Origin of the sequence: Streptococcus halitosis (assembly GCF_003143695.2) — a bacterium.
GTDB classification, from domain to species: domain Bacteria; phylum Bacillota; class Bacilli; order Lactobacillales; family Streptococcaceae; genus Streptococcus; species Streptococcus halitosis.
In genome coordinates this window covers 514,486-571,899 of record NZ_QEMY02000001.1, presented here as the reverse complement: position 1 = coordinate 571,899, position 57,414 = coordinate 514,486, and the positions used below count along the sequence as shown (strand labels likewise).

Below are 57,414 nucleotides of genomic sequence, written 5' to 3'. Positions count from 1 at the left end.
TATGTATGGGCGTGGGGTTGACGACGACAAGGGCCACATCACAGCTCGTTTGAGTGCTTTGAGAAAATATATGCAGCATCATGATGACCTGCCTGTCAATATCAGTTTTATCATGGAAGGAGCGGAGGAATCGGCTTCAACAGACCTAGATAAGTATCTGGAAAAACATGCGGACAAACTCCGTGGGGCTGATTTGTTGGTCTGGGAACAAGGGACTAAGAATGCCTTGGAGCAGTTAGAAATTTCTGGTGGAAACAAGGGAATTGTGACCTTTGATGCCAAGGTAAAAAGTGCCGATGTGGATATTCACTCTAGTTATGGTGGGGTTGTGGAATCAGCTCCATGGTATCTTGTCCAGGCTCTAAGTAGTCTACGCGCAGCAGATGGACGTATCTTGGTAGAAGGCTTGTACGAGGATGTTCAAGAGCCAAATGAACGAGAACTAGCCTTGGTAGATACCTACGCCCAACGCAATCCTGAGGAAATTAGTCGCATTTATGGTTTGGAATTGCCTCTCTTACAAGAGGATCGTGCAGCCTTTCTAAAACGGTTCTTTTTCGAGCCGGCCCTTAATATCGAAGGGATTCAGTCAGGTTATCAAGGACAAGGGGTTAAAACGATTTTGCCAGCAGAGGTTAGTGCCAAGCTAGAGGTTCGTTTGGTTCCTGGCCTAGAACCGCATGATGTTCTGGAAAAAATTCGGAAACAGCTAGACAAAAATGGCTTTGATAAGGTAGAATTATACTATACCTTGGGAGAGATGAGCTATCGAAGCGATATGAGCGCACCAGCCATTCTCAATGTGATCGAGTTGGCCAAGAAATTCTATCCACAGGGCGTATCAGTCTTGCCGACCACAGCAGGAACAGGGCCTATGCATACGGTCTTTGATGCCCTAGAGGTACCAATGGTGGCCTTTGGTTTAGGAAATGCCAATAGCCGAGACCACGGTGGAGATGAAAATGTGCGAATCGCCGATTACTACACCCATATTGAATTAGTAGAGGAGCTGATTAGAAGCTATGAGTAGAGATATTATCAAGTTAGATCAGATCGATGTGACTTTTCACCAAAAGAAGAGAACCATCACAGCGGTTAAGGATGTGACCATTCACATCCAAGAAGGGGATATCTACGGAATCGTTGGATATTCTGGAGCAGGGAAATCAACCCTTGTACGGGTGATTAACCTCTTGCAAAAGCCATCTGCTGGGGAAATTACCATTGACGACGATGTAATCTTTGATGGCAGAGTGACCTTGACAGCAGAGCAGTTGCGTCGTAAGCGTCAAGACATTGGGATGATTTTCCAGCATTTTAACCTCATGAGTCAGAAGACAGCAGAGGAGAATGTGGCCTTTGCCCTCAAACACTCTGGACTCAGCAAGGAAGAAAAGAAAGCCAAAGTAGCTAAGTTGTTGGACTTGGTTGGCTTGGCGGATCGTGCTGAAAACTACCCTTCACAACTATCCGGAGGGCAAAAACAGCGTGTGGCCATTGCGCGTGCCTTGGCCAATGATCCAAAAATCTTGATTTCAGACGAGTCAACGTCTGCCCTTGATCCTAAGACAACCAAGCAGATTTTGGCCTTGTTGCAAGATTTGAACCAAAAATTAGGCTTGACGGTTGTTTTGATTACGCACGAAATGCAGATTGTCAAAGACATTGCCAACCGTGTGGCAGTTATGCAGGATGGTCGTTTGATTGAAGAGGGCAGTGTCCTTGAAATCTTCTCAGATCCTAAACAGCCTTTGACCCAGGACTTTATCTCAACTGCGACAGGTATTGATGAAGCCATGGTCAAGATTGAGAAGCAAGAAATCGTAGAGCATTTATCTGAGAACAGTATCTTAGTGCAGCTCAAGTATGCAGGTGCTTCGACAGACGAACCACTTTTGAATGAATTGTACAAGCGTTACCAAGTAACGGCTAATATCCTCTATGGAAATATCGAAATTCTCGATGGCACTCCCGTTGGAGAATTGGTGGTGGTCTTGTCAGGTGAAAAAGCAGCGCTAGCAGGTGCTCAAGAAGCCATTCGTCAAGCGGGTGTCCAGTTAAAAGTATTGAAGGGAGGACAGTAAGATGACAGAGTTGATTCAAACTTATCTACCAAATGTCTATAAGATGGGCTGGGCTGGTCAGGCAGGCTGGGGAACGGCTATCTACCTAACTCTTTATATGACAGTTCTTTCCTTCATCATCGGAGGGTTCTTGGGGCTGGTGGCAGGTCTCTTCCTTGTCTTGACAGCGCCAGGCGGTGTCTTGGAAAATAAGGTTATCTTTTGGATTTTAGACAAGATCACCTCCATTTTCCGTGCGGTTCCTTTCATCATCCTCTTGGCAATCATGTCGCCACTTTCTCACTTGATTGTGAAGACGAGTATCGGGCCAAATGCAGCCCTTGTCCCACTTTCTTTTGCGGTCTTTGCCTTCTTTGCCCGTCAGGTGCAGGTGGTCTTGGCTGAGCTAGATGGTGGTGTCATTGAGGCGGCGCAGGCTAGTGGAGCGACCTTCTGGGACATCGTGGGTGTTTATCTATCAGAAGGTCTTCCAGATTTGATTCGTGTGACGACAGTGACCTTGATTTCCCTTGTTGGGGAAACGGCTATGGCGGGAGCAGTTGGTGCTGGTGGTATCGGTAACGTAGCCATTGCTTATGGATTTAACCGTTACAATCACGATGTGACCATCTTGGCAACCATCATTATCATCTTGATTATCTTTACAATCCAGTTCTTGGGAGATTTCTTGACCAAGAAATTAAGTCATAAATAATGGGAGGAGTTCAACAGGACTCCTTTTTGTTTTCTCACTGAAATGCAAGAAGAGTAAAGCTTCTTTTTAGAAATATGCTATAATAAAGAAAGGTCCCTCAATTAGCAAATCAGAAAGTTTGCTGTCGAAGGGATGATAATGTAAAGGAGTTTGGCTGGTATGAATTATTTCGAGGGGAATGATTTCTTCCTTCTCTTGTTTGTAGTTTTACTGATTGGTTTTGTGGTAAATTTTTTTGAAAAACGTAAGGACTACTATATTTTGACGCTCTCCCTCTTATTTGCAGGAGCTATCTATGGTAAGAGTCGAGCGATGATGGTCTATTTGCTCGCCTTTGTCGTTTACCAGTATTTTCTGGTTTTTCTAGCACAGAGGATAGAGGCAAAGCGGCTGAAACCACTGGTTTTCCTTTCCATTCTTCCTTTGATAATCAATAAAGTCTTTGCTCTGACTTCTCTGCATTTGTTGGCCTTTATTGGAATTTCTTACATGTCCTTTAAGACCATTCAGATCATGCTAGAAATATCGGATGGCTTGATCAAAGAAAAAATCAGTGTAAAAGATTACCTACAGTTTTTGCTCTTTTTTCCAACAGTTAGTGCTGGTCCGATTGATCGGAGTAGGAGATTTTTAAAAGAGATAAACGAGGTCATGCCCCGAAAAGAGTATCTAGAGTTAGCAGGGGACGGTGTGTATCGTATCGTTCTAGGCCTTCTTTACAAGGTTGTTTTATCAACCTATGTTTACCAGATGTTACTCGCTCTAAATAATACTGGCACAGTCGTTTATTCAATCAAGTATATGTATCTCTATACCTTGTATCTGTTCTTTGACTTTGCAGGCTATAGTCTAATGGCCGTTGGAAGTAGCAACATTCTAGGTATTCAGACACCGATGAACTTTAACAAACCTTTCTTGAGTGTTGATATCAAGGATTTCTGGACCAGATGGCATATCACCTTGTCGACCTGGCTGAGAGATTTTGTATTTTCAAGAGTATTGATGCAGGTTATCAGGAAAAAATGGTTTAAAAATAGACTACACAATGCAACCTATGCCTATATGGTCAATATGTTGGTCATGGGTTTTTGGCATGGTCTCAGTGTTAGCTACATTGTCTATGGTTTTTACCATGGTGTCTTGATGGCTGGATTTGAAGTGTATCAAAAGAAAAGCAATTTTTATAAGAAAAATAAAAACAAAAACTGGTATAAGCTACTAAGTTGGTTTGTGACCATGAATTTGGTTATGATTGGTTTCTTTATCTTTTCAGGTGAACCCTATAAAATCTTACTGACGATTTTAAAGAGATAAGAGATTGAAAAGAAATAGGCTAGATCGAAGGGATAGGATAAAACGAGATGATTAAATTAAAAGCATTTTTACTATCGCTTGTGCTCGTAATTGCGACGCTTGCCCTTTTAAATGTGACGTATGTCAAGAAGATTGATGATTATTATAAAGTCAAGGATAACAGTATTCGTTATAGCACCTCGTATGAAAAGTATAAAAGTAGAGATATTCTAACAAGCAATATCACCCCCAATACACTGGTTCTAATGGGTTCCTCAGAGTTGGTCGCAACGATAAATGAAGACTATCATCCAAATAAAATTTTTAACTACAACGATTTTAATATCATGCAGATTGGGACCAGTTATTCTCAAAACATCATTCAGGCTACGACCTTGGGCTCTATTGAAGGATCAATGAGTAAGCGAAAAGTAGCTATAGTAGAGTCGGTTCAGTGGTTTGAAAAAGATGGGACCCATCAAGATGCCTTTTTGAACAAGGCTTCTCAGGAACATATTTTTCACATGCTAGATAATGATAAGATTAGTAAAGAAACGAAAGAAAAAATAATCAATCGCATTATCGAGATTACCAAAGGAAATAAGCAACAAAATGACATCTACAAAAAATACAAAAGTTATTTCATAGATGGAAAAGGAACTATTGTTGATAAAAAACTATTAGAGTTAGATAACGCGATGTATTCCTTTAAGCTTAAACAGACTTTTTATCAAAAACATGCTAAATCAGATTATCCTTCACTAGGAGACAAAACCCCAGACTATGATTGGGAAAAGATGACGGATCAGTTTGTGGAAGAGGTCAAAAAGAAAACAGACAATAATGACTATGCTGTTGATAATAACTACTACAATACTTACTTAAAAGATCGCTATGCATCGCTGAAAGATTCCAATAAAGATTTGAGCTACCTAGAGTCACCAGAATATTCAGATATGGAACTCTTCTTGACAGTTGCTAAAGAATTGGGCATTGAAGTTGAGGTTATTATTTTCCCAGTAAACGGGAAATGGAATGACTACACTGGTGTCTCAAGAGAGATGCGAGAAAAAACTTATAAAAAAATAGAAGATGTCGCAAAAAGCCATGGTGCAACCGTATTAAACTATGGAAACAGAGAGTATGATGATTACTTTTTATTTGACGTGATGCACGTTGGAGTGAAAGGATGGATGGAAGTTGAAAAAGAACTTTACAAATTTGCAAACCAAGCTAACTAACACACATCGTTTAATCTTGTGGACACTATTTTTTTATACGGTTATCTTGAGCATCGTGATTTACTGTTTTGTGACCGATTTTTCGAATATTCAAGAATTTATCTATAGTGAATTTTAAGATTGTATACAAAAAGGCCCTGGAACTAGGCATAGCTAGTCTTCAGGGCTTTTACCTTATAGTTTATCAGCTATTTTTTGACTTAGAAATTGCCCAACCACAGCCCCCATCAAGGCACCTAGGAGGATGCTTGAAACAAAGAGAAGGATTTTGTCCAACTCTGGAGCGACCATGATACGGTCGATGTATTCTTGTGACTTCCCACGCGCAAGTAAGGTAGCCACGTAAGCTTTGGGACGGATCCACATGAGGAAGATAGGACCACTTGTGCTAAAAGCAAAAACGAGGAAGGATAGGGTGTTTTTGATTCGATCTCTGTAGTTGCCGAGACGAGCGATGGCATCTGCTGCAAGACCACAGGCGAGTCCTGGGAGAAAGGCACCAGCGCCATGCTTGCTAGCTAGGAAGAAAAGTGCCATAAAAAGTCCTAGAGTTGTAATAGCGCCAAAACGAGGGACCTTCGTCAAAAGAAGCATGTAGACACTGCCACCGACAAGGGCAGAAAAGGCAGGCGCGTAGAACATATTGCCTGTTTGATCGACTAGGTGTCCTAGAAAGACTCCAATCCCCACACAGAGAAAGTAGAGGACGGCGGCTAAGAGGGTGGTTAAGATATTTTTCTTCATGAGAATCTCCTTGATACAAACTAATAAAACCAATTGTATCACGCTTTTTGAGGATTGTAAATGGGAGTTCTATATTTTTGAAAACGTTTGAAATATGATATAATAGTTACATCGTTAGTTTAAGGAGAGTAACATGGGAAAATTTCTAGAATTCGTCTTTAATCGTATCTTTTTGGGAATGATTGCGACAGCTTATTTCTGGCTATTAACACTAGCAGGAGGAGTGGTCTTTGGTTTGGCACCAGCTAGTACCACCCTGATGAGTTTGTATGCGGAGCACGGTTATACTTATCGAGCATACCATTTGAAGGAAGCTTGGGAATTGTATAAGAGTAATTTTGTCAAGAGTAATCTGGCTTTCTATAGTTTTGTGTTTGTGGATCTTGTCCTAGTTTATGGTTTATATCTTCTAGTTCAATTGCCCCACCAGACGATTTTCCACCTTTTGGCGACCTTTCTCAACGTCCTTGTAGTTGCTCTTGTCTTTCTAGCCTACACTGTTTCCTTGAAACTTCAGGTGTACTTTGATTTATCCTACCAAAATACCTTGAAACTGTCCCTTATCGGGATTTTTATGAGCTTACCTGCGATTGCCAAGGTTTTACTCGGGTCCGCTCTCCTTGTAGGAGTTGGTTATTATATGCCTGCCTTGCTCTTTTTTGTAGGAATTGGAATGTGGCATTTCTTTATCAGTGATATGTTGGAACCTATTTATGAAAGTATCCATGAAAAATTGGCGACAAAATAGAATGAAGCAGTTTTGGCTTCACTCTCTTTTACGGATTTATAGTTTGGTTATGATCGTGGTCATTGCCAGTTTTGCGATTATGCTATCGTATGCTGACTGGGACTCGCGTGAGAAAGAGGCCCAACGGGTTGCAGAACGTGTGACCACTCGGACAGTGAGTGAAGTGGAATATTATCACAGAGAGTCAACCCAACTTGCTCAGTCTTTGGTTGAAAATCAGGCCCGCATCGAAGGAATTTACAAGTATTTCAGTCTCAGCACACCAGACTACTTCTATTGGCAATTAGAGCGTAAAACTTCACCTTATATCTCGGTTTCCCTGTATGAAAATATTGATGACCTCTATGTTCGGAATGATTTTGTGACTGGAGTGGCTATTGTTCTTCAGGACTATAAGGAAGTGTATGTTTCGACTAGAGAAAAACGCAGTGGAGAGAAAATTCCTGCGGAGGGTTTTAAGCCGGCAGCCAATAGTTTTGCCATTCCTGTTTCCGATCCTGTGTCTGACAAGGATTTAGGAGTAATCTATATCTCACTATCCCCGGATGTTTTACATGGCGCTATTGACAATACAAGGGGTCATATCCCAATGGCTGTAACAGTAACTTCGCCTTTTGAGACCGAGATGTTCCATATTGGGGAGAAGGTCTCAGCCGAGCGAGAAAACTGGTTTGTAGGTGTCACCTCTCATGGTTATCAGGTTCGAGTTGCTGTTCCTAAAAATTTTGTTCTTACAGGAACTTTGACGAGTTCAGCTGTCATTATTGGGCTAAGTATTCTCTTTATCATCATTTTGTACGTGACCCTTAGACAGACTTTTTCAAATTACCAAAAGCAGGTCGTAGACCTAGTAGATTCGATCGAGGTGATTGCTCAAGGAGAAGAAGGCCTTCGAATCGATACCTCTGAAAAAGACCAAGAGTTGCTTCTCATTGCAGAAACAACCAATGATATGTTGGATCGCCTGGAAAAAAATATCCATGATATCTATCAGCTAGAGCTCAGCCAAAAAGATGCCAATATGCGAGCCCTGCAGGCTCAAATCAATCCTCACTTTATGTACAATACTCTAGAGTTTTTACGGATGTATGCCGTCATGCAAAGTCAGGATGAACTGGCAGATATTATCTATGAATTTAGTAGCTTGTTACGCAACAATATCTCCGACGAGCGGGAAACGACGTTAAAGCAAGAGTTGGAATTTTGCCGAAAATATAGCTATCTCTGTATGGTGCGTTATCCTAAATCCATTGCCTATGGTTTCAAGATTGCACCAGAATTGGAAGAAATGAGGATTCCAAAATTTACACTCCAACCATTAGTAGAAAACTACTTTGCCCATGGTGTTGACCATCGCAGAACGGATAATGTCATCAGTATCAAAGCCTTGAAGGGCCCAGGCTTCGTTGAAATCCTAGTGGAAGACAATGGTCGAGGAATGCCCGCTGAGAAACTAGCTAGCTTGCAAGAAAAATTAGCTCAACGAAGTTTTGAACACGAGGCAAGCTATAGTGGGGAGCGGCAATCAATTGGAATAGTAAATGTACACGAACGCTTTGTTCTCTACTTTGGGGATCGCTACCAAATCAGTGTAGAGTCAGCTGAACAAGAAGGTGTTCGTTACCATATCACTATCCAGGATGAATAGAAAGGGTAGAAATGTATAAAGTTTTATTAGTAGACGATGAGTACATGGTGACAGAGGGGCTCAAGCGATTAATCCCCTTTGAAAAATGGGATATGCAAGTCGTCGCAACTGCTAATCACGCAGATGATGCTTTGGACTACGTCAAGGGAAATCCAGTAGATGTGGTCATTTCCGATGTCAACATGCCAGATAAGACCGGACTTGAGATGATTAGGGAAATGAAAGAGCTACTTCCAGATACCTATTATATCTTGCTGTCTGGTTATCAGGAGTTTGAGTACGTCAAAAAAGCCATGAACCTTAGTGTCGTGGATTATCTGGTTAAGCCAGTAGACAAGGTGGAGTTGGGCCATTTATTAGAAAAAATTGCGCAACAGCTTCAGGAAAAGGTGGAGCAAAGTCAGACCCTCAGTCAAGAATTGGATGAGACAGGATTTACGAATTACCTGTCAGGTAAAGACAGCTGGTGGATTGGTCTATCCAAGGGAAAGCAAGGTTCTTTTACCATTCCTTACTATGTTTTGGGGCAAGACTGGCAGATTTTCATCTCTGATCAGCCACTAGATGGCATCGTTGTGACACCATTTGAAGCACCCTTCCAGCAGTCCTTTGAGAATTGGAAGATCAACGCTGAAAAAGCCCTCTTCTACGGTTCAGTCAATCTAGAAAAATCCGAGAGTTTGTTTGCTTATTACGAGCCGATTTATCGAGTGATTATCCAAGGGAATATCAATCAAATCATCGAGGAATTAACCCTGCTAGAGAAGGTTGTTTTGAAGAATACCCCGCGCGTGGCCATCACAAAGCAGCTCTTCACTCAGTTTGTCATGGATGTCTTTCATTTATTTGAACACCTAAAAGCAGATGATATGACCGAGATTGTCAAAGCTATCCATGCCATTAACACTTTTGAAGAATTGGTTTCCTATATCAAAGAAACCTTGACCAAGTTCTTTGGCCAGTACCGCATGAATGAAAATGTGGTAAGTGTTCTGGAAGTGATTGGGCGTGATTATCAGAAAGAGCTCTCACTGAAGGATATTAGCAAGGATCTCTTTATCAATCCTGTCTATCTCGGTCAGCTGATCAAGAGGGAAACCAACTCAACCTTTGCGGAATTGCTCAATAAACAGAGAATTAAGGCAGCGCAGCAACTCTTACTTTCGACCAGTGATAGTATCGAAGATATTTGCTATGCAGTTGGCTATAGTAATGTTGGATATTTCTATAAGGTTTTCCGTAAATTGTGCGGAAAATCACCGAAAGCTTATCGGAAACAAGTTGAAACCAGCTTGTAAAAGTTGTATTTCTGTACAAAAAATGCTATAATGTTCAAAATATCTTAAGGAGGAAAACATGAAAAAGAATCCTATTTATCTTTGGGTCTTGTTAGTCCTATCAGCCCTCATTTCATCTATGTCATTATTTGGAATCTTGAGTCCATTGCCAAGTAAAGATGTGCTTCGTACGAGCCTGGCGAATAGCGGGACGCTTACTGCCCAGCAATTAGAAGACACAGTCAACTATACTTACAAAGTGTCAGAATCCTCTCACTCTATTTTTAATATGTTGTTGATTATTTTATCTGCAATTTTAGTTGTAGTGGCCTTTGTATTTCTCGTACGTAAAAACGTGCAACTTGCAAACTATACTTATATTGGCTATGTTTTACTAGCTATTGTTGGTTTGGTTTATAGCTATATGAACATTCAAGATGCAGTTCAATTAATCAAAGATAGTGCCCTTGGCTTAGGAATGGGAGCATTAGCAAAAGGGACGGATATTTTGTTCATCATCATCAATGTTCTCTTTTTAGCCTTAGTCTTTTACAAGATGTGGCGCCAGCAAAAGGATTTGACCGAAGAAGTCGAAGCAGAAGAAGTTGCCTAAGTATTGACAAAAAAGAACTATCAAGTTACAATCTTGGTAGTTCTTTTTTAAATCGTAAACATAAAAATCGAGGTCAACATGAAAAAAATATCCTTAGTGTATATCAGTCTGAGTGGGAATACAGAGAGTTTTGTAACCCGACTCAAGGACTATCTCTTGTCTCAGTATGAGGGAATTGAGGTCCAAAAAATCCATATCAAGGATTTGGTCAAGGAAGGTCAAGAATTCTTTGAAATGGAACATCCCTATATCGCTTTCTTGCCGACCTATCTGGAAGGTGGGAATGGCGTCGATAACGGCGATGTTGAGATTCTTACGACTCCAGTGGGTGACTTTATCGCCTATGGAGACAATGCTAGTAAGTGTTTTGGCGTAGTGGGATCTGGTAATCGCAATTTTAATAACCAATACTGTTTGACTGCCAAGCAGTACAGCCAGCGCTTTGGCTTCCCAGTTTTGGCTGATTTTGAAATGCGTGGTATGCTGGGAGATATTAAAAAGGTCGCAGCAATTATCGCGAACCTGTATGAGTTAGAAACAGAAAAATAAAGTAGTACTGAGGGGCAGTTGAGATTTTCAACTGCTTTTCGTGTATGCAAAAAGCACCCCGTAAGGGTGCCATTTTATAAACTATCCTGCTTTTCCGATGGCAAGTGCATAGATAAAGAAAATAGCAAAGCCAAAGAGGAAAATCAATCCTGCGATAGCGAGGAGTTTTAGCCAAGAAGGAAGATTTTTATTTTCACGTGTCACCAAAACATAGTTCAAAAGAGCGAAGAATGGTGTTGTCAGGAAAGAACCGATCATGGCAAAGCGAAGCATGGTGGAAACTTGTCCAGCAAAGAACTTGATGATGACGATACCGATAATAGCTGTGAGGGTCATCCAGATGTTCAAAGATTTACGAGAATCCTCTTTTTGCCGAATCAAGAGTCGCAGCGATTCCTGATTGACACGAGAGTAGCCATCGATAACGGTGATGACCGTTCCAAAGATACAAAGAAAGGCGATAAAGGTGATCAAATAACGGGACCATTCTCCAAGAACAGAGGCATACATACCCACAAATTGAGAGATGTATTTGGCTGAAGCGGCTTCAACTGCCTGTCCTGTAGGATATTGAATCAGTGCTCCAAGTGCCACGAAGAATACAGCCAGGATAGCAGTTCCAATGTAACCAACGTTAAAGTCGAAAAGGGCGTCCTCTGTATTAAAGTTGACAGTCTTTTTCTTTTCAGCAGACCAGAGTGAATTGATGGCAGAAATCTCAATAGGAGCAGGCATCCATCCTAAGAGGGAAACGATGAAAGGGAGGGCCGCCATTTGCCAAGGTGTCTTTTCGACAAAATCAGAGCTGTATTCTGGATGTTTAATTGCTGCAATAATAACTGCAAGAACTGTTGCAATGGTCAAAGCAGACATGATCCATTTTGCCATACCATCCAATAGTTTGTAGCCACCAAAGAGTAGCATGGCCCAAATGACTGCAACAAGGATAAGGGACCATTGAGTGATGCTAAGTCCAATCATTGGGAAGGCGCTAGCGATGATGGCTGAGCAAAGGATAGCGACTCCAGCTGTATTAACCATAGCAGAGAAGACATTGAGGACAAAGAAAATCCAGAGATAGATTTTTCCTTTTTCAGCATAGCCTTCTACCAAGGTTTTACCAGTGTCGGCAGTATATTCGGCACCAAAACGGAAAAATGGATATTTAAAAACATTGGCCAAGATAACCAAGAGGAGTAGTGACCACCCATAAGAACCACCAGCTTGAGTAGAGGATACAATGTGAGAACCTCCAACGGCAGCAGAAGCCATTAGGATTCCTGGCCCCATTGCCTTTAGTTTGCTTGCCCAGGTTGACTGGTTTGATAACGTAACTTGTGACATAATAAACACTCCTATTTTTGAATTTTCAGAATAATCTGAATAGGTAGCTACTATTTTACAAAAAACTTAAAAGAAATGCAAGAATATTTTGAAAATAGTTGGGAAATCATGAAAAAATTCACAAAAATCATATGAAAATAACTGTGGCTGTTTCAAGGGGATGATGTTGACTAGGGCCAATAAAAATCCGAGAAGTTTTCTTCTCGGATTTTGATTATTTCAATTGATCTGTGACGTCTTTTGAGAGCAACATTCCCAGATGGTAAGTTTTATTGATATGTGCAATGACATCATTGATATTTTCAGTCGTGTGAATTTTCTCTTTGATGTCAGATCTAAATGTCTCGTCCTTCAAGAGTTGCTCTTGGTAGAGTCTTTGAAGTCTTTCCTTCTCGTACTTATTGAGCAGAAAAAGGAAAACCAAGCTAAGTACAACGAGGATATAAGCATATTGGCTCATAAGGAATCTCCCAGTGTGATAAATAGTAAAAGTGAATAAATTGTTTCATTGAACAGCTACAAGGCCGAACACAATATAAATGTTATATTGCCTCAACCTTTCAGATTGCTTTGCAATCAAGTGATCTGAAAGATTACATACAATCAATATGATTTGATTGACCAATTTAGTGAGGTGTTTAGGCAAGTGTCTCTGGTTACGACGTAAAGAAACATAAATCGACAATATTTATGTTTCTTTACTAGTGAAGCGCCTAGCCAAAGTCCGAATAGGATTTGGCGTTAGTTACTTAGATTGCTCCGCAATAAAGTAACTTTGGTGATTTACATCTTCTCCGGCGCTTCTACTCCGAGCAAACGAAGGGCTTCTTTGAGGACCACTGCGGTTGCGTAGCTGAGTGCTAGACGACTGTCGCGCTCAGGACTTTCATCTAGGATACGTGTATGTGCATAATATTTGTTAAAGGCTTGAGCAAGACTAATCGCAAATTTCGCAATGATAGAAGGTTCAAAGTTATCTGCTGCACGATTGATAATACGTGGAAAGTCTTGGAGTAGTTTTATGATTTCCCAGCTTTCAGCATCATTCAGGCTGTAGTTGCCAGCTGTATCTGGTTTGAAATCGGCTTTGCGTAAGATAGATTGGATACGAGCGTAGGCATACTGAACATAAGGTCCAGTTTCACCCTCGAAGGATACCATAGCCTCTAGGTCGAAGTCATAACCATTTGTACGGTCGGTCTTGAGGTCATAGAATTTAATGGCTCCAACCCCAACAGCATGGGCTACTTGGTCTTTGTTTTCAAGTTCAGGGTTTTTAGCCTCGATTTGGGCTTTGGCACGACTAACAGCCTCTGCAACAGTAGGCTCTAGCAAGATGACATTCCCTTTACGAGTAGAGAGTTTTTTCCCTTCTTTTGTTACCAATCCAAACGGAACATGGACAATGTCTTGGCTCCAATCGTAGCCCATCTCTTGTAGTACTGCCTTGAGTTGTTTGAAGTGGGCAGATTGCTCTTGACCAACAACATAGATGGATTTTGCAAATTGGTATTCCTTTTTACGGTAGAGGGCTGCAGCCAAGTCACGTGTGATATAGAGAGTTGCACCGTCAGATTTTTTGATAAGGGCTGGATGTTCAATTCCATATTTCTCAAGATTGACAACTTGGGCTCCTTCTGACTCAACAAGAAGACCTTTTTCAGCGAGAATGTCTACAACAGCATCCATCTTATCATTGTAAAAGGCTTCTCCGTTGTAGCTGTCAAATTCGACTTGCAATTCATTGTAAAGGCGGTTAAATTCCACCAAACTTTCATCACGGAACCATTGCCAGAGAGCGAGAGCTTCCTCGTCTCCATTTTCCAGTTTGCGGAACCATTCGCGTGCTTCTTCATCTAAGCTAGGATCTTTTTCAGCTTCAGCATTGATGCGAACGTAGAGTTTAAGAAGTTCATCGATTGGATGCGCTTTAACGGCTTCCTCATTTCCCCATTTCTTGTAGGCAACGATCAACATTCCAAACTGTTTGCCCCAGTCTCCTAGGTGGTTGACCTTGACCGTTTGATAGCCGATCTTTTGGAAAATATGTGACAAGCTATCTCCGATAACCGTTGAACGCAAGTGCCCAATAGAGAATGGTTTTGCGATATTGGGACTAGACATATCGATAACGACATTTTCTTGCTTGCCAATGGTTTGGTCGGCATAGTGCTCTTTTTCAGTGATAACATCCTGCAATACTTGAGCCGAAATAGCAGATTTATCAAGGAAAAAGTTGACGTAAGGTCCAGTAGCAACAACCTTTTCAAAGGCTTGACTATTGATTTTTTCAGCAATATCTGCTGCAATCATTTGCGGAGCTTTACGCTCGACCTTTGCAAGAGAAAAGGCAGGGAAGGCGATGTCTCCCATTTCTGAGTTTTTAGGTGTTTCTAGTAAATTTAAAATAGCCTCTTGATCCAGGCTATCAATGACGCTAGCCAACTCGCTAGCAATCAATTCTTTTGTATTCATAAGGGCTCCTTTTGGGCTTTTTTACTATTTTAACACAATTTACTACATTTTTTGAGAAAGAAGAGAATTTTTTTGAATTCTCTATTTTTTTTTGATATAATGTAGTTATAAAATAAATGTAAAATTTGTTATAAATATTCACTTAAGAGGATAATATGAGAAAAAGAGAACGGCATCAATTGATTAAAAAGATGATCACCGAAGAGAAACTTGGGACACAAAAAGAGATTCAAGATCGTTTAGAAGCTCGTAATGTTTATGTGACACAAACGACTTTGTCACGTGATTTGCGTGAAATCGGCTTGACCAAGGTTAAGAAAAATGATATGGTGTATTATGTACTAGCAAATGAGACAGATAAGATTGATTTAGTTGAGTTTTTGTCTCATCATTTAGAAGGAGTTGCAAGAGCTGAGTTCACCTTGGTACTTCATACCAAACTTGGAGAAGCTGCAGTCTTAGCAAACATTGTAGATGCAAACAAGGATGAATGGATTTTAGGAACGGTTGCTGGTGCTAATACCTTATTGGTTATTTGTCGAGACCAGCACGTTGCCAAGCTGATGGAAGATCGTTTGCTAGATTTGATGAAAGATAAATAAGGTCTTGGGAGTTGCTCTCAAGACTTATTTTTAGCAAGGAGAGACGGAAAATGGCAACAGAAAAGCTATCACCCGGCATGCAACAGTATGTGGATATTAAGAAACAATACCCAGATGCTTTTTTGCTTTTTCGAATGGGTGATTTTTACGAGTTGTTCTATGAAGATGCAATTAATGCAGCGCAAATTTTAGAAATTTCCTTAACAAGTCGGAATAAAAATGCAGAAAATCCGATACCCATGGCGAGCGTCCCCTATCATTCTGCCCAACAGTATATCGATGTGCTGATTGAGCAGGGCTATAAAGTTGCTATAGCTGAACAGATGGAAGATCCCAAACAAGCGGTCGGTGTTGTCAAGCGAGAGGTGGTCCAGGTCATCACACCTGGAACAGTTGTCGATAGCAGTAAGCCGGATAGTCAGAATAATTTCTTGGTTGCCTTAGATCGTGATGGCAATCAGTTTGGTCTAGCTTATATGGATTTGGTGACGGGTGATTTCTATGTGACAGGTCTATTAGATTTCACGTTGGTTTGTGGGGAAATTCGCAACCTCAAGGCTCGAGAAGTGGTGCTGGGTTATGACTTGTCTGAGGAAGAAGAACAAATCCTCAGCCGTCAGATGAATCTGGTACTTTCTTATGAAAAAGAAGGCTTTGAGGACCTTCATTTACTGGATTCACGTTTAGCAGCTGTGGAGCAAGCGGCAGCTAGTAAGCTCCTCCAGTATGTTCACCGGACCCAGATGCGGGAATTGAATCACCTCAAACCAGTTATCCGCTATGAAATCAAAGATTTCTTACAGATGGACTATGCGACCAAGGCTAGTCTGGATTTGGTTGAGAATGCCCGTTCAGGTAAGAAGCAAGGCAGTCTTTTCTGGCTTTTGGATGAAACCAAAACAGCTATGGGTATGCGACTCTTGCGTTCTTGGATTCATCGTCCTTTGATTGATAAGGAGCGAATCGTCCAACGTCAAGAGGTGGTGCAGGTCTTTCTTGACCACTTCTTTGAGCGTAGCGATTTAACGGATAGCCTCAAGGGTGTTTATGATATCGAACGCTTGGCTAGTCGGGTTTCTTTTGGCAAGACTAATCCAAAGGATCTTTTGCAATTGGCGACCACCTTATCCAGTGTACCACGGATTCGTGCGATTTTAGAAGGCATGGAGCAGCCTGCTCTAGCCCATCTTATCGCACAGTTAGATGCCATCCCTGAGTTGGAGAGCTTGATTAGCGCAGCGATTTCTCCCGAAGCTCCTCACGTGATTACGGAAGGGGGCATTATCCGTACGGGATTTGATGAGACCTTAGACAAGTACCGTCGTGTGCTCAGAGAAGGGACTAGCTGGATTGCTGAGATTGAGGCTAAGGAGAGAGAAAACTCTGGCATCAGCACGCTTAAGATTGACTACAATAAAAAAGACGGCTACTATTTCCATGTGACCAATTCGCAACTGGGAAATGTGCCAGCCCACTTTTTCCGCAAGGCGACACTGAAAAACTCAGAACGCTTTGGTACCGAGGAATTAGCTCGGATCGAGGGGGATATGCTGGAGGCGCGTGAGAAGTCAGCCAACCTAGAATATGAAATCTTTATGCGCATCCGTGAGGAAGTCAGCAAGTACATCCAGCGTTTGCAGGCTCTAGCCCAAGGAATTGCGACAGTTGATGTCTTGCAAAGTCTGGCGGTTGTGGCTGAAATCCAGCATTTAATTCGACCGGAGTTTGGAGAGGATTCACAAATTGATATCCAGAAAGGGCGCCATGCTGTCGTCGAAAAGGTCATGGGAGCTCAGACCTATATTCCTAATACCATTCAGATGGCAGAAGATACGAGTATTCAGCTAATCACAGGGCCAAACATGAGTGGGAAGTCTACCTACATGCGGCAGCTAGCCATAACAGCGGTTATGGCCCAGCTAGGCTCGTATGTGCCAGCAGAAAGTGCGCATTTGCCGATTTTTGATGCCATCTTTACCCGTATCGGAGCAGCAGATGACTTGGTTTCAGGTCAATCAACCTTCATGGTAGAGATGATGGAGGCCAACAATGCCATTTCGCATGCGACCAAGAACTCTCTTATTCTCTTTGATGAATTGGGTCGAGGAACGGCGACCTATGACGGGATGGCTCTTGCTCAGTCAATCATCGAATACATCCATGAGTATATCGGAGCCAAGACTCTTTTTGCCACCCATTACCATGAGTTGACCAGTCTGGAGTCCAGTTTGGAACACTTGGTCAATGTCCACGTGGCAACCTTAGAACAGGATGGACAGGTTACCTTCCTTCACAAGATTGAACCCGGACCTGCCGATAAATCCTACGGTATCCATGTGGCCAAGATTGCTGGCTTACCAGCCGAACTTTTAGCAAGAGCGGATAAGATTTTGACTCAACTGGAGAGTCAAGGGACGGAAAGTCCTGCTCCGATGAGAGAAACAAGTGCTGTCACAGAGCAGATGTCACTCTTTGATGCGCCTGAAGAGCATCCTATACTAGCAGAATTAGCAAACCTGGATGTTTACAATATGACACCTATGCAGGCTATGAATGTCTTGGTTGAGCTCAAACAAAAATTATAAAAAGAGCCCATTCACATTTTTGTGAGTGGGCTTTTTCTCTATTACTTTTTATGGGCCAAGAGTTGATTGATGTGGTCCACTTTTTTGGCTTCTCTTTTGTAGAGAATAACCCAGATGATAAGGTAGACGATCGCAAACTCTGGAATGAGCTGGAGATAGAAGGTCCAGTGGAAGGGGAACCAACCAGCCAGAGTTGCCAGTGGGACAAAGCCAGCCAGCATGAGGAAGAAATGGGAAAGTGTGGCACGGAGCAAGCTCCAGTCACGGCTGAATAAGCGGCTGCCAAAGCTAAAGAGAATGCCGATAGCTGACCAGATGATCGTGCAGTAGAGCAAGACCAGGGCACCGTGAACCTGATGTTGAACCATCGCTCGGCCTATGAGAGACTCGGGACTCAGTGGGGCATAGGTATTTGGGGCATAAATGAGTGAAAAGATGATAGAGAGGATGAGGCCGATAAGAACACCAGCGGCTGCATCGTGAAATACTTGTTTTTTCATAGTTCTAATTTCTCCTTGATGGTTTTTAGGTAACGGCGAGATGAGTAGGTGAAGCTTTCGTTTTTTAGACAGATTTCTACCAGGCCGTTGGGAGTGAGCTTGAGATGAGAGATCGAGTCGATATTGATGATTTCAGATTGGGAAATTTGGATAAAAGTGGTCGGTAGAATTTCAAGAACTTGATAGAGTCGCAAATCAATGCTGTAGGTCTGACTCGACGTTTCTGCTAGGACCTTTCGATTCTCGATATAGAAGCGCTGAATCTTGCCAATTTCAACTAGATAGACCTGACCATCAATCTTTCCTTTGATTGTTTCTTTTTGGTCAAGATTTTCAGCAAATTCGATGACTTTTTGGACTTTTTTGGTTTCTTGAGGTGCTTGGACAATCAGTTTTTCCTCCTCGTAAAACTCGCTAATCTGTAGTTCTACTTTCATAAATTTCTCTCCTTACATTTCATACAAAATTGTGATCACTTCCTGTACACCTTTATTAAACACTATTTTACGACCCATGGCAAGGGACTTTGTCTATGTGGAGGGATTTGGAGTCTATGTGGCGCTTGATTTTTCGGTCCTATCTGAAATGTGGTATAATAGCACTAATCAATTTCGAGGAAAATAGATACAGAAAGGGGCTGAAAGATGTCTCATATTATTGAATTGCCAGAGGTGCTGGCAAACCAGATAGCGGCAGGAGAGGTCATTGAACGTCCTGCTAGTGTGGTCAAAGAGTTGGTAGAAAATGCCATTGACGCGGGTTCTAGCCAGATTATCATTGAGATCGAGGAAGCTGGTCTCAAGAAGATTCAAATCACCGATAATGGTCATGGAATTGCCCACGATGAGGTGGAATTGGCCTTGCGTCGCCATGCGACCAGTAAGATAAAAAATCAAGCAGACCTCTTTCGGATTCGGACGCTCGGCTTTCGTGGTGAAGCCCTGCCTTCTATTGCTTCTGTTAGTGTCTTGACTTTATTGACAGCGGTGGATGGTGCGAGTCATGGGACTAAGTTAGTAGCGCGTGGGGGAAAAGTTGAAGAAGTCGTCCCAGCGACTAGTCCTGTGGGGACCAAGGTTTGTGTGGAGGACCTCTTTTTCAACACACCTGCCCGTCTCAAGTATATGAAGAGCCAGCAAGCGGAGTTGTCTCATATCATTGATATTGTCAACCGTCTGGGCTTGGCCCATCCTGAGATTTCTTTTAGCTTGATTAGTGATGGCAAGGAAATGACGCGGACAGCAGGGACTGGTCAACTGCGTCAAGCTATCGCAGGGATTTACGGTTTGGCGAGTGCTAAGAAGATGATTGCCATTGAGAATTCGGATCTAGATTTCGAAATTTCAGGCTTTGTGTCTCTGCCTGAGTTGACTCGAGCTAATCGCAACTATATCAGTCTCTTCATCAATGGCCGTTATATAAAGAACTTCCTGCTCAATCGCGCTATTCTTGACGGTTATGGCAGTAAGCTTATGGTGGGGCGTTTTCCACTGGCTGTCATTCACATCCATATCGATCCTTACCTAGCAGATGTCAATGTGCATCCAACCAAGCAAGAGGTGCGAATTTCCAAGGAAAGAGAACTAATGGCGCTGATTTCAGAGGCTATTTCAAATAGTCTCAAGGAACAAGCCCTGATCCCAGATGCCTTGGAAAATCTTGCCAAGTCGACCGTACGCAATCGTCAAAAGGTAGAGCAGACCATTCTCCCACTCAAAGAAAATACGCTCTACTATGAAAAAACAGAACTCTCAAAACCCAGTCAAGCTGAGGTAGCTGATCATCAGGTTGAATTAACTGAGGAAGGGAAAGATTTGACCTTATTTGCCCAGGAAACCTTGGACCAGCTAACCAAGCCAGCAAAACTGCATTTTGCAGAGAGAAAGCCTGCTAACTACGACCAACTAGACCATCCAGAGTTAGACCTAGCTAGTCTCGATAAGGCTTATGATAAGCTGGATCGAGAAGAATCATCTAGCTTCCCAGAGTTGGAATTTTTCGGGCAAATGCATGGGACTTATCTCTTTGCCCAAGGGCGAGATGGGCTCTACATTATAGACCAACATGCAGCCCAGGAACGGGTCAAGTATGAGGAATACCGTGAAAGCATAGGTAATGTTGACCAGAGCCAGCAACAACTCCTAGTGCCCTACATCTTTGAATTTCCTGCAGATGATGCTCTTCGTCTCAAGGAAAGAATGGCACTTTTGGAGGAAGTGGGCGTATTTCTAGCAGAGTACGGAGAAAATCAATTTATCCTACGTGAACATCCTATCTGGATGGCCGAAGAGGAAATCGAATCAGGCATCTATGAAATGTGTGATATGCTACTCTTGACCAAGGAAGTTTCTATCAAGAAATACCGAGCAGAGCTGGCTATTATGATGTCCTGCAAGCGGTCTATCAAGGCCAACCATCGCATCGATGACCACTCAGCCAGACAGCTCCTTTATCAGCTTTCTCAGTGTGACAATCCCTATAACTGTCCACACGGACGTCCCGTTTTGGTGCATTTTACCAAGTCAGATATGGAAAAGATGTTCCGACGTATTCAGGAAAATCATACCAGCCTCCGAGAGTTGGGGAAATATTAATACTCTTCGAAAATCTCTTCAAACCACGTCAACGTCGCCTTGCCGTATATATATAGATAACTGACTTCGTCAGTTTTATCTACAACCTCAAAGCAGTGCTTTGAGCTGACTTCGTCAGTTCTATCTGCAACCTCAAAACAGTGTTTTGAGCAACCTGCGGCTAGTTTCCTAGTTTGCTCTTTGATTTTCATTGAGTATAAAAATACAAAAAAATCTGGGGGAAATTTTCAAAATCAGAAAAACGCATAAAATCAGGTATTCAAAAACCTTGATTCTATGCGTTTTATCATAGAAATATTTACTTTTTTCTTCCGAATACTCGTCAAAAATCTCTTTAAACCACGTCAGTTTTATCAGTAATCTCAAAATAGTGTTTTGAGCTAATTTTGTCAGTTTTGTCTGTAACATCGAAGCTGTGTTTTACCAATTTGCGACTGGCTTCCTAGTTTGCTCTATGATTTTTATAGGGTATTAAATTGCGATTTTGCCAAGTTTCTTTATTCACTTAAAAGTAGAGTCTGTTCTAAGCGTCTAACGTACGAATTAGGTTGACCATTTCAATAGCTCCTTGTGCACACTCAGAACCCTTATTTCCTGCTTTAGTACCAGCTCGCTCTATGGCTTGTTCAATTGTATCTGTCGTTAGCACACCAAACATAACTGGGATTTCGCTATTTAAACTGATTTGGGCGATTCCCTTAGATACCTCGCTACATACATAATCATAATGACTTGTACTACCTCTAATGACAGCTCCCAAGCAGATAATTGCATCATATTTGTTACTTTTTGCCATTTTTGATGCAATCAGTGGTATTTCAAAAGCTCCTGGAACCCAGGCTACCTCGATATCTTTCTCGTTTACATTCTCTCTTTTGAGATTATCTAGTGCTCCAGATAATAATTTTGAAGTTATAAATTCATTAAATCTCGCTACAACAATGCCTATTTTAATATTGTTCGCTACTAAATTACCTTCATAAGTCTTCATTTATTTTTCCTCCATATTTAAAATGTGCCCCATTCGATTTTTCTTTGTCTTTAAATAAAAACTGTCGTAAGGATTAGCTTCTATTTCGATTGGTATTCTACTGGAAATGGTAATTCCATATTTTTCTAACTGTTCAACCTTGTCAGGATTATTTGTCAGTAAATGCAGTGACTGTAGTCCCAGGTCTTTAATCATTTGTGCTCCAATGTGATATTCTCTTAAATCACCTTCAAATCCTAACGCAAGATTGGCATCAAGCGTATCCATTCCTTGATCTTGTAAATGATAGGCTTTTAATTTATTGATAAGTCCAATTCCTCGTCCCTCCTGTCGCAAGTAAAGTAAGACACCCGAACCATTCTCAGCAATCATTTTCATAGCTTTATCAAATTGCTGTCCACAATCGCACCGTAAAGAGCCTAAAACATCTCCTGTTAAACATTCAGAGTGGACCCGACATAATACATTGGTTCCATCCTCTATATTTCCCATAATAAGAGCAAGGTGATGTTCCCCGTTTAGTTTATCTATATAGCTAATTGCTTTAAAATTACCGTATCTAGTAGGCATATTGACAGTTGAAACTCGTTCTACCAGCTGATCATATACTTTTCTATATTCTTGTAATTCTTTGATGGTAATTAGTGGAATGTTGTGTTTCTTAGAAAACTGAATTAAATCATCTGTTCTCATCATTTTGCCATCATGATTCATTATTTCACAACATAGGCCACAATCTTTTAGTCCTGCTAATTTTAATAGATCAACAGTTGCTTCTGTGTGTCCATTTCTTTCTAGAACACCACCGTTTTTCGCAATTAAAGGAAACATGTGTCCTGGCCTGCGAAAATCAGAGGGGCTTATATCTTCGGTGACACACATACGTGCGGTCAATCCTCTTTCCTCGGCAGAAATACCTGTGGTCGTTTCCTTATAATCAATTGAAACTGTAAAAGCAGTCTTATGATTATCTGTATTGTTTTCAACCATGGGTGAAAGCATTAATTGATTAGCTAAACTTTCGCTCATAGGCATACAAATTAATCCTTTGGCATAAGTAGCCATGAAATTAACATTTTCTGTTGTAGCTGCTTGTGCGGAACAAATTAAGTCTCCTTCGTTTTCTCTATCCTTGTCGTCTATAACAAGAACAAGTCGTCCCTTCTGCAATGCTTCTAATGCTTCTTGTATTTTTCGATATTCCATTGACTAATCATCCTTTCTGCTAAAATCCATTTTGATATAATAGTTCCTTAGATATCTCTGATTTCAGAGAGTTATCCATCAGTTTTTGCACATATTTGCCTAAGATATCATTTTCAAGATTTACTGTACTCCCGACTTGTTTACTCTTAAGAATGGTTTGTGCCAAAGTATGAGGGATAACAGATACTGAAAAGTTTAGTTTGGAGACTTTAGCGACAGTCAGACTAATGCCGTCAATTGTAATAGATCCTTTTTCAACTATTAAATCTAAAATTTCTTTTTGTGTGTTGATTTGATACCATACAGCATTATCATCTTTTTTTATTGACGAGATTTTTCCTGTACCATCAATGTGTCCTGTAACGACGTGACCTCCAAGTCGACCGTTGACAGATAAGGCTCTTTCTAGATTTACCTCACTTCCATATTTTAATAGTGTAAGAGTTGTTCGGCTCCATGTTTCATTCATTACATCAACTGTAAAGGATTGATGATTGAAATGAGTAACTGTAAGACAGATACCATTTACTGCTATACTATCGCCTAAATGGATATCCGTTAATACTTTTGAGGCTTTAATTGATAGTTTGCAATTACGAGAGTCTTTCTGTATTCTTTCAACTTTTCCGATTTCTTCAATTATTCCTGTGAACATGGATAAATCACCTCACTTTCTATGAGATAGTCATCTCCTATTTGAGAAAAAGCATAAGGCTTCAAGCTAATAGCGTCATTTGGCAAAGAAATACCTTCACCTCCGACAGGAAACTTGGCACTGCCTCCAAAAATTTTTGGTGCAATATATATTTTCAGCTCATCAACAATTTGTTGTTCCAAAGCACTCCAATTCATTAGACTGCCCCCTTCTAGAAGTAGGCTATCAATCTGCATATTTCCTAGATGTTGCATTAAACTTGATAAGTCTATATGATTGCCTTTTTTCTTTATGGGAAGTATTTCACAGCCATGATTTTGATATAGCTTCATTTTATTTTTGTCTTCAGAGGAAGTGGCAATGTAAGTTTTAATATCATTTGCTGTTTTTACGATTTTAGAGGTAAGAGGAGTTCGTAAATGTGTATCGCATATGATACGGATAGGATTTTTCCCTTCCTCCAATCTACATGTCAACAAAGGATCGTCTTGAATAACAGTATTGACTCCCACCATAATCGCACTAACATGGTGTCGTAACTGATGTACATGCTTTCTTGCCTCTTCTCCAGTAATCCATTTGGATTGATTTGTTTTAGTGGCTATTTTTCCATCCATTGTCATTGCATATTTCATAAAAACATAGGGTACATGCTGGGTAATATACTTTCTAAAACTTTTTATTAAGTTAAGACACTCATTTTCTAAAACTCCAACAGTAACTTGAAGATTATTTTCCTCAAGTATCTTTACTCCTTTTCCAGATACAATAGGGTTACAGTCTAGGCTTCCAATGACTACTCTTGTAATACCACTATCGATTATAGCGTCTATACAAGGAGGTGTTTTCCCGAAGTGACAACAGGGTTCAAGTGTTACATAAAGCGTTGCTCCGACAGGGGATTCTCTACAGTTTTTTAGAGCATTTCTCTCAGCATGTGGGCCACCAAAAAACTCATGATAACCTTGTCCGATAATGTGATTATCTTTTACAATAACTGCGCCAACCATAGGATTGGGATTGACGTAACCAGCTCCTTTTTGTGCCAATTTTATTGCTAATTTCATATATTTTGAGTCGCTCATCTCACTACCTCCAAAAAAAATACCTTGAATAGGGGACTATTCAAGGCATACAAAAGAAAACTTATGCGATTAACAAAAATGCTCTGAAATGACAAGTAATCATTTCAGAGCACGCAAAAAGCACAAATATACTTTTATCTTCTTTCATCCAGACTATACTGTCGGCTTTGGAATTTCACCAAATCATGCCTTTCGGCTCGTGGGCTATACCACCGGTAGGGAATTTCACCCTGCCCTGAAGATAGTTATTCAATTACAGGTGATTATAGTACTTAATTTTCAATATGTCAATAGATAAGCATAAATTATTTTTGATATACTGTATTTGTGATAGTCGATTCTCACTCCTCGGATAAAGAAAATATGATATACTAGATAAACGAAATAAGAGAAAAGGAAAACTATGTACGAATATTTAAAAGGAATCATTACCAAAATTACTGCCAAATACATTGTTCTTGAAACCAACGGTATCGGTTATATCCTGCATGTAGCCAATCCCTATGCTTACTCGGGACAGGTCAATCAAGAATCTCAAATTTATGTGCATCAGGTTGTGCGTGAGGACGCCCATCTACTTTATGGATTTCGCTCAGAAGATGAGAAAAAGCTCTTTCTCAGTCTGATTTCGGTATCTGGGATTGGGCCTGTGTCAGCTCTTGCTATTATCGCTGCTGATGACAATGTTGGCTTGGTTCAAGCCATCGAAAGCAAGAACATCACCTACTTGACCAAGTTTCCTAAAATTGGCAAGAAAACAGCCCAGCAGATGGTGCTGGACTTGGAAGGCAAGGTAGTTGTGGCTAGTGATGACCTTCCTGCTAAGGTGGCAGTGCAAGCAAGCATTGAAAACCAAGAACTGGAAGAAGCCATGGAAGCCATGTTGGCACTGGGCTACAAGGCGACCGAGCTTAAGAAAATCAAGAAATTCTTTGAAGGGACGACGGATACAGCAGAGAACTATATCAAGTCGGCCCTTAAAATGTTGGTGAAATAGGAGAATAATATGACAAAACGCTGTTCGTGGGTTAAGATGACCAATCCGCTCTACATCGCCTACCACGACCAGGAGTGGGGGCAGCCCCTCCATGATGACCAAGCATTGTTTGAGTTGTTGTGTATGGAAACCTATCAGGCAGGCCTGTCTTGGGAAACGGTACTAAACAAACGCCAAGGATTCCGAGAAGCATTTCATGGCTATCAAATTCAAGCGGTCGCGGAAATGACAGATGGGGAGTTGGAAGCCTTGTTAGAGAATCCAGCCATCATCCGAAATCGTGCCAAGCTCTTTGCGACACGTGCCAACGCCCAAGCATTTTTACAAATCCAGAAAACCTTTGGCTCTTTTGACGCTTATCTCTGGTCCTTTGTTGAGGGGAAAACGATCGTGAATGATGTTCCTGACTATCACCTAGCACCTGCTAAAACAGCCTTGTCTGAAAAATTATCTCAAGATCTCAAAAAACGAGGCTTCAAGTTCACAGGTCCTGTTGCAGTCTTGTCATTTCTACAAGCTGCAGGTTTGATTGACGACCACGAAAATGATTGTGAGTGGAAAAGCAGAAATAAGTGAGTGCAGTCGTCTAACTATCTGAGAAAATAGAAAAAGCTGAGAAATTTATTTCAGCTTTTTGATTATATGCTAGTAATTTTTATAGTGCAGTAAGAAATGTCAGTCCACCTAAGACAACGCCAGCTGAGTTTGGAATAATTAGTATCCAATCCTTCTTAGGTTCTTTTGTCCATCCGTAAATAACCCAAATTAAACAAGATACTGCTGCGGATAAAGGCTGGAATGGTTGAGCTTTGTTGCCTTGTAAATTGGCAAAAATTTGTGGGATGTAGGCGATAAATACAATAATCCCGATAAAGGCTCCAATTGAACCGACAATTTGATTTATTTTTTGTTTAGTCATATACACCTCCCCCAAAAAGATATCATAAAAATAAGCAAAATGCAATAAATTCAGACACAAATTGTAACGAAAATCAATACCAGAGCACAAAAATGGAGAAATTGTTTATTTTTTGTTATAGTCAAAGCGAATGACTTGCTCCTGTGCATCTACATAGGCGTGAACGCCAAAGGGTACAATGGCTCCTGGTGTGGCGTGCCCAACGTTTAGATTATAGACAATTGGGATATTGCTGTCAACGATGCTCATTAGTGCCTCTTTATAGTCGTTATAGAAGGTTTCATCCATTGGCTTTCCGACCAAGAGTCCACTGATGACCTCAAATATTCCAGTTTTTTTCAAAGCCAGCACCATCTTTTTGAAGTTTTCCGGCTCAGGCTTTTCTTCGCTTGTTTCTAACAAGAGAATCTTTCCTTCCCAGTCGGTTAAGTCAGGGAAGAGTTTGTACTTTTGGCAGAGGTCTGTGCTATCTGCGTGTAGAGAGTTGTCAAAAATATCATAGAGAGACTCAAGGCAACCGCCGAGAATTTCCCCCTCAAACTGGGTATTTCCTTGTAACAAGTCAAAACCTGTATTTACATGACTGATACGAGCTGTTCCCAGAGCCTTGGGACTAAAATCAGTCCGTTCCTCATACCAAACGTCGCTAGGGCGGATTTCTAAGATTCTTCCCGTCTCGATCAATTCTTTAAAGTAGTGGAGACTATAGGGCAACATCTCCTTGTCTAATTCACAAATATCTGCTAGAAAGGATTGGCCGTAAAAAGTCTTGATTCCTAGTTTATGCAACATAAGATGGTTCATGGTCGTATCGGAGAAACCGAGAAAAATCTTTGGTTTGATAACCTTTTGTAGTTGGTCATTTTCAAAAAGATAAGGTAGCAAACGATAGGTATCATTCCCACCGATGGCGCAGAGGATCATGTCGATGCTATCATCCGAAAAGGCCTGCATCAAATCCTCTGCACGCGCCTCAGGATGGTTCTTGATAAAGTCTAATCCTTTTTGCGAATGGGGCAAAAACACAGGATTGAGTCCCAGATCCTTGAGACGCTGGACACCTAGCTCCACTTCGTGTTTGACAAAGTCTTCTCCGATAATGCCACTAGACAAGCTCACGATACCAATAGTAGAAACCATATCTCATCCTCCTAGAAATTGATTGTGCCTATTTTATCATAAAAGATGAGAGAAAACTATAGGGATTAGGGTCAGAAGTTCTATTGGATATCAAGAAAGCAAGAAAAAAAGCAACCGCCTTTGCAGTTGCTTTTCGTTTTTCTAATCTCGCTAGATATGAGTTACTTGGTCAACTCTTGATTATAAGAGAGGGCCAAATCAATCCAGTAAGGAAGTTCTTTTTGACCTTCTATATCTAAGTCTATATAGCCGTGATAAAGGCGTCCCCTCATCAATGTAGTATGAGCTCCTGTTCGGGGTAGAACTTGCTTTTCTATTTCTTTGCCAATTCTGACCATAACCAGTTCGTCCTTTCTGGAACTGACTGTAAGGACCATTTTCCCACGAATCATAAAGGCAAGGCCACCAAACAGTTTCTTTTCTTCTAGCTCTTCTTCGAAAATTTGGGGAGGAAGTTTGAGTGCTAGAATTTTTCGAATCTGCTGAGCTAAAGATTGACTATATGCCATAGCTTTTCACTTTTCTTAATAACGTGATGGGCCTGCGCTTGCGCTTCGGATATTGAAGCGTTTCTTGAGATAGAAGCGAAGGGCGAGAAGGGCCGCTCCTAGGACAGCCAAAGGCAGTGGAGCAAGAATTGGATTGAGAGCTGCTGGTAGGAAGCTTGTTGCGAAGAAGACAGCCAACCAGAGAACCATAGCAGCGAGGATGACGAGGATTGATTTCCAGAAAGGAGGGCGCTGGCTACGATCTGTGTCTGGTCCATAGTACTGGTAGACAAAGTAGTACATCAAGTAGAAGGCAAGTCCTCCTACAAGTCCAACCAACAAGAGGGTAATCAACCCATAGCCAATAGCCTGATCTGTAGAGAAGAAGGTAGTCAGAGCGCTAACCAATGCAAAGAGACTGGTGATAAAAAGGGCTGAGTCCATAATCATGAGTTTTGGATCATCATTTTCTTTTGGATGCTCTTTTTCATATTGCTCTTTGACAGTGAAGCTATGAGCCCAGTGGGTTGGAGCCCCGTAGAGGGAACGTGCAGTCGTTCCTTTGGCTTGCTCTTCAAGGATTTTAGGAATGACTTCCTCAAAGATAGCCTTGATTTCAGCGTCTGTTTTACCATCTTTGATAAATTGTTGGGTAGCGATGTGGATAAACTCTTGGTTTTTCTTAGTTAATTTTTGTAAATCAATCTGAGACATAGGGATTCCTCTTAGAACCATTTTTTATGGATGAGATAGAGAGTGAGCGAGACACTCATAGCAAAGGCGATAAAGACGATTAACCAGAAAGCGTGTGGCTCACCGTTCAAAGGGATTTCATTATCCTTGAAGTTCATCCCATAGGCTGAGAAGATCATGGTTGGGACAGACATGACAATGGTCACGAGAGCCAGAGTTTTCATGATGTTGTTCTGGTTGTTGGAAATGATAGAGGCAAAGGTCTCTGTCATAGAGTGAAGGACATTTCCATAGATATCTGCCATCTCGATGGCCTGTTGGGTTTCAATCAGGGTGTCTTCGAGCAGGTCTTCGTCTTCTAGGTATTTCTTGATATTGCTGGTTGCGCTGGTCAATTTCTTAATCACGCGCTCGTTCGTCTTAAGTGAGGCCTTGAAATAGACGATGGTCTTTTCCAATTCCATGAGCTCGATCAGCTCTTCGTTTCGAGTAGACTTGTGAAGTTGACTTTCGATTTGTTCACTCTTACGGTCGATCGAACGAAGGGCCGTAAGGTAAAGTTCAGCGTTGCGGTAAAGAATCTGGAAGATAAAGCGTGAACGCATGAAGGTGTAAAAGTTGCGCAGTCTACGGTTGATAAAGACATCGAGAACTGGGAGGGATTCCAAGCAGGTAGTGATAATGGTTTCCTCGGTGATAATAATCCCCAGCGGAATCGTAACGTAGTAGGTGCGATTGTTTCTTTCCTCTGTGATGGGAACGTCCACGATGATCAAAGTGTACTCATCTTCGATGGTAATACGGGACATTTCTTCCGCATCGAGTGGTGCTCGGAGGTCGGCAATGTCGATATCGAAGGCGTTGGCGATTTCCAACGATTCATTTTGTGTAGGATTGACGAGATTGATCCAAGTACCCGGTTCAAGCGTGTCTATCTCTTTAAATTCAGTTGTTGTTGAGAGAAAAACTTGTTTCATATCCCCTATCCTTTCCTACTATTCAGTGATTCATTTTTTGCACCGTACTATTATACTATAAAAACAGCTTTTTGGGTAATAGAATTTCACTTTTTTTGGTATAATGGAAAGCAATAATGGACTAGAAAGAACAAAGATGCAAGATAAAATTGTGATTCATGGGGCTCGTGCCCATAACTTAAAAAATATCGATGTGGAGATTCCAAGAGACAAGCTAGTTGTTGTGACTGGTTTGTCAGGTTCTGGGAAATCCAGTCTGGCCTTTGATACCCTCTATGCTGAGGGCCAACGTCGTTATGTGGAGAGTTTGTCAGCCTACGCTCGCCAGTTTTTGGGCAATATGGAAAAACCAGATGTGGATGCTATTGATGGTCTCAGCCCAGCTATTTCCATCGACCAGAAAACCACCAGCAAAAACCCTCGTTCGACCGTGGGAACCACGACTGAAATCAATGATTATTTACGTCTCCTCTACGCACGTGTGGGGACGCCTTACTGTATCAACGGGCATGGGGCTATCAAGGCTTCTTCTGTGGAGCAAATTGTGGATAAGGTTTTGGAGCTGCCAGAACGCCAACGTTTGCAAATCTTGGCCCCTGTCATTCGTAAGAAAAAAGGCCAACATAAAAGTGTTATCGAGAAGGTTCAGAAAGACGGTTATGTTCGTGTCCGTGTGGATGGGGAAGTCTATGATGTGACCGAAGTGCCAGAGTTGTCCAAGAGCAAGCAACACAATATTGATGTCGTGGTTGACCGTATTGTCATCAAGGAGGGCATTCGTAGTCGTCTCTTTGACTCCGTTGAGGCGGCTCTTCGGATTGCAGAAGGCTATGTGGTCATTGATACTATGGATGGCTCCGAGTTACTCTTTTCAGAGCATTATGCATGTCCAGTTTGTGGTTTTACCGTGCCAGAGTTAGAGCCTCGTCTTTTCTCCTTCAATGCACCTTTTGGTTCTTGTAGTGAGTGTGATGGTTTGGGAATCAAGCTGGAAGTGGATACTGATTTGGTAGTGCCAGATACCAGCAAGACACTTCGTGAAGGGGCGCTATCACCTTGGAATCCTATTTCCTCTAACTACTATCCAAACATGTTGGAACAAGCCATGACAGCCTTTGGTGTGGATATGGACAGGCCTTTTGAGGACCTGTCAGAAGCGGATAAGGACTTGATTCTCTATGGTTCAGATGGCAAGGAATTCCATTTCCACTATGAGAATGAATTTGGTGGTGTGCGCGATATTGACATTCCTTTTGAGGGAGTTGTCAATAATATCAAGCGTCGTTACCATGAAACCAATAGTGATTATACGCGCACCCAGATGCGTCTCTACATGAATGAGCTGACCTGCGGAACTTGCCATGGCTACCGTCTCAATGACCAGGCCTTGTCTGTCCGTGTAGGTGGGGAGCAAGGACCACATATCGGAGAGATTTCAGACCTCTCAATCGCCGATCACTTGGAGTTGGTCAGCCAGTTGACTCTGTCTGAAAATGAAGCCATCATCGCCCGTCCCATTCTCAAGGAAATCAAGGACCGTTTGACCTTCCTTAATAACGTGGGTCTAAACTATCTGACCCTATCTCGATCAGCAGGAACCCTTTCAGGCGGGGAAAGTCAGCGTATTCGCTTGGCAACCCAGATTGGTTCCAACCTCTCAGGTGTCCTTTATATCCTGGATGAGCCGTCCATTGGTCTTCACCAGAGGGACAATGACCGCCTGATTGCTAGTCTGAAAAAGATGCGTGACTTGGGCAATACTCTCATCGTGGTGGAACACGATGAAGATACCATGCGCGAGGCGGATTATCTGATTGACGTTGGTCCCGGTGCCGGTGTTTTTGGTGGCGAGATTGTTGCTGCAGGAACGCCCAAGCAGGTGGCTCGCAACAGCAAATCTATCACTGGTCAGTACTTGTCAGGAAAAAGAGCGATTCCAGTGCCAGCAGAGCGCCGTTCCGGAAATGGTCGCTTTATCGAGGTGACGGGAGCGCGTGAGAACAACTTGCAAAATATCACCGCTCGCTTCCCACTAGGAAAATTCATTGCAGTGACGGGGGTGTCAGGCTCAGGGAAGTCGACCTTAATCAACAGCATCCTCAAAAAAGCCATTGCCCAGAAACTAAACCGCAATTCAGACAAACCTGGTAAGTTTAAGACGATTACAGGGATTGAGCATGTAGACCGCTTGATTGACATTGACCAGAGCCCTATCGGACGGACTCCAAGGTCTAACCCTGCTACCTATACAGGAGTTTTTGACGACATCCGTGACCTCTTTGCCCAGACAAATGAGGCCAAGATTCGAGGCTACAAGAAGGGCCGTTTCAGTTTCAACGTCAAGGGTGGTCGTTGTGAAGCCTGCTCAGGTGACGGGATTATCAAGATTGAGATGCACTTCTTACCAGATGTTTACGTGGCTTGTGAAGTCTGCCACGGAACCCGCTACAACAGTGAAACCCTTGAAGTTCACTACAAGGAAAAAAATATCTCGCAGGTTTTGGATATGACGGTTAATGATGCGGTGGAATTTTTCCAACACATTCCGAAAATTCAACGCAAACTTCAGACCATCAAGGATGTGGGGCTGGGCTATGTGACGCTAGGGCAACCGGCTACTACCCTTTCTGGAGGAGAAGCTCAGCGTATGAAGTTGGCTAGCGAACTCCATAAACGCTCGACAGGAAAATCTTTCTACATTCTGGATGAGCCGACGACAGGGCTTCATACTGAGGATATCGCTCGCTTGCTTAAAGTCTTGGCTCGCTTTGTTGACGATGGCAATACCGTCCTCGTTATCGAGCACAATCTGGATGTCATCAAGACGGCAGACCATATTATTGATTTGGGACCTGAGGGCGGTGTCGGTGGTGGAACCATCATCGCAACAGGAACACCAGAGGAAGTAGCGGCCAATGAAGCCAGCTACACAGGACACTATTTGAAAGGAAAGTTACATCATGAATAAACGTGTGCAAGCATTTCTAGCTAAAATGCAAGAAAAAAAACTAGATGGTATCATCATCAACAACCTTAAAAACGTCTATTACCTGACTGGTTTTTGGGGTTCAAATGGAACAGTCTTTATCAGCCGTGACCGTCAGGTCTTGGTGACAGACTCTCGCTATATCATTGCTGCTAAGCAAGAAGTGACAGGTTTTGAGATTGTGGCTGACCGCGATGAATTGGCTGTTATTGCAGGCATTGTTAAGGATATGGGCTTGTCTCGTATCGGTTTTGAGGACGAGATTTCGGTCTCTTATTACCACCGTATGCAGGCAGCGTTTGCAGGGATCAACTTGCTTCCACAGACTCAGTTTGTAGAAGCACTTCGTATGATTAAGGATGAAGCGGAGATTGCGACTATTCGTAAGGCATGTTCCATCTCAGATCAAGCTTTTCGCGATGCGCTTGACTTTATCAAACCTGGAAAGACTGAGATCGAAATTGCCAACTTCCTTGACTTCCGTATGCGGGAGCTAGGAGCATTTGGCTTATCCTTTGACACAATCCTAGCAAGTGGTATCAACTCTTCCAAACCCCATGCCCATCCAATGCACAAACCAGTTGAAGCGGGAGAAGCCATCACCATGGACTTCGGCTGTCTCTACGATCACTATGTCAGCGATATGACACGTACCATCTACCTAGGCCATGTCAGTGACGAGCAGGCAGAGATTTACAATACTGTCCTGAAAGCCAACCAAGCCTTGATTGATCAAGCTAAGGATGGCTTAGGTTTCCGAGACTTTGACAAAATCCCTCGTGATATTATTATCGATGCAGGCTATGGCGACTACTTTACTCACGGTATTGGCCATGGTATCGGACTGGATATCCATGAGGAACCCTACTTTAGTCAAACTTCCAAAGAAGTCATTAAGTCTGGTATGGTCTTGACTGATGAACCAGGTATTTATATTGAAGGTAAATACGGGGTTCGTATTGAAGATGATATCTTAATTACAGATAACGGTTGCGAATTGTTGACTCTAGCACCGAAGGAATTAATTGTTATTTAAGAAAATTATGATAAATCATTGACTTTTATATTTTAAAGGTTTATACTGATAGACGAAAACGGTAGGTGAGGCTACCATAGGGATACGGATGACTACCGCAAAGCAGTGGAGACACTACTCGTTGGTCAACAGTCCTGGTCGCGAAGGCCAAGACTAAGCTCATTTCATTGCCCTATGGAGTTAAAGCTTGAACGAAAAAACAGATAATTAGTTTTTTAATCCTGCCATTTTATGGCAGGATTTTCTACTGTTTTAGAACAGGGAAAGGAGACAGACGATGCAAATTGACGACCACCCAGAACCGCACATACACAGCCAATCGCTGATTTGTGTCGTTCTGCCCTTATAAAGTGATTGGTCTCTGTGTATGAAACACATCATTCATGCAGATAGGAGAAACCAATGAAAACTACAAAAGAAAGATTAGCAGCAGCTATTCATACACCTTTAAACGAAACTCTATCTTTTTATAAGACAAGTCTGACAGGCTTGACTGAGGAGCAGGTGGAGAAAAATCGTGATCTATATGGCGAAAACACCATCACCAAGGGTCAAGAAGACAGTATCCTTAAAAAGATTTACGAATCTATTATCAATCCATTTACAATCATCCTCCTGGTCATCGCTATGATCTCCATGGTGACCAACGTCTGGTTGGCGAAGCCTGGGCAAGAAGACCCGACGACCTCTATCATCATCGTCGTTCTCGTTCTAATCTCTGGTGGCATACGCTTTGTCCAAGAATTGCGGAGTGACAAAGCCGCGACCAATCTTTCAAAAATGATTGTGAATACAGCTACGGTTATTCGCGAAGGCCAGAGTTTAGAGGTCGCAATTGAAGATTTGGTCGTTGGAGATATAGTCAAATTAAGTGCTGGGGATATGATACCAGCAGATCTCCTTTTGATTGAATCACGTGATTTCTTTGTTCAACAGTCTGGCTTGACGGGTGAAAGTGATTCGGTTGAAAAATTGGCTTTGTCAAAAATGAGTCAGTCAAATTTTGATAGTCTGCTAGAAGCAGAAGCGCTCGCCTTTATGGGAACCAACGTGATATCAGGAAGTGCCAAGGCTTTGATTCTAGCGGTCGGTGATGACACCATGATGGGAGAGATCGAGCAGACTCTCAATACTTATGACGAGCCCACCTCTTTCGAACGGGATATGAACAGTATCTCCTGGCTTTTAATCCGTTTGATGTTGGTCATGGTTCCCATCGTATTTCTTTCCAATGGTTTGACGGATGGAGATTGGTTAGAAGCTGGCGTATTTGCTTTGAGCGTGGGTGTCGGGCTTACACCTGAGATGCTTCCCATGATCATCACGGCCAGTCTAGCAAAAGGCTCCATTATCATGGCCAAGGAAAAAGTCGTCATCAAAAAACTCAATGCCATACAAGATCTAGGTGCTATTGATATCCTGTGTACGGATAAAACCGGAACACTTACCCAAGACGAAATTGTCCTGGAATATCCTTTGGATATACATGGGGATTTGGATTTGTCTGTGTTGAGACGAGCCTACCTCAATTCCTACTTTCAAACCGGTTTGAAAAACTTGATGGACCGTGCCATTATCAGTAGAACCGAAAAAGAAGCTAAAGAACACGCTATTCTACAAAATTTGGATACTAGCTTCCAAAAAATAGATGAATTGCCCTTTGATTTTGAACGTAGACGGATGAGTGTCATCGTCAAGGATGAGAACGAAGCTGTTAGTTTGGTAACCAAGGGTGCCCTAGAGGAAATGCTTGCGATTTCAACCCATGTGGAATATCAAGATCAGATTAGCCCTCTGACGGATGATATCCGAGTGGAAATCTTAAAAGAAGTAGACCAACTCAATCAACAGGGCTTACGAGTCTTGGGAGTCGCTTATAAAACAGGCTTAAAGGAAGGTTTTGCTTACTCTGTTGAAGATGAAAAGGAGATGATTCTAACAGGATATCTTGCCTTCCTAGATCCACCAAAACCATCTGCAGCCCCTGCTATCCAAGCTTTATTAGAGTATGGTGTTCAAACCAAGATCTTGACTGGGGATAATGAGAAGGTAACCCAAGCAGTATGCGAAAAAGTTGGTTTAGACGTTGATCAAATCTTGTTGGGTTCTGATATTGATGCCATGACGGACGAAGAGTTGGCCCAAGCGGTCGAGAAGGTGACTGTATTTGCCAAACTCTCTCCGGATCAAAAAGCACGAATCATTTTACAAATCAAATCTAATGGGCACTGTGTCGGCTATATGGGAGATGGGATCAATGATGCCCCTTCTATGAAAGTAGCAGATGTGGGGATTTCTGTTGATACAGCAGTAGATATTGCCAAAGAGACAGCTGATGTCATTTTGCTAGATAAGGATTTGATGGTGCTTGAAAAAGGTCTGGTTGAAGGACGAAAAGTCTATGCAAATATGACCAAATATATCAAGATGACGGTCAGCTCTAATTTCGGGAATATTCTGTCACTCTTAGTGTCTGGTATCTTTTTACCTTTCCTCCCTATGGCTCCGATTCACTTGATTGTGTTAAACCTCGTCTACGACCTTTCTTGCATTGCCTTGCCATTTGATAATGTGGATGAAGACTTTTTGAAACATCCTCATAAGTGGGAAGCCAAGTCTATTACTCGCTTTATGATTTGGATGGGTCCGATTTCGTCTGCTTTTGATATTTTGACCTTTATCTTGCTCTATTTTGTCATTGTCCCAATGACGACAGGTCAAGCCTATGTTCATGGAGCAGAGTCTGCAACGGGCTTTATCATCCTGTTCCAGACAGGTTGGTTCATTGAATCCATGTGGTCCCAAACCATGGTCATCCATATGCTTCGTTCAGCAAAACTCCCTTTCTTACAAAGCCGTCCGTCATGGTTGGTTCTTGGGACAACCTTGCTAGCAGCCAGTTTTGTGACCTTCCTTCCTTATTCTGCAATTGCTAACCTCCTTCGTTTAACCCCTTTGAAACCAATTTATTTCCTCTTTTTGCTTTTGATAATTATTCTTTATATGATAAGTGTTACAGTTGTGAAACGAATCTATATCAAAAAATTTAGAAGTTGGTTATAAATTGAATTTGTCAAGAAAAAAGTACGAAAATCGTGAAAAAAGTTAAATTTTTTTAAAAATAGGTCGCAAGTCGGATGTTTTTTATGGTATAATAGACTAAACTGATAGTAACATGTAGCGAAAGGGGTAGGTACATGATCAAAATTTATACAGTCTCAAGTTGTACTAGCTGTAAAAAAGCGAAAACCTGGCTCAATGCCCACCAGTTAAGTTATAAAGAACAAAATCTCGGTAAAGAAGGAATTACAAGAGAAGAGTTATTAGATATTCTCACGAAAACAGATAATGGAATTGCCAGTATCGTTTCGTCAAAAAACCGCTACGCTAAAGCACTTGGAGTTGACATCGAGGATTTGAGTGTCAATGAAGTGCTCAACTTAATCATGGAAACACCACGGATCTTAAAGAGTCCGATTCTCGTTGACGAGAAGCGCCTGCAAGTCGGCTATAAAGAAGATGATATCCGTGCCTTCTTGCCACGCTCTGTCCGTAATGTAGAAAATGCAGAAGCACGTTTACGTGCAGCTCTATAAAACATCAAGGCTGGGAGTGACTCCTGGCCTTGTTTTCTCTTTTATTTCAAAATCATGTGAGGAATTATGAAAAAGTTACTAATTGCTAGTTTTGCCCTCCTCTTTTTGCTTGCGGGATGTGGGCAAAAAAAGGAAACCCCTGCTGCTTCTACAACAGCATCTGACCCCATCCAATCAAACCTTCCCGTTTTGGACAATGCTGAAAAGAATACGGTTGTCACCAAGACCCTGTTGATGCCGAAGTCAGAAAATGGAACGCAGCAGATTCAGACTATTACCTATAAAGGTAATCAATTTTTGACCTTGACCATTCAGCAAAAACGACCTGTCGGGGATGAACTCAAGACCTTTATCTCTGAAAATGGCCTAGAGGAGACGCGAAAAGCGCTTCAAGAAGCTGAAGAGAAGGATGAGACCATCCAAGAGGCACGCAAACTAGCAGGATTTACACTGGAAACCAAGCTACTCAGCGAGACCGAAATCCAGACTACAACGACTTATGATTTTCAAGTATTGGATGTCAAAAAGGCATCTCAGATCGAATATTTAAAAAATATCGGTCTTGAAAATCTCTTAAAAAACGAACCTAGCCAATATATTGCAGATAGAGTGGCAAATGGGGCGACAGAACAATAGAAAATCCAAATTAATAGACTGACTTATTTGTAGAACGTCAGGGAATGTGCTATAATAGTACTATTCTAAAGAAAGAGGGTGTTAGAATGGGATTTACTGAAGAAACTGTACGGTTTAAATTGGATGATTCCAATAAGAAAGAAATTAGCGAAACGTTGACAGATGTTTATGCTTCTTTGAATGACAAGGGCTACAATCCGATTAACCAGATCGTCGGTTATGTATTGAGTGGAGACCCTGCCTACGTTCCTCGTTACAACAATGCACGAAATCAAATCCGTAAGTATGAGCGCGATGAAATTGTTGAAGAATTGGTACGCTACTACCTTAAAGGACAAGGAGTCGATCTATAATCTATGAGAATTATGGGATTGGACGTCGGTTCAAAAACAGTAGGGGTGGCGATTAGCGATCCGCTCGGCTTCACCGCTCAGGGACTTGAAATCATCCAGATTAATGAGGATCAGGGCCAGTTTGGTTTTGACCGTATCAAGGAATTGGTTGACAGCTATAAGGTGGAACGCTTTGTAGTAGGTTTGCCAAAAAACATGAACAATACCAGCGGTCCGCGAGTAGAAGCCAGTCAAACCTATGGTGCCAAGCTAGAAGAACTCTTTGGTTTGCCAGTAGACTATCAGGATGAGCGTTTGACAACGGTCGCTGCGGAGCGTATGTTGATTGAACAAGCAGATATCAGCCGGAACAAACGCAAGAAAGTTATTGATAAGTTGGCTGCTCAGCTGATTTTGCAAAATTATTTAGATAGAAAATTTTAAGACAGAGGAGAAACTATGTCACACGATCACAACCATGACCACGAAGAACGTGAATTGATTACACTAGTAGATGAGCAAGGAAATGAAACCTTGTTTGAAATTCTTTTGACTATTGACGGAAAAGAAGAATTTGGTAAAAACTATGTTCTGCTAGTGCCAGTTAATGCAGAAGAAGATGAAAATGGTGAAGTTGAAATCCAAGCTTACTCATTCATCGAAAATGAAGACGGAACAGAAGGCGAGTTGCAACCAATCCCAGAAGACTCAGAAGACGAATGGAACATGATTGAAGAAGTCTTCAACAGCTTTATGGAGGAGTAAAAATGTTCAGTGAACATTTTTACCCTTACGCTAAAAATAAAGACCGTAAGTAAGTCCGGGGGATATTTTTACCCCAGTTCCTTGAAATAAGAGAGAACTGGTAAGTCTGGGAGACTGTATCACCCCAACTCTTAGAAACTAGAAAGAGTTGGAATGTCCGGGGGGTGTTTTTAGCCCACGCTGAAATTCATAGTAGCTAGTGATTAGCTAACCAGGTAAGAGGTCGGGATTTTAGTCCCGACCTCGTTTTTTATTTGTAATCATACTTTGATGCTGTAGTTGATTGAACTTTTGTTAAGGAGACATGTATGTTTGAAGTAGAAGAATGGCTGCATAGTCGGATTGGTTTAAACTTTAGATCTGGTCTTGGACGAATGCAGCGAGCTGTGGATTTGCTGGGGAATCCAGAGAGGACTTATCCTATTATCCACGTAACAGGGACTAACGGTAAAGGGTCAACTATTGCCTTTATGAGGGAGCTGTTTGTTGCTCATGGTAAAAAAGTTGGTACTTTTACCTCTCCTCATATCATCGGCATCCATGATCGAATCTGTATCAATGGACAGCCGATCGCGGAGGAAGACTTTGTTCGTATAGCTAACCAAGTCAAGGAGATGGAAAAGACGCTTTTGCAAACCCATGACCAGTTGTCCTTTTTTGAATTACTGACTCTGATTGCTTTGCTTTACTTTAAAGAGCAGGGAGTGGATCTAGTCCTGCTAGAAGTGGGGATTGGTGGTTTACTTGACACCACTAATGTCGTAACAGGAGAGATTGCAGTTATTACTTCCATTGGGCTAGATCATCAGGAGACCTTGGGCGATAGTCTGGAGGAAATAGCCGAGCAGAAAGCTGGTATTTTCAAGGCTGGCAAGAAGGCAGTCATTGCCAAGCTTGCTCCAGAAGCGGAGCTTGTCTGTCAAAAAAGAGCAAGAGAGTTAGCTGTTGAACTTTATCAAGCTGGGCAAGACTTCACCTTGAAAACTGGAAATTTCTCAAGCAGCCTAGCAAGCTTTTCCCAGCTTGAAATCGGTTTGGAAGGTGTTTATCAGCAAGAAAATGCCGCCTTGGCTTTAGAAACTTTTCTTCTGTTTATGGCATCAAGAGGTGAAAGGGTCGAAGAAGAGTTTGTCAGACGGGCTTTGAAGGAGACACATTGGGCAGGTCGATTGGAACGGATTCGTCCGCAAATCTACCTAGATGGGGCTCACAATCTGCCAGCCTTGACTCGTCTAGTAGAGTTTATCCAGGGGAAAATCCAGCAAGGATACCAGGCTCATGTCCTTTTTGGCGCTCTTAAGCGCAAGGATTACCAAGGGATGTTAGCCTATCTAACAGAGCAGTTGCCTCAGGTGGAACTTAAGGTAACAGGCTTTGACTACCAAGGATCTCTAGAAGAAAGCGATGTTTCTGGTTATAAACTGGTTGACTCTTATCGTGATTTTATCAGCGAATTTGAAGAAAATGCCAACAATCAGGACTTGCTTTTTGTGACGGGCTCTCTCTATTTTATCTCGGAAGTACGAGCGGGTTTGGTGGGAGATCATGAGATTAGTTGACCTTCTAGACTTAAGTTGCTATACTGGGGATAGGAAAACTCGAAAACGATTTCAGAAATACACTAGCACAAAAGAAAGGAAGTCGCTATGAAAACGAAAACATTCACACTTTCTATTGCTTCTTTAGCAATTCTTAGTCTTTTAGTAGCTTGTGGACCTAAGGAACAAGCATCTACCCAGCCATCTGCTCAACAATCATCTACTCAACAAGAATCATCTTCTAGTGCGGCTACCAGTGCTAGTCAACCACAGGCGTCCTCAAGCCAGGACACTACTGCGGCAGCTCAACCGACTAATATTGATGGTACCTATACTGGAAAAGATGAGAACGACCAGATCACTCTTGTTGTAACAGGCAAAACTGGTACATGGACTGAGGTCGAAGCAGATGGAGATAAGGAAATTAAGCAAGTCACCTTTGAGCCAGAAAATCAACGTGTCATTATCGGAGATGATGTTAAAATTTACGCGGTTAATGGTAATCAAATGATTATCGATGACATGGACCGAGAGGCAGCTGACCGAGTAGTCTTAACGAAGCAATAATGATTAAGTAAAAGTTCCAATGAGATGAAAGATATCTTTTTGGAGCTTTTTTTCTTGGAAAAGTAGCTGGCCGTTCTTTACTAACTTTTTACTTAAAACGCTTACAAATATTTGTAAAACTTCTTATAAGGTCGTATACTTATGGTAAATAATCAAATAGCGCAGAGGCGCAGGAGGAAAAGCATATGGCTACATTTTACGTTCCATCAGTTAACCTTATTGGTAAAGGTGTTGTAAATGAAGTAGGTCCGTATATCAAGGAACTGGGGTATAAGAAGGCCCTTTTGGTGACAGACAAGTTCATCGAGGGCAGCGATATTTTACCTAAGGTTCTAAAACCACTAGATGCTGAAGGGATCGAATATGTGATCTTTAGCGATGTGGAGCCAAATCCGACTTGCAAGAACGTCACAGACGGAGTGGCTGCCTTGAAAGAGCATGGATGTGACTTCATCATCAGTCTTGGAGGAGGATCTCCTCAGGATGCGGCTAGCTGTATCTCTATCATCGCTACAAATGGTGGAAAACCACAGGACTATGAGAGTCTCCACAAGTCTGCTGAAAAAGGGTTGCCAGTGGTTGCGATCAATACAACAGCTGGAACTTCTGCAGAAATTACGATTAACTATGTCATTACTGACGAAGAACGCAAGGTCAAGATGGTAATGGTTGATAAGAACAGCCTCGCCCTCATCTCTGTCAATGATCCAGAACTTATGCTTTCAAAACCGAAAGGATTGACAGCGGCGACAGGTATGGATGCTCTTACTCACGCTGTTGAAGCCTTGGTAACACCAGGTGCTTATAATGTGACTAAGAAACTCTCTATCGGAGCTATTGAACTCATCAAGGAGTATCTTCCTCGTGCTGTGGCAAATGGCCAAGATATTGAAGCGCGTGAGGCGATGGTCAATGCCATCTTCCTCGGTGGTATGAGCTTTAACAATGCTGGTTTGGGATATGTTCATTCTATGGCTCACCAACTCGGTGCGGTATATAACTTGCCACATGGTGTCTGCTGTGCCATGCTTCTTCCAGTTGTAGAGCGTGAAAATGCCAAGCGTGTACCAGAAGCTTTTCGCAATGTGGCCAAGGCCTTGGGACTCCATGTTGAAGGGAAAACAGACCAAGAATGTGCTGACTATGCTATTGCTGAAATTGAGAAACTGTCTGAAACAGTAGGTATTCCGAAGAAACTAACTGAACTCGGTATCCAAGAAAAAGACTTTGACTTTGACTACCTTTCTAAGAATGCTTTGATCGATGCCTGTGCACCTGGAAATCCATTTATGCCAACCTTAGAAGAAACTATTGCACTATACAAAGAACTCTTCTGATTCATAAAGTGAAAAAGAAGCTAAATAATGCTGGAAAGAACTATCATTTTGGTAGTTCTTTTTTTAAAAATTTGCTATCCTAGACATATGAGAAAAATCAAAATTGATGTGGTTGTAGTGCCCTTAAGTGGGCATCTATTCCCGACCCTGAATTTACTCGCACCCTTGTTGAAGGATCCCTTGTATGAGATTCGATTATTTACAGGACCGCAACGAAAAGCTGTCGCAGAGGAGATGGGCTTCCGGGTGATTCCCATTTTAGAAAATTGTGTAGATGAGTTTGAGCGTGTAGCCAACAATGAAGGGCAGTTAAACCTTATTTCTGCTTATCGACAGTTGTCAGCTAGTCTTGATTTGATCAATGTGGTGTCTGACCAACTAGTCCAAGAGTGGCAGGAAAATCGACCTGATATTGTGATTGCGGACTTTATAACCCTCTCTGGAGGACTTGTAGCGGAGCAGTTGAATATTCCTTGGATTACCACTATGGCGACACAGTTTGCCATTGAAACGACAGATGGGCCGCCTTGTTTCTTTGGAGGAATGGGCAGTCCAAAGACATCGTTCCAATCTGTCCAGCAATGGCTGGGAAGAAAAGGGACTCGTTTAGGGAAACGAATCGTAACCTTTTTATTGAGAGGACGGTTGAAACGTTATGATTTTAAGCTCTACAATAAGAAAAATCAGGAAACCATTTATTCACCCTATTCCATCTTGGGAATTGGGATGAAAGAGTTGGAGCTGAAAAGTGGTTTTCCAGAGCACTATCTTTGGGTGGGACCTTTTGGCTCTTCGATTGAGAGGGCAGAAAATTATCCCCTCGATTTGTCTCCTTATGCAGGTTATAAGAAGATCCTTGTATCCTGCGGCACTCAGCTAGCATGGGCCAAAGACAATCTCCTCTATCAGACACAACAATTGGCAGAAGTACATCCAGATTGCCACTTCTTTGTGACTCTGGGGTTTGGTGGACAAGACTTCCGATGTGAGGAGCTCATGGACAATGTTTCTGTGGTATCTTATCTTCCCTATAAGGAATACATTCCCCAGATGGACTATGTGATTCATCATGGCGGTGCGGGCATTTTTTACCAATGTATCATCTATGGCAAGCCTGCCTTGATTCTCCCCCATGACTATGATCAGTATGACTATGCGGTTCGTGGCTTAGAGGCAGGGATTGCCCTGACTGCTAAACGAGAGGATACAGAAGCGATTGGACGCGCTTTTGATGAGTTGTTGGATAGAGATGATTGGTCAGACTTGAACAAACTCAGTCGCGCAGCTCAAATCTATCAGCCAACAGAGATTCTGAAGAGCGAAATACATCGACTCTTAGGGGACAAGGAGAAGTAAAAAATGAAGAAAGTATTGGTAACAGGTGCTACGGGCTTTCTAGGTAAGTATGTTGTTGAAGAGCTCAGTCAGTCGAGCTATCAGGTACGCGCTTTTGGACGCAATCGCAAGATGGGTCAGTCTTTAGAAACTTCTACTGTGGCATTTTTTCAGGGAGATTTGACCAAACAAGAGGACTTAGCTCAGGCTTGTCAAGAGATGGACATGGTTGTGCATGCGGGTGCTCTTTCTACCGTTTGGGGACCTTGGGAGGACTTCTACCAGACAAATGTCTTGGGAACCAAGTATGTTCTGGATGCTTGTCGGGAGGCGGGGATTCAGCGTTTGGTTTATGTATCATCGCCGAGCATCTATGCTGCTCCTCGAGATCAGCTAGCTATCAAAGAAAGCGATGCACCTCAGGAAAATAATCTGAACAACTACATTCGTAGTAAGCTGGCTTCGGAGAGGCTGTTTAAGGATTATCCCGATGTTCCGAGCATTATCTTACGACCTCGTGGGCTTTTTGGGATTGGGGATACCAGTATTTTGCCCCGAGTTCTCAAACTCAGTCAGAAGATTGGTATTCCCTTGATAGGGGACGGTCGTCAGCTCATGGATATGACCTGTGTGGAAAATGTCGCTCTGGCAATTCGCTTGGCTCTAGAGGCTCCTCAAGCTAGTGGCGAAGTCTATAATATTACCAATGGGGAACCAAGAGCCTTTAAGGATTTGATAGAAGAAACCCTGAGAGGACTGGGCTATCCGATAACATACAGAAAAGTGCCAGCTCCTCTTATTTCAGTTATTGCCAGTAGTTTAGAGTTTCTTTATAAGACCTTGAAACTTAAAGGTGAGCCGGCTCTGACACGCTATACCTATTATTTGCTGCGGTATAGCCAGACGCTGGACATCAGCAAGGCGGAGCTAGACTTGGGGTATCGCCCTCAAATCAGTATTTCGGAAGGGATTGAACAATATGTCCAAGATTATCGAAAGCATTGATTATTTCCCAGCAGGCTACTGTACTAGCTATACAGGTTTGCTATTCAAGGGAGTCAAGAATAAAAAGATGACCTTTCCAGCTGGTGTCTTTCTGATTAAACACAGAGACAAGGGCTATTTGCTATATGATACTGGCTATCACTATGATATTAAGACGAAGCTTCGCTATGGTTTTTATCGTCTAGGAACACCTGTTCAAATGACGGAAAAGGACCAGATTTCATATTTGCTAGAAGCGAAGGGAATCAAACCAGAAGAAATTAACTATGTCCTTCTATCTCATTTACATCCAGATCATCTGGGAGGAGCTAGCTTCTTTCCTCATGCAACCTTTATCCTGACAAAAGAAGTGTATGAAGTTTATCAAAAACCCAAGTTGAAAGACCTGATTTTCAAGGAATTTCTACCAACTTCTTTTGAAAAAAATCTAACCATTATCAGAGCTGACCAGCAAGATTCAACCTTTCCCTATCGTCCGATTTGTGATCTTTTTGGAGATGGCAGTATCCTAGTTGCTTCTGTTGACGGGCATGCTAGGGGGCAAGCCTGTCTGTATCTTCCAGACTTTAACCTCCTCATTGCAGCAGATCTTTGTTGGGGAATTGACCTTTTGCCTTACACCAAACAGATGCATCTGATTCCTTCCTTGGTTCAAGATAACAAGGTGGACTATATCAAGGGGACAGAGTTTCTAGAGGAAGTCTTAAAGGACAGTATTGAGGTGCTTGTTAGTCATGACCCTGTGGAAAGGATAGAGTCAATCTTATATGAAAAAAATAACCTTTCTTAAAACCTTTATCCAAACTCGTTGGCTTCATAACTTCAAATCTCGAGAGGCTGTAGAGAGCTATCAGAAAAAGCAATTAGCCAACTATATGGATTTTTTAAAGCGAGAGTCTCCCTACTTTAAAAATGGGGTGCCTAGCGACTTTGACCATATGGACAAAGCTTTTATGATGGAACATTTCAACGAACTCAACACCCAAGGAGTGGATCGTGAAGAAGCCTTATCCTTAGCTATTGAAAGTGAGAAAACCCGTGATTTCAGTGAACTTAAAGGCGAAGTAGCAGTCGGTCTGTCTTCAGGGACATCTGGACATCGGGGCCTCTTTATCACAACAGAGAAAGAGCGAAGTATGTGGGCGGGAGCTATCTTGGCAAAGATGTTGCCCAAGGGTCAGCTTTTTGGACACCGCATCGCCTTTTTCCTGAGAGCCGATAATGAACTCTATCAGACCATCAATACGGCGCTCATTCGTCTAGAGTATTTTGATATTTTCAAACATACAGATGAGCATATAGAGCGTCTCAATAGCTACCAACCAACTATTGTGGTGGCGCCAGCCTCTATGTTGATTGAATTGAGCAAGCGCCTCAAGGATGGAGAGTTAGCTATTCACCCACAAAAAATCGTTTCGGTGGCGGAAATCTTGGAAGATAGTGATAGGGAACGCATCGCAGAGGCCTTTTCTCTGTCCATCATTGACCAAGTTTATCAGGCAACTGAAGGTTTCCTAGCCTGCACTTGCTCAGTTGGTAATCTGCATCTCAACGAAGACATTATCTTTGTGGAAAAGCGGTATCTGGATGACCGCCGTTTTTATCCAGTGATTACGGACTTTAAGCGAAGCAGTCAGCCTGTTTATCGCTACCAGCTCAATGATATCTTGGTTGAAAATCCGGAGCCTTGTCCCTGTGGCTCCTACTATACACGGATTGACAAGGTCGAAGGACGCTCTGACGACATCTTCTATTTTGAAGGACTGGATGGGGGGCAGGTAACGATCTATCCAGACTTTATCAGACGTTGCATCCTCTTTGTGGAGAATGTAGGAGATTACCAAGTTAAGCAACATTCCGAGAAATTAGTGGAAGTTTGTTTAAGCCGACGAGATGAGGACGTAGAGACAGCAATTTTGGCACAGTTCCAACTCTTGGCCCAGCAAAAAGAGTTCATAGTTCCTCAAATCCAATTTTCAGATTATCACTGGGATACTAGTCGTAAACTCAAACGTATCCAACGTTTATGAAAGGAAGAAAGACAATGACAGAAGTAAAAAGACATGTAGAAATCGCAGGTTATGGCATTTGCCTTCCAAAGCATACAGTTCAATTTAAAGACCAAACCCGTTATCGTGTAGTTGAAAATGAAGAAACGCAACTCGACTTGGCAGAAGGAGCTATCCACCGTGCACTTGAACATGCAAATTTGGATATTAAAGATATCGATTGCCTTGTATCAGCTAGTGCAGTTGGTGTTCAGCCTATTCCTTGTACGGCTGCCTTGATTCATGAGCGCGTGGCAAAAGGACTCTCAATTCCAGCAATGGACATCAATACGACCTGTACCAGCTTTATTTCTGCTCTATCGACTATGTCCCACTTGATTGAGGCGGGCGAATACGGTCGTGTCTTGATTGTATCCAGTGAGGTTGGTAGTTTAGGGCTCAATCCCAAGCAAAAAGAAAGTTTTGAACTCTTTAGTGATGGGGCGGCAGCCTTTATTTTCCAAAAAAGTCATCAGGAAAAAGGGGTCATTGCTAGTCTCCAACGTACTTGGTCGGAAGGAGCTCACGATACGGAGATTCGTGGAGGTCTGACTTCTTTTCAACCAAAAGAGTACTCTGAAGCGACTAAGACCAACTATATGTTTGACATGAAGGGGAAGAAAATCCTCCTCTTATCTGCTCGCAAGATCCCAGTCATGTTTGAAGAGTTTCAAGAAAAAACACGGCTAGCCTTGGCAGACGTGGACTATATCATTCCTCACCAAGCAAGTCGTGCTCTTCCTCTGGTCATGGAAAAACTAGGTGTGGCCGAGGATCAGTACCTCAATCTCGTCACTGACTATGGAAATATGGTGTCAGTCTCTGTACCGTTTGGCTTAGCTTATTCTTTGGAGCATGGACTTATCAAGGAGGGAGATGTCGTCTACCTTATGGGGACTGCAGCTGGTATGACGGTCAATATGTTGGCTCTGAAATTGTAACAATTATCCAAACACGGAACGGTTGGAGCATGAGCAAAGGTAAACGGTTGCTATCTACCCCTGAACTGAGGTATACTAGTAGAAAGATTAGTTTATCAAGCGGTGAGGGAGAATGTTAGAAAAGGAAGGAGATGTATGACAGCTAGAAAAATGCAGCTACTCATGTCCAAATATGGTTTTAGCATTACCATCATGTTGGCAGAGTTGTTTATCGTCTTTGGTTTATTTCTCTATCTAGGGCAGATGGCACCGATTATCTGGATTATCCTAGTCATTTTAGTGAGCTTAGCGACCATTGTATCGATTGTTAATCGATCTATGAATCCTGAGAGTAAGGTGACATGGTTGTTAGTAGCCTTTGTGCCAGTGTTTGGCCCCTTACTCTATATCATGTTTGGAGAGCGTCGTTTATCTAAAAAAGAAATGAAGCAGCTAAAGCAGCTCCAATCAATGGTTGATAGAGAGGACAATAGCAGAGCTCTCCGTTTGGAGTTAAAAGAGCAGGACAAGTCGGCTTATGGGGTTATCAAATCGCTCCTCAGCATGGACACGAATGCAGATGTCTATAATCGAACGGATACCCATTTTTTCCCTTCAGGGGAAAGCATGTGGCGCCAGATGCTAGAGGACCTCAAGAAAGCGGAGAAGTTTATCTTTCTCGAATACTATATCATCGAAGAAGGTTTGATGTGGAATAGTATTTTGAAAATTTTGGAAGAAAAGGCGGCTCAAGGGGTAGAAGTGAAGCTCCTTTATGATGATATTGGTTGTATGGCAACCTTGCCTGGTGATTATACCATTCATCTTCGCGGTCGAGGGATTGAAGCCCATAAATTTAATAAGGTGATTCCGCGCTTAACCGTTGCCTATAACAACCGTGACCACCGTAAAATCATGATTATCGATGGTCAAATTGCCTATACAGGTGGTGTCAATCTGGCAGATGAGTATATCAACCATATCGAACGCTTTGGTTATTGGAAAGATAGCGGTATTCGCGTAGATGGATCGGCGGTTAAGGCTTTTACTAGACTCTTTTTATCAACCTGGTATATCAACCGTGGGGAAATTAGCGACTTTGACCAATACCATCTCGAAAATCAACCAAAAGATGGGATGGGGCTCTGTATTCCCTACAGTAGCGGGCCAAAACCCATCTACCGAGCCCAGGTTGGAAAAACGGTCTATCAAAATCTTATCAATCAAGCTACGGATTACGTCTACATCACGACTCCCTATCTGATTGCTGACTATGATTTAACAGAAAGTATCAAAAATGCAGCTCTGAGAGGGGTAGATGTGCGAATTGTGACGCCGTGTATCCCAGATAAGAAGGTTATTCAGTTAGTTACTCGAGGAGCCTATCCAGACTTGTTATCTGCAGGGGTTCGAATTTATGAGTATAGCCCGGGATTCCTTCATAGCAAGCAAATGCTTGTCGATGGGGAGGCAGCTACTGTGGGAACCATCAATTTTGACTATCGGAGTTTGCTTCACCACTATGAAAATGCCGTCTTGCTTTATAGGACGCAGTCCATCATCGATATTGAAAGAGACTTCGAAGAGATTTTTAAAGTTTCTCAAGAAATTTATCCCCACACCATCAAAACAAGCCGGTATCAAAGCCTGATCAAGGAAATTGTCCAGTTGTTTGCACCTATGCTCTAACTATCCATCAAGATCTAGCCCAAGGCTGGATCTTTTTTGTCTTCTTACGAATAGATAGGTAAAGGAGAAAAACATGCTTAATCTAGAAGATGACGATTTCATTAGAGAGTATAGAGACAGTCGATTTCACCGTTTTAGTGAAATCGAACGCTTTGCGCTATTGGATAAGAAATTCAGCAAATATCAATCCCAAGCTGACATTCCTGTAAGATTTTGATATACTAAAACAGATAAACTTAGAGGAGAAATTGAATGAATGTATACGGGAAAATAGATGAGAAACAAGAAGAATCTCATTACCAAGACTGGTCCGTTCCAGAAAAGCGAGAAGGAGCTCCGATTCCCTTTTTTAGTATCTTGCTTTGGAGTTTAGTGGCTACAGCTATTTCTGTGGTTATCCCCCTTATTTTTGGTTTAGTAAGCCCACAACAAACTCAGGATCTTTATACCGGTTGGGCCTTGCATCAAAATGGTCAAATGTATACCGATTATTTTGGGACGGAGGGATTGCTCTATTACCTGCTTACCTATCTTTCACAAGGCAGTATTCTGATTGCTTTGGTTAAGTGGTTAGCCTTATTTGGAGCAGGTGTTTTTCTTTTTAAATCTGCGGATACTCTTACAGGCCGAGTAGAAGAAGCCAAGCAGCTTGTGTTTGTGTTTAATTTGTTGGTAGCAGGTCTCGCTTTTGGTGGTGGCTATGCTCTCTTGCTAGCCTTGCCTTTCCTATTTTATTCACTTAGCATTGTTACGAACTATCTAGCTTATCCAAACGATGACAAAGGATTTTTACGTGTTGGTATGAGCCTTGCACTTGCTTTCTTCCTTGCGCCAATCCCAACAGCCTTATTTGCAGCTACACTAGCCTTGGGAATTATCGGTTTTAACTTAGGCAAAGGTCACTTTGTTCATGGTTTATATCAATTTTTTGCGTCAGCCTTAGGGTTCTCACTCTTATTCTATCCTTTAGGCTACTATACAGTATTAACAGGTAGTTTTGGGGATGCCATTAGCCAGACCTTGTATCCGGTAAATACTCTTAGCCTCTTTTCAAATGCGCATTTGCTTGAAAATACAGCCTTCTACGGCTTGCTTGCCATTGGGCTAGGTTCCCTTACTTTGCTCTTTTCTGGTTTGTTCCAGTCAAAACCAGCTAAGCAGTATTCCCTATCAATTGCTGCTAGTTTGGGCTTATTACTTTCTTTGGGGCTCTTGATTTTCTCAAAAGAACCTGTCAACGGTACTCATCTCGTTGCTCTCCTTCCTTTCTTGACCCTACTCCTTCTGACAGGGATCAAAGAGAATGTTTCTGATGGAGGCAGTCGTCGTAGAAGAAGACGTGAGAAAAAAGTCTCTTTCCTCAAAAGAAATTTCTATCTACCACTGATTGCCCTTGTCTACCTCATCGTTCTCCCTATCGCGAGTCGCTACCTTTCGCACCCGGTGACTTATCAGGAGAGAGAGCGACTTGCTAGCGTAGTCAAACAACAAACGAGTTCTGAAGATCGTGTCTATGCATGGGATGATCGTCCAGATTTCTATCGTACAAGCGAACGCTTGGCACCGACCTCTCTAGTGACGCCAACACTTTATACTGCAAATGACGAAAATAAAACTAAGCTGATGAATGACCTGAAAGAGAATGAACCGAAGATGATTATGGTCAATCAAAAAGTTGCCTTGTGGTCGGATGTAGAGAGCTGGCTCAGCGAAAACTATGAGCTTGTTCAGACAGATACTAGTGAATTCAAGCTTTATAAATCTAAATAACAAAATCAATATCTTGTGGAATTTTAAAAATTTTAGGATTTTTGACACAAGATGTTGATTTTTATTTTTAGAGTGGTATAATACTGAATATAAACTATTCAACAATATTTTAGAAAAGAGCATGGATATGATTGTATTAGAAGAAAAGCTTGCAACCGTTCCCACCTTGTTCGTTGAAAAACGAGATGGTAGACGTGTAGTATTTGATGTAGACAAGATTGACAAGGCTCTCCACAAGGCGGCGGAAAAGGTTATGGACGTTACGCCTCTAGTAGAAAAACGCCTAAATGGTCTAGTTGAAAGAATCGTTACCGAAATTCATAGTCGTTTCCCTAAAGGTGTGAAGATTTATGAGATTCAGAATATCGTAGAACATGAACTTCTCGAAGCCAAAGAATATGCCTTGGCTGAAGAGTATATCACTTATCGGACACAGAGGGATTTTGAGCGCTCAAAAGCGACAGATATCAACTTTAGCATTCATAAACTTCTCAATAAAGATCAGGCAGTTGTCAATGAAAATGCCAATAAAGACAGCGATGTCTTTAACACTAAACGTGATTTGACAGCAGGGATTGTGGGGAAATCAATCGGATTGCAAATGCTTCCTAAGCACGTAGCCAATGCTCACCAAAAAGGGGATATCCACTATCATGATTTGGACTATAGTCCCTATACACCTATGACCAACTGCTGTTTGATTGATTTTAAAGGCATGTTGGAAAATGGCTTTAAAATTGGTAATGCAGAGGTAGAGAGTCCCAAGTCTATCCAGACTGCGACCGCTCAGATTTCACAAATCATCGCCAACGTTGCTTCTAGCCAGTACGGGGGCTGTTCAGCTGACCGTATCGATGAAGTCTTGGCACCTTATGCAGAGAAGAATTACCAAAAGCACCTCAAAGATGCGGAAGAATGGGTCTTGCCTGAAAAACGGGATGATTATGCTTGGAAGAAAACCCAAAAAGACATCTATGATGCCATGCAATCTCTTGAGTATGAAATCAACACCCTCTTCACTTCAAATGGACAAACACCTTTTACTTCACTAGGTTTTGGTCTGGGAACTAGTCGTTTTGAACGGGAAATTCAAAAAGCTATCTTGACCATTCGTATCAAGGGGCTTGGTTCAGAACACCGCACAGCCATCTTCCCTAAACTCATCTTTACGCTTAAAAGAGGCCTTAACTTGGAAGAAGGAACTCCAAACTATGACATCAAACAGTTGGCCCTCGAGTGTGCAACCAAACGGATGTACCCGGATGTCTTATCCTATGATAAGATTATCGAGTTGACTGGTTCTTTCAAGGTACCTATGGGCTGCCGTTCTTTCCTTCAAGGATGGAAGGATGAGAATGGCGTAGAAGTCAATTCTGGTCGGATGAATTTAGGTGTTGTGACGGTCAACCTTCCTCGCATTGCCCTTGAGTCTGAGGGCGACATGAATAAGTTCTGGGAAATCTTCAATGAGCGGATGAATATCGCAGAAGATGCTCTGGTTTACCGTGTTGAACGGACCAAGGAAGCAACACCAGCGAATGCCCCTATCCTTTATCAGTACGGAGCCTTCGGTCGCCGTCTCGGAAAAGAAGAAAGTGTAGATCAACTCTTTAAGAATCGCCGCGCGACAGTTTCGCTGGGCTACATCGGTTTGTATGAAGTGGCTACAGTCTTCTTTGGAAATAGCTGGGAAAGCAATCCTGAAGCCAAGGAATTCACATTGGATATCATTCGCGATATGAAACGTCGTGTGGAAGAGTGGTCTGACCAATATGGTTACCATTTCTCTATCTACTCCACACCGTCTGAAAGTCTGACAGACCGCTTCTGTCGCTTGGATACAGAGAAGTTCGGCTCTATTCCGGACATCACGGACAAGGAATACTACACCAACTCTTTCCACTACGATGTTCGTAAAAATCCAACACCGTTTGAAAAATTAGACTTTGAGAAAGTTTATCCAGAAGCAGGTGCGTCAGGTGGTTTCATCCATTATTGTGAGTATCCAGTTCTTCAACAAAACCCTAAAGCCTTGGAAGCTGTTTGGGACTATGCCTATGACCGTGTCGGCTATCTAGGGACCAATACTCCGATTGATCGTTGCTACAAGTGTGACTTTGAAGGGGATTTTGAACCGACTGAGCGAGGATTTGCTTGTCCAAACTGTGGCAATAGCGACCCTAAAACAGTAGATGTGGTCAAACGTACGTGTGGTTATCTGGGAAATCCTCAAGCGCGTCCGATGGTTAATGGACGCCACAAGGAAATCGCTGCGCGTGTGAAACATATGAATGGTTCAACCATTAAGACACCTGGACATAAAGTAACAAACTAGAAAGAGACGGAATGGGGAAATACCAATTAGACGATAAGGGACGCGCACAAGTGACCCGTTATCACGAGAAACACTCGAAAGGTGGAACAGGTAAAAAAGAACGCTTGCTCAACCTCAGAGAACAGTTTTTAAACAAGAACAAGAAAAAATAAAAGTGAGAGTCTGCTCTCACTTTTCTCTTAGGTGGGAGGGGAATATGGAACTACGCAGACCGATATTGGCGGATAAGGAAGCTGTTTTAGAGATGATGGCAGAGTTTGAACAGACTCAATCAGCCCATGATGGCGGATTTTGGGATGCTGAGAATTTTGTTTATGAAGAGTGGTTAAAAAACAATCAGGATCATGAAATGGGAATTAATTTGTCTGAAGGGTGGGTGCCTGATATTCAGTTAGTCGCTTTTTCGATAGATGGTCAAGCTGTAGGATTTCTCAATATCCGATTGCGGCTCAATGACTTCTTATTGGAAGAAGGCGGACATATCGGCTATTCCATCCGTCCCTCTGAAAGAGGCAAGGGTTATGCCAAAGAAGCTCTCCGACAAGGCTTGCAAGTTGTCAAGGAGAAGAATATTAAACAAGCACTTGTGACCTGTAGTACGGGAAATCCTGCTAGTAGGGCGGTGATTGTATCAAATGGCGGAGTGTTTGAAGATGTTCGCAATGGCGTAGAACGTTACTGGATAGATTTGGAGTAAAAGGATGACATGGAATACACCAAAACCAGGTGAATGGAAAAGTGAGGAGCTTAGTAAAGGGCGGATCATTGATTACAAGGCCTTTAACTTTGTCGATGGAGAAGGTGTGCGCAATTCTCTCTATGTATCAGGTTGCATGTTTCACTGCGAAGGGTGCTATAATGTTGCGACTTGGTCTTTCAACGCAGGCATTCCCTATACGCCAGAGTTAGAAGAACAGATCATGGAAGATCTTGCCCAACCTTATGTTCAAGGCTTGACCTTGCTAGGAGGAGAGCCCTTTCTTAATACGGGTATTCTCTTACCACTCGTTAAACGCATTCGAAAGGAATTGCCAGACAAAGACATCTGGTCCTGGACGGGCTACACGTGGGAAGAAATGATGCTGGAGACTCCAGATAAACTGGAACTCTTATCGCTGATTGACATCCTTGTCGATGGACGGTATGATAAAAGCAAGCGCAATCTCATGCTCCAGTTTCGAGGTTCCTCTAATCAACGGATTATCGATGTGCAAAAATCTCTCAAAAGTGGGCAAGTGGTGATTTGGGACAAGCTTAATGACGGAAAAGAAAGCTATGAACAGGTGAAGAGAGAATGAAGAAAAAAGACCTGATAGAACAACTGGTTTCAGAGATTGAAACGGGAAGGGTTAGGACGCTGGGGATTTACGGTCATGGAGCTTCAGGCAAGTCAACCTTCGCTCAGGAATTATATCAGGCCCTAGATTCTACTACAGTAAATTTACTAGAAACAGATCCCTATATCACTTCAGAACGTCACCTGGTAATACCAAAGCAAGCACCTGATCAAAAGGTAACAGCTTGTCTGCCAGCGGCGCATGAACTGGCAAGTTTGCAGAGAGATATTCTCGCCTTGCAGGCAGGTATGGATGTCTTAACAATCGATGAACCGTGGAAGGCTAGCGAGATCTTATCTGGAGCCAAACCGATTCTGATTGTTGAAGGGATGTCTGTGGGTTTTCTACCTAAGGAACTCTTTGACAAAACTATCTGTTTCTACACGGATGAGGAGACCGAATTAAAGAGGCGCTTAGCTCGAGATACAACTATGAGAAATCGCGATGCATCTTTTGTATTAGCTAGCCATCAGATGAGACGGGAGCAGTATCTGTGTTACTATAGAGAAGCCGAGTCTAAAGCAGATATCTTAGTAGATCAATCAGAAGATAAATTCAAGGTCAAAATGACTCGTATTGTATAGAAGAAAAGACAGTTTTTTATAGATATAAATCCGTAATCTCGGAAAGATAAAAATAGAAAACAGTTTCATCCCAAAAAAACGAAAAAAACCTAACAAATCCCTTGCAATCGCAGGGGCTTTGTGTTATTCTATTATGGTGCTGTAAAATACAGCCTTAGCTTTGATGCAAGAGGTTGCGACACGCTCGGTTGCATTGCCACGCAACGCGCGTCGGTTTTCTTGTGGAGCTAGCCTATTATCTTAAATAGACGAAAAGGAGAAAAAGATGGCAAACAAAAAAATCCGTATCCGTTTGAAAGCTTACGAACACCGTACGCTTGACACAGCGGCTGCAAAAATCGTAGAATCAGCTACTCGTACAGGTGCACAAGTTGCGGGTCCAATCCCACTTCCGACTGAACGTAGCCTCTACACAATCATTCGTGCGACTCACAAATACAAAGACTCTCGCGAACAATTTGAAATGCGTACACACAAACGTTTGATCGATATCGTTAACCCAACTCAAAAAACAGTTGATGCTTTGATGAAATTGGATCTTCCAAGTGGTGTAAACGTAGAAATCAAGCTTTAATCCAAAGTTTGAAACCTTGAGCATGAAAAACGCTCGTTAAAAACTTTTTGAATAAAAAATATAGAAAAGGAACTATTTTCTCATGACAAAAGGAATCTTAGGGAAAAAAGTGGGAATGACTCAAATCTTCACTGAAGCTGGCGAATTGATCCCTGTAACAGTTATTGAAGCAACTCCAAACGTTGTTCTTCAAGTTAAAACTGTTGAAACAGACGGATACAACGCTATCCAAGTTGGTTTTGATGACAAACGCGAAGTATTGAGCAACAAACCTGCTAAAGGACATGTAGCGAAAGCTAACACGGCTCCTAAGCGCTTCATTCGTGAATTCAAAAACGTTGAAGGCTTGGAAGTTGGTACTGAAATCACAGTTGAAACATTCGCAGCTGGAGACGTTGTTGACGTAACTGGTACTTCTAAAGGTAAAGGTTTCCAAGGTGTTATCAAACGCCACGGACAATCACGTGGACCAATGGCTCACGGTTCTCGTTACCACCGTCGTCCAGGTTCTATGGGACCTGTTGCACCTAACCGCGTGTTCAAAGGTAAAAACCTTGCAGGACGTATGGGTGGCGACCGCGTGACAATTCAAAACCTTGAAGTTGTACAAGTTGTTCCAGAAAAGAACGTTATCCTTATCAAAGGTAACGTACCAGGTGCTAAGAAATCTCTTATCACTATCAAGTCAGCAGTTAAAGCTGGTAAATAATAAGGAAAGGGGAATACAGTCAAAATGGCAAATGTAACATTATTCGACCAAACTGGTAAACAAGCTGGCGAAGTTGTTCTTAACGATGCAATCTTTGGTATTGAACCAAACCAATCTGTTGTGTTTGATGTGATCATCAGCCAACGTGCTAGCCTTCGTCAAGGAACTCACGC

The 57,414-nt window shown here is 42.1% G+C and carries 57 protein-coding genes and 2 riboswitches (2 of these 59 cut by a window edge); of the genes, 42 read left to right on the top strand and 15 right to left on the bottom strand.

Going from position 1 to position 57,414, the window contains the following annotated elements:
• The 5 genes from DB729_RS02870 to dltD form a co-directional block, all read left to right on the top strand.
• Positions 1–1,030 carry the 3' portion of a M20 family metallopeptidase gene (locus tag DB729_RS02870; RefSeq protein WP_109289583.1) on the top strand. It extends 344 nt beyond the left edge of the window, so only the last 1,030 of its 1,374 coding nucleotides appear in the window; its start codon lies beyond the left edge, outside the window; it ends in the stop codon at positions 1,028–1,030.
• Positions 1,023–2,084, top strand: a complete 1,062-nt coding sequence (locus DB729_RS02865; protein ID WP_033584780.1) for a methionine ABC transporter ATP-binding protein — start codon at positions 1,023–1,025, stop codon at positions 2,082–2,084. Before DB729_RS02870 ends, DB729_RS02865 begins: the two co-directional genes overlap by 8 nt.
• A gap of 1 nt (position 2,085) precedes the next feature.
• Positions 2,086–2,778 carry a methionine ABC transporter permease gene (locus DB729_RS02860; protein ID WP_000137507.1) on the top strand — a complete coding sequence of 231 codons (693 nt, stop codon included), beginning with the start codon at positions 2,086–2,088 and terminating at the stop codon, positions 2,776–2,778.
• Between the two features lie 159 nt (positions 2,779–2,937).
• Positions 2,938–4,092: a D-alanyl-lipoteichoic acid biosynthesis protein DltB gene (gene dltB / locus DB729_RS02855; protein WP_109289584.1), complete on the top strand. Its 1,155-nt coding sequence runs from the start codon at positions 2,938–2,940 to the stop codon at positions 4,090–4,092.
• A 47-nt stretch (positions 4,093–4,139) separates the two neighbouring features.
• On the top strand, positions 4,140–5,312 hold the full coding sequence (dltD, locus tag DB729_RS02850; protein ID WP_000593512.1) for a D-alanyl-lipoteichoic acid biosynthesis protein DltD: 1,173 nt from the start codon (positions 4,140–4,142) through the stop codon (positions 5,310–5,312).
• 174 nt (positions 5,313–5,486) lie between these two features.
• Here dltD and DB729_RS02845 read toward each other — a convergent pair whose 3' ends face one another.
• Entirely contained in the window at positions 5,487–6,056 is a 570-nt protein-coding gene (locus DB729_RS02845) for an MptD family putative ECF transporter S component (protein ID WP_084852791.1), read from the bottom strand.
• Positions 6,057–6,189: 133 nt separating this feature from the next.
• Between DB729_RS02845 and DB729_RS02840 the strand changes: the two genes are divergently transcribed.
• The 5 genes from DB729_RS02840 (at position 6,190) to nrdI (ending at position 10,891) form a co-directional block, all read left to right on the top strand.
• Positions 6,190–6,804 (top strand): YesL family protein, encoded by a 615-nt coding sequence (locus DB729_RS02840; protein WP_000514463.1) that lies wholly within the window; start codon positions 6,190–6,192, stop codon positions 6,802–6,804.
• Positions 6,782–8,452 (top strand): sensor histidine kinase, encoded by a 1,671-nt coding sequence (locus DB729_RS02835; RefSeq protein WP_080568684.1) that lies wholly within the window; start codon positions 6,782–6,784, stop codon positions 8,450–8,452. The genes DB729_RS02840 and DB729_RS02835 overlap by 23 nt, the downstream gene beginning before the upstream one ends.
• A gap of 11 nt (positions 8,453–8,463) precedes the next feature.
• Positions 8,464–9,750 (top strand): response regulator transcription factor, encoded by a 1,287-nt coding sequence (locus DB729_RS02830; protein ID WP_070837151.1) that lies wholly within the window; start codon positions 8,464–8,466, stop codon positions 9,748–9,750.
• A 58-nt stretch (positions 9,751–9,808) separates the two neighbouring features.
• Positions 9,809–10,342: an ABC transporter permease gene (locus DB729_RS02825; protein WP_084939420.1), complete on the top strand. Its 534-nt coding sequence runs from the start codon at positions 9,809–9,811 to the stop codon at positions 10,340–10,342.
• A 78-nt stretch (positions 10,343–10,420) separates the two neighbouring features.
• A complete protein-coding gene (gene nrdI, locus DB729_RS02820) occupies positions 10,421–10,891 on the top strand; it encodes a class Ib ribonucleoside-diphosphate reductase assembly flavoprotein NrdI (protein ID WP_084939419.1) in 471 nt (156 codons plus the stop codon).
• Positions 10,892–10,972: 81 nt separating this feature from the next.
• Here the strand turns inward: nrdI and DB729_RS02815 are convergent, their stop codons facing one another.
• The 3 genes from DB729_RS02815 to argS all read right to left on the bottom strand — a co-directional run bounded on the left by DB729_RS02815 (position 10,973) and on the right by argS (position 14,710).
• Positions 10,973–12,235, bottom strand: coding sequence for an NRAMP family divalent metal transporter (locus DB729_RS02815; RefSeq protein WP_084939418.1), 1,263 nt, complete (start codon positions 12,233–12,235; stop codon positions 10,973–10,975).
• 214 nt (positions 12,236–12,449) lie between these two features.
• Positions 12,450–12,695: a hypothetical protein gene (locus DB729_RS02810; RefSeq protein WP_000084865.1), complete on the bottom strand. Its 246-nt coding sequence runs from the start codon at positions 12,693–12,695 to the stop codon at positions 12,450–12,452.
• 323 nt (positions 12,696–13,018) lie between these two features.
• Positions 13,019–14,710, bottom strand: coding sequence for an arginine--tRNA ligase (gene argS / locus DB729_RS02805; RefSeq protein ID WP_084939417.1), 1,692 nt, complete (start codon positions 14,708–14,710; stop codon positions 13,019–13,021).
• A 155-nt stretch (positions 14,711–14,865) separates the two neighbouring features.
• On the opposite strand from argS, the gene argR reads away from it, so the two are divergent.
• Positions 14,866–15,312, top strand: coding sequence for an arginine repressor (gene argR, locus DB729_RS02800; protein WP_001231483.1), 447 nt, complete (start codon positions 14,866–14,868; stop codon positions 15,310–15,312).
• Between the two features lie 50 nt (positions 15,313–15,362).
• On the top strand, positions 15,363–17,897 hold the full coding sequence (gene mutS, locus DB729_RS02795; RefSeq protein WP_109289585.1) for a DNA mismatch repair protein MutS: 2,535 nt from the start codon (positions 15,363–15,365) through the stop codon (positions 17,895–17,897).
• 41 nt (positions 17,898–17,938) lie between these two features.
• On the opposite strand, the gene DB729_RS02790 is transcribed toward mutS, so the two are convergent.
• A complete protein-coding gene (locus DB729_RS02790; protein ID WP_084939415.1) occupies positions 17,939–18,397 on the bottom strand; it encodes a DUF3021 domain-containing protein in 459 nt (152 codons plus the stop codon).
• Positions 18,394–18,834: a LytTR family DNA-binding domain-containing protein gene (locus DB729_RS02785; protein ID WP_084939414.1), complete on the bottom strand. Its 441-nt coding sequence runs from the start codon at positions 18,832–18,834 to the stop codon at positions 18,394–18,396. The genes DB729_RS02790 and DB729_RS02785 overlap by 4 nt, the downstream gene beginning before the upstream one ends.
• Positions 18,835–19,041: 207 nt before the next feature.
• Between DB729_RS02785 and mutL the strand changes: the two genes are divergently transcribed.
• Positions 19,042–20,991 carry a DNA mismatch repair endonuclease MutL gene (mutL, locus tag DB729_RS02775; RefSeq protein WP_084939413.1) on the top strand — a complete coding sequence of 650 codons (1,950 nt, stop codon included), beginning with the start codon at positions 19,042–19,044 and terminating at the stop codon, positions 20,989–20,991.
• Between the two features lie 523 nt (positions 20,992–21,514).
• Here the strand turns inward: mutL and ribH are convergent.
• Genes ribH through ribD form a run of 4 tightly spaced genes read right to left on the bottom strand, consistent with a single transcriptional unit; the run spans position 21,515 to position 24,928 of the window.
• Positions 21,515–21,982: a 6,7-dimethyl-8-ribityllumazine synthase gene (gene ribH, locus DB729_RS02765; protein ID WP_000860624.1), complete on the bottom strand. Its 468-nt coding sequence runs from the start codon at positions 21,980–21,982 to the stop codon at positions 21,515–21,517.
• On the bottom strand, positions 21,983–23,188 hold the full coding sequence (locus tag DB729_RS02760; RefSeq protein WP_109289586.1) for a bifunctional 3,4-dihydroxy-2-butanone-4-phosphate synthase/GTP cyclohydrolase II: 1,206 nt from the start codon (positions 23,186–23,188) through the stop codon (positions 21,983–21,985). It abuts the gene before it with no gap.
• Between the two features lie 19 nt (positions 23,189–23,207).
• The gene (ribE, locus tag DB729_RS02755; RefSeq protein WP_084939411.1) at positions 23,208–23,843 is read right to left on the bottom strand and encodes a riboflavin synthase; all 636 of its coding nucleotides are present in this window, start codon (positions 23,841–23,843) and stop codon (positions 23,208–23,210) included.
• Complete coding sequence (ribD, locus tag DB729_RS02750; RefSeq protein ID WP_033605860.1) at positions 23,828–24,928, bottom strand: bifunctional diaminohydroxyphosphoribosylaminopyrimidine deaminase/5-amino-6-(5-phosphoribosylamino)uracil reductase RibD; 1,101 nt, start codon at positions 24,926–24,928, stop codon at positions 23,828–23,830. Before ribD ends, ribE begins: the two co-directional genes overlap by 16 nt.
• A gap of 132 nt (positions 24,929–25,060) precedes the next feature.
• Positions 25,061–25,175, bottom strand: a riboswitch (FMN riboswitch).
• Positions 25,176–25,331: 156 nt separating this feature from the next.
• Here ribD and ruvA point away from each other — a divergent pair.
• Together ruvA and DB729_RS02740 are read left to right on the top strand one after the other, a co-directional pair.
• Entirely contained in the window at positions 25,332–25,925 is a 594-nt protein-coding gene (gene ruvA / locus DB729_RS02745) for a Holliday junction branch migration protein RuvA (RefSeq protein WP_033584805.1), read from the top strand.
• A gap of 9 nt (positions 25,926–25,934) precedes the next feature.
• Entirely contained in the window at positions 25,935–26,501 is a 567-nt protein-coding gene (locus tag DB729_RS02740; protein WP_070656861.1) for a DNA-3-methyladenine glycosylase I, read from the top strand.
• Between the two features lie 79 nt (positions 26,502–26,580).
• Here DB729_RS02740 and DB729_RS02735 read toward each other — a convergent pair whose 3' ends face one another.
• From DB729_RS02735 to DB729_RS02715, 5 genes are all read right to left on the bottom strand, one after another.
• Positions 26,581–26,844 (bottom strand): SemiSWEET family transporter, encoded by a 264-nt coding sequence (locus tag DB729_RS02735; protein WP_000166112.1) that lies wholly within the window; start codon positions 26,842–26,844, stop codon positions 26,581–26,583.
• Positions 26,845–26,949: 105 nt separating this feature from the next.
• Complete coding sequence (locus DB729_RS02730; protein ID WP_084939410.1) at positions 26,950–27,984, bottom strand: S66 family peptidase; 1,035 nt, start codon at positions 27,982–27,984, stop codon at positions 26,950–26,952.
• 161 nt (positions 27,985–28,145) lie between these two features.
• On the bottom strand, positions 28,146–28,493 hold the full coding sequence (locus DB729_RS02725) for a hypothetical protein (protein WP_096421577.1): 348 nt from the start codon (positions 28,491–28,493) through the stop codon (positions 28,146–28,148).
• A gap of 15 nt (positions 28,494–28,508) precedes the next feature.
• Positions 28,509–29,186 carry a DUF1129 domain-containing protein gene (locus tag DB729_RS02720; RefSeq protein ID WP_033605859.1) on the bottom strand — a complete coding sequence of 226 codons (678 nt, stop codon included), beginning with the start codon at positions 29,184–29,186 and terminating at the stop codon, positions 28,509–28,511.
• Between the two features lie 11 nt (positions 29,187–29,197).
• Positions 29,198–30,142, bottom strand: coding sequence for a magnesium transporter CorA family protein (locus DB729_RS02715; RefSeq protein ID WP_000815620.1), 945 nt, complete (start codon positions 30,140–30,142; stop codon positions 29,198–29,200).
• 136 nt (positions 30,143–30,278) lie between these two features.
• Here DB729_RS02715 and uvrA point away from each other — a divergent pair, with 136 nt between their 5' ends.
• The 27 genes from uvrA to rplD all read left to right on the top strand — a co-directional run.
• Entirely contained in the window at positions 30,279–33,110 is a 2,832-nt protein-coding gene (gene uvrA / locus DB729_RS02710) for an excinuclease ABC subunit UvrA (protein ID WP_109289587.1), read from the top strand.
• Positions 33,103–34,164: a M24 family metallopeptidase gene (locus DB729_RS02705; RefSeq protein ID WP_109289588.1), complete on the top strand. Its 1,062-nt coding sequence runs from the start codon at positions 33,103–33,105 to the stop codon at positions 34,162–34,164. The genes uvrA and DB729_RS02705 overlap by 8 nt, the downstream gene beginning before the upstream one ends.
• Before the next feature lie 55 nt (positions 34,165–34,219).
• Positions 34,220–34,371: riboswitch (M-box (ykoK) riboswitch) on the top strand.
• A 195-nt stretch (positions 34,372–34,566) separates the two neighbouring features.
• Positions 34,567–37,227: a magnesium-translocating P-type ATPase gene (gene mgtA, locus DB729_RS02700; protein ID WP_109289589.1), complete on the top strand. Its 2,661-nt coding sequence runs from the start codon at positions 34,567–34,569 to the stop codon at positions 37,225–37,227.
• A 134-nt stretch (positions 37,228–37,361) separates the two neighbouring features.
• Positions 37,362–37,760, top strand: coding sequence for a transcriptional regulator Spx (gene spx / locus DB729_RS02690; protein WP_000591165.1), 399 nt, complete (start codon positions 37,362–37,364; stop codon positions 37,758–37,760).
• Between the two features lie 66 nt (positions 37,761–37,826).
• Positions 37,827–38,396: an SP0191 family lipoprotein gene (locus DB729_RS02685; protein ID WP_084852776.1), complete on the top strand. Its 570-nt coding sequence runs from the start codon at positions 37,827–37,829 to the stop codon at positions 38,394–38,396.
• Positions 38,397–38,482: 86 nt separating this feature from the next.
• The gene (locus tag DB729_RS02680) at positions 38,483–38,749 is read left to right on the top strand and encodes an IreB family regulatory phosphoprotein (RefSeq protein ID WP_000507059.1); all 267 of its coding nucleotides are present in this window, start codon (positions 38,483–38,485) and stop codon (positions 38,747–38,749) included.
• Between the two features lie 3 nt (positions 38,750–38,752).
• On the top strand, positions 38,753–39,172 hold the full coding sequence (ruvX, locus tag DB729_RS02675) for a Holliday junction resolvase RuvX (protein WP_109289590.1): 420 nt from the start codon (positions 38,753–38,755) through the stop codon (positions 39,170–39,172).
• Positions 39,173–39,187: 15 nt separating this feature from the next.
• The gene (locus tag DB729_RS02670; protein ID WP_000017624.1) at positions 39,188–39,493 is read left to right on the top strand and encodes a DUF1292 domain-containing protein; all 306 of its coding nucleotides are present in this window, start codon (positions 39,188–39,190) and stop codon (positions 39,491–39,493) included.
• A 308-nt stretch (positions 39,494–39,801) separates the two neighbouring features.
• Positions 39,802–41,052 carry a bifunctional folylpolyglutamate synthase/dihydrofolate synthase gene (locus tag DB729_RS02665; protein WP_084939986.1) on the top strand — a complete coding sequence of 417 codons (1,251 nt, stop codon included), beginning with the start codon at positions 39,802–39,804 and terminating at the stop codon, positions 41,050–41,052.
• Positions 41,053–41,139: 87 nt separating this feature from the next.
• The gene (locus DB729_RS02660; RefSeq protein WP_000853139.1) at positions 41,140–41,598 is read left to right on the top strand and encodes an SP_0198 family lipoprotein; all 459 of its coding nucleotides are present in this window, start codon (positions 41,140–41,142) and stop codon (positions 41,596–41,598) included.
• A gap of 185 nt (positions 41,599–41,783) precedes the next feature.
• Positions 41,784–42,935, top strand: a complete 1,152-nt coding sequence (locus tag DB729_RS02655) for an iron-containing alcohol dehydrogenase (protein ID WP_109289591.1) — start codon at positions 41,784–41,786, stop codon at positions 42,933–42,935.
• 87 nt (positions 42,936–43,022) lie between these two features.
• Positions 43,023–44,291, top strand: a complete 1,269-nt coding sequence (locus tag DB729_RS02650) for a glycosyltransferase (protein WP_109289828.1) — start codon at positions 43,023–43,025, stop codon at positions 44,289–44,291.
• A 3-nt stretch (positions 44,292–44,294) separates the two neighbouring features.
• Positions 44,295–45,275, top strand: coding sequence for an NAD-dependent epimerase/dehydratase family protein (locus DB729_RS02645; RefSeq protein WP_109289592.1), 981 nt, complete (start codon positions 44,295–44,297; stop codon positions 45,273–45,275).
• Positions 45,250–46,065 carry an MBL fold metallo-hydrolase gene (locus DB729_RS02640; protein WP_000034628.1) on the top strand — a complete coding sequence of 272 codons (816 nt, stop codon included), beginning with the start codon at positions 45,250–45,252 and terminating at the stop codon, positions 46,063–46,065. Before DB729_RS02645 ends, DB729_RS02640 begins: the two co-directional genes overlap by 26 nt.
• Entirely contained in the window at positions 46,043–47,305 is a 1,263-nt protein-coding gene (locus tag DB729_RS02635; protein ID WP_109289593.1) for a F390 synthetase-related protein, read from the top strand. Before DB729_RS02640 ends, DB729_RS02635 begins: the two co-directional genes overlap by 23 nt.
• Before the next feature lie 14 nt (positions 47,306–47,319).
• Positions 47,320–48,264, top strand: coding sequence for a 3-oxoacyl-[acyl-carrier-protein] synthase III C-terminal domain-containing protein (locus DB729_RS02630; RefSeq protein ID WP_109289594.1), 945 nt, complete (start codon positions 47,320–47,322; stop codon positions 48,262–48,264).
• Positions 48,265–48,399: 135 nt separating this feature from the next.
• On the top strand, positions 48,400–49,932 hold the full coding sequence (cls, locus tag DB729_RS02625) for a cardiolipin synthase (protein WP_109289595.1): 1,533 nt from the start codon (positions 48,400–48,402) through the stop codon (positions 49,930–49,932).
• Positions 49,933–50,005: 73 nt separating this feature from the next.
• Positions 50,006–50,149, top strand: a complete 144-nt coding sequence (locus DB729_RS09445; RefSeq protein ID WP_165442217.1) for a hypothetical protein — start codon at positions 50,006–50,008, stop codon at positions 50,147–50,149.
• Positions 50,150–50,184: 35 nt separating this feature from the next.
• Positions 50,185–51,702 carry a damage-inducible protein CinA gene (locus DB729_RS02620; protein WP_109289596.1) on the top strand — a complete coding sequence of 506 codons (1,518 nt, stop codon included), beginning with the start codon at positions 50,185–50,187 and terminating at the stop codon, positions 51,700–51,702.
• A gap of 127 nt (positions 51,703–51,829) precedes the next feature.
• Positions 51,830–54,037, top strand: coding sequence for an anaerobic ribonucleoside-triphosphate reductase (gene nrdD / locus DB729_RS02615; protein WP_165442216.1), 2,208 nt, complete (start codon positions 51,830–51,832; stop codon positions 54,035–54,037).
• An 11-nt stretch (positions 54,038–54,048) separates the two neighbouring features.
• Complete coding sequence (locus DB729_RS02610; RefSeq protein ID WP_000521625.1) at positions 54,049–54,189, top strand: hypothetical protein; 141 nt, start codon at positions 54,049–54,051, stop codon at positions 54,187–54,189.
• A 44-nt stretch (positions 54,190–54,233) separates the two neighbouring features.
• On the top strand, positions 54,234–54,734 hold the full coding sequence (locus DB729_RS02605; protein WP_109289598.1) for a GNAT family N-acetyltransferase: 501 nt from the start codon (positions 54,234–54,236) through the stop codon (positions 54,732–54,734).
• A gap of 4 nt (positions 54,735–54,738) precedes the next feature.
• On the top strand, positions 54,739–55,335 hold the full coding sequence (gene nrdG / locus DB729_RS02600) for an anaerobic ribonucleoside-triphosphate reductase activating protein (protein ID WP_000220164.1): 597 nt from the start codon (positions 54,739–54,741) through the stop codon (positions 55,333–55,335).
• Positions 55,332–55,958: a uridine kinase family protein gene (locus tag DB729_RS02595; RefSeq protein WP_109289599.1), complete on the top strand. Its 627-nt coding sequence runs from the start codon at positions 55,332–55,334 to the stop codon at positions 55,956–55,958. Before nrdG ends, DB729_RS02595 begins: the two co-directional genes overlap by 4 nt.
• A 265-nt stretch (positions 55,959–56,223) precedes the next feature.
• On the top strand, positions 56,224–56,532 hold the full coding sequence (gene rpsJ / locus DB729_RS02590; protein WP_001284513.1) for a 30S ribosomal protein S10: 309 nt from the start codon (positions 56,224–56,226) through the stop codon (positions 56,530–56,532).
• Positions 56,533–56,614: 82 nt separating this feature from the next.
• Positions 56,615–57,241, top strand: a complete 627-nt coding sequence (gene rplC, locus DB729_RS02585) for a 50S ribosomal protein L3 (RefSeq protein WP_000160200.1) — start codon at positions 56,615–56,617, stop codon at positions 57,239–57,241.
• A gap of 24 nt (positions 57,242–57,265) precedes the next feature.
• Positions 57,266–57,414, top strand: the beginning of a protein-coding gene (gene rplD, locus DB729_RS02580) for a 50S ribosomal protein L4 (RefSeq protein ID WP_000024550.1). 475 nt of this gene lie beyond the right edge of the window; 149 of the gene's 624 nt are visible here — the first part of the coding sequence; it begins with the start codon at positions 57,266–57,268; the stop codon falls past the right edge of the window.

What these genes read in the sequence shown, in the direction of transcription:
- DB729_RS02705 (WP_109289588.1), top strand. Translation starts at nt 33,103, where the DNA reads ATGAATAAACGTGTGCAAGCATTTCTAGCTAAAATGCAAGAAAAAAAA.
- DB729_RS02835 (WP_080568684.1), top strand. Translation starts at nt 6,782, where the DNA reads ATGAAAAATTGGCGACAAAATAGAATGAAGCAGTTTTGGCTTCACTCT.
- ruvX (WP_109289590.1), top strand. Translation starts at nt 38,753, where the DNA reads ATGAGAATTATGGGATTGGACGTCGGTTCAAAAACAGTAGGGGTGGCG.
- DB729_RS02715 (WP_000815620.1), bottom strand. Translation starts at nt 30,142, where the DNA reads ATGAAACAAGTTTTTCTCTCAACAACAACTGAATTTAAAGAGATAGAC.
- DB729_RS02660 (WP_000853139.1), top strand. Translation starts at nt 41,140, where the DNA reads ATGAAAACGAAAACATTCACACTTTCTATTGCTTCTTTAGCAATTCTT.
- DB729_RS02760 (WP_109289586.1), bottom strand. Translation starts at nt 23,188, where the DNA reads ATGGAATATCGAAAAATACAAGAAGCATTAGAAGCATTGCAGAAGGGA.
- DB729_RS02740 (WP_070656861.1), top strand. Translation starts at nt 25,935, where the DNA reads ATGACAAAACGCTGTTCGTGGGTTAAGATGACCAATCCGCTCTACATC.
- uvrA (WP_109289587.1), top strand. Translation starts at nt 30,279, where the DNA reads ATGCAAGATAAAATTGTGATTCATGGGGCTCGTGCCCATAACTTAAAA.
- mutS (WP_109289585.1), top strand. Translation starts at nt 15,363, where the DNA reads ATGGCAACAGAAAAGCTATCACCCGGCATGCAACAGTATGTGGATATT.
- DB729_RS02640 (WP_000034628.1), top strand. Translation starts at nt 45,250, where the DNA reads ATGTCCAAGATTATCGAAAGCATTGATTATTTCCCAGCAGGCTACTGT.
- mgtA (WP_109289589.1), top strand. Translation starts at nt 34,567, where the DNA reads ATGAAAACTACAAAAGAAAGATTAGCAGCAGCTATTCATACACCTTTA.
- DB729_RS02865 (WP_033584780.1), top strand. Translation starts at nt 1,023, where the DNA reads ATGAGTAGAGATATTATCAAGTTAGATCAGATCGATGTGACTTTTCAC.
- nrdD (WP_165442216.1), top strand. Translation starts at nt 51,830, where the DNA reads ATGATTGTATTAGAAGAAAAGCTTGCAACCGTTCCCACCTTGTTCGTT.
- DB729_RS02665 (WP_084939986.1), top strand. Translation starts at nt 39,802, where the DNA reads ATGTTTGAAGTAGAAGAATGGCTGCATAGTCGGATTGGTTTAAACTTT.
- DB729_RS09445 (WP_165442217.1), top strand. Translation starts at nt 50,006, where the DNA reads ATGCTTAATCTAGAAGATGACGATTTCATTAGAGAGTATAGAGACAGT.
- dltD (WP_000593512.1), top strand. Translation starts at nt 4,140, where the DNA reads ATGATTAAATTAAAAGCATTTTTACTATCGCTTGTGCTCGTAATTGCG.
- nrdI (WP_084939419.1), top strand. Translation starts at nt 10,421, where the DNA reads ATGAAAAAAATATCCTTAGTGTATATCAGTCTGAGTGGGAATACAGAG.
- DB729_RS02735 (WP_000166112.1), bottom strand. Translation starts at nt 26,844, where the DNA reads ATGACTAAACAAAAAATAAATCAAATTGTCGGTTCAATTGGAGCCTTT.
- rplC (WP_000160200.1), top strand. Translation starts at nt 56,615, where the DNA reads ATGACAAAAGGAATCTTAGGGAAAAAAGTGGGAATGACTCAAATCTTC.
- DB729_RS02785 (WP_084939414.1), bottom strand. Translation starts at nt 18,834, where the DNA reads ATGAAAGTAGAACTACAGATTAGCGAGTTTTACGAGGAGGAAAAACTG.
- DB729_RS02845 (WP_084852791.1), bottom strand. Translation starts at nt 6,056, where the DNA reads ATGAAGAAAAATATCTTAACCACCCTCTTAGCCGCCGTCCTCTACTTT.
- DB729_RS02680 (WP_000507059.1), top strand. Translation starts at nt 38,483, where the DNA reads ATGGGATTTACTGAAGAAACTGTACGGTTTAAATTGGATGATTCCAAT.
- DB729_RS02685 (WP_084852776.1), top strand. Translation starts at nt 37,827, where the DNA reads ATGAAAAAGTTACTAATTGCTAGTTTTGCCCTCCTCTTTTTGCTTGCG.
- DB729_RS02840 (WP_000514463.1), top strand. Translation starts at nt 6,190, where the DNA reads ATGGGAAAATTTCTAGAATTCGTCTTTAATCGTATCTTTTTGGGAATG.
- DB729_RS02810 (WP_000084865.1), bottom strand. Translation starts at nt 12,695, where the DNA reads ATGAGCCAATATGCTTATATCCTCGTTGTACTTAGCTTGGTTTTCCTT.
- ribE (WP_084939411.1), bottom strand. Translation starts at nt 23,843, where the DNA reads ATGTTCACAGGAATAATTGAAGAAATCGGAAAAGTTGAAAGAATACAG.
- DB729_RS02825 (WP_084939420.1), top strand. Translation starts at nt 9,809, where the DNA reads ATGAAAAAGAATCCTATTTATCTTTGGGTCTTGTTAGTCCTATCAGCC.
- DB729_RS02725 (WP_096421577.1), bottom strand. Translation starts at nt 28,493, where the DNA reads ATGGCATATAGTCAATCTTTAGCTCAGCAGATTCGAAAAATTCTAGCA.
- DB729_RS02650 (WP_109289828.1), top strand. Translation starts at nt 43,023, where the DNA reads ATGAGAAAAATCAAAATTGATGTGGTTGTAGTGCCCTTAAGTGGGCAT.
- ribH (WP_000860624.1), bottom strand. Translation starts at nt 21,982, where the DNA reads ATGAAGACTTATGAAGGTAATTTAGTAGCGAACAATATTAAAATAGGC.
- DB729_RS02720 (WP_033605859.1), bottom strand. Translation starts at nt 29,186, where the DNA reads ATGTCTCAGATTGATTTACAAAAATTAACTAAGAAAAACCAAGAGTTT.
- DB729_RS02635 (WP_109289593.1), top strand. Translation starts at nt 46,043, where the DNA reads ATGAAAAAAATAACCTTTCTTAAAACCTTTATCCAAACTCGTTGGCTT.
- cls (WP_109289595.1), top strand. Translation starts at nt 48,400, where the DNA reads ATGACAGCTAGAAAAATGCAGCTACTCATGTCCAAATATGGTTTTAGC.
- DB729_RS02655 (WP_109289591.1), top strand. Translation starts at nt 41,784, where the DNA reads ATGGCTACATTTTACGTTCCATCAGTTAACCTTATTGGTAAAGGTGTT.
- rpsJ (WP_001284513.1), top strand. Translation starts at nt 56,224, where the DNA reads ATGGCAAACAAAAAAATCCGTATCCGTTTGAAAGCTTACGAACACCGT.
- argS (WP_084939417.1), bottom strand. Translation starts at nt 14,710, where the DNA reads ATGAATACAAAAGAATTGATTGCTAGCGAGTTGGCTAGCGTCATTGAT.
- argR (WP_001231483.1), top strand. Translation starts at nt 14,866, where the DNA reads ATGAGAAAAAGAGAACGGCATCAATTGATTAAAAAGATGATCACCGAA.
- DB729_RS02830 (WP_070837151.1), top strand. Translation starts at nt 8,464, where the DNA reads ATGTATAAAGTTTTATTAGTAGACGATGAGTACATGGTGACAGAGGGG.
- DB729_RS02670 (WP_000017624.1), top strand. Translation starts at nt 39,188, where the DNA reads ATGTCACACGATCACAACCATGACCACGAAGAACGTGAATTGATTACA.
- DB729_RS02595 (WP_109289599.1), top strand. Translation starts at nt 55,332, where the DNA reads ATGAAGAAAAAAGACCTGATAGAACAACTGGTTTCAGAGATTGAAACG.
- DB729_RS02645 (WP_109289592.1), top strand. Translation starts at nt 44,295, where the DNA reads ATGAAGAAAGTATTGGTAACAGGTGCTACGGGCTTTCTAGGTAAGTAT.
- DB729_RS02730 (WP_084939410.1), bottom strand. Translation starts at nt 27,984, where the DNA reads ATGGTTTCTACTATTGGTATCGTGAGCTTGTCTAGTGGCATTATCGGA.
- spx (WP_000591165.1), top strand. Translation starts at nt 37,362, where the DNA reads ATGATCAAAATTTATACAGTCTCAAGTTGTACTAGCTGTAAAAAAGCG.
- ruvA (WP_033584805.1), top strand. Translation starts at nt 25,332, where the DNA reads ATGTACGAATATTTAAAAGGAATCATTACCAAAATTACTGCCAAATAC.
- dltB (WP_109289584.1), top strand. Translation starts at nt 2,938, where the DNA reads ATGAATTATTTCGAGGGGAATGATTTCTTCCTTCTCTTGTTTGTAGTT.
- DB729_RS02610 (WP_000521625.1), top strand. Translation starts at nt 54,049, where the DNA reads ATGGGGAAATACCAATTAGACGATAAGGGACGCGCACAAGTGACCCGT.
- ribD (WP_033605860.1), bottom strand. Translation starts at nt 24,928, where the DNA reads ATGAGCGACTCAAAATATATGAAATTAGCAATAAAATTGGCACAAAAA.
- mutL (WP_084939413.1), top strand. Translation starts at nt 19,042, where the DNA reads ATGTCTCATATTATTGAATTGCCAGAGGTGCTGGCAAACCAGATAGCG.
- DB729_RS02860 (WP_000137507.1), top strand. Translation starts at nt 2,086, where the DNA reads ATGACAGAGTTGATTCAAACTTATCTACCAAATGTCTATAAGATGGGC.
- DB729_RS02605 (WP_109289598.1), top strand. Translation starts at nt 54,234, where the DNA reads ATGGAACTACGCAGACCGATATTGGCGGATAAGGAAGCTGTTTTAGAG.
- DB729_RS02630 (WP_109289594.1), top strand. Translation starts at nt 47,320, where the DNA reads ATGACAGAAGTAAAAAGACATGTAGAAATCGCAGGTTATGGCATTTGC.
- DB729_RS02790 (WP_084939415.1), bottom strand. Translation starts at nt 18,397, where the DNA reads ATGAAAAAACAAGTATTTCACGATGCAGCCGCTGGTGTTCTTATCGGC.
- nrdG (WP_000220164.1), top strand. Translation starts at nt 54,739, where the DNA reads ATGACATGGAATACACCAAAACCAGGTGAATGGAAAAGTGAGGAGCTT.
- DB729_RS02620 (WP_109289596.1), top strand. Translation starts at nt 50,185, where the DNA reads ATGAATGTATACGGGAAAATAGATGAGAAACAAGAAGAATCTCATTAC.
- DB729_RS02815 (WP_084939418.1), bottom strand. Translation starts at nt 12,235, where the DNA reads ATGTCACAAGTTACGTTATCAAACCAGTCAACCTGGGCAAGCAAACTA.